The sequence below is a fragment of the Streptomyces sp. Ncost-T10-10d genome, assembly GCF_900091955.1.
Taxonomy (GTDB): domain Bacteria; phylum Actinomycetota; class Actinomycetes; order Streptomycetales; family Streptomycetaceae; genus Streptomyces.
In genome coordinates this window covers 1-54,739 of the sequence record NZ_FMDF01000090.1, presented here as the reverse complement: position 1 = coordinate 54,739, position 54,739 = coordinate 1, and the positions used below count along the sequence as shown (strand labels likewise).

At 68.0% G+C, this 54,739-nt stretch carries 60 protein-coding genes and 6 pseudogenes (1 of these 66 cut by a window edge); 34 read left to right on the top strand and 32 right to left on the bottom strand.

The window, feature by feature from the left end; genetic code table 11:
* Positions 1-298, top strand: partial view of a hypothetical protein gene (locus GA0115254_RS13990; RefSeq protein ID WP_176740112.1) — the final stretch only. 797 nt of this gene lie to the left of the window's left edge; only the last 298 of its 1,095 coding nucleotides appear in the window; its start codon lies beyond the left edge, outside the window; its stop codon occupies positions 296-298.
* A gap of 692 nt (positions 299-990) precedes the next feature.
* On the opposite strand, the gene GA0115254_RS13985 is transcribed toward GA0115254_RS13990, so the two are convergent.
* The 3 genes from GA0115254_RS13985 to GA0115254_RS13975 all read right to left on the bottom strand — a co-directional run bounded on the left by GA0115254_RS13985 (position 991) and on the right by GA0115254_RS13975 (position 3,908).
* Positions 991-1,263, bottom strand: a complete 273-nt coding sequence (locus tag GA0115254_RS13985; RefSeq protein ID WP_141720819.1) for a DUF6225 family protein — start codon at positions 1,261-1,263, stop codon at positions 991-993.
* Positions 1,264-1,426: 163 nt separating this feature from the next.
* Positions 1,427-1,858, bottom strand: coding sequence for a DUF6083 domain-containing protein (locus tag GA0115254_RS13980; RefSeq protein ID WP_093895593.1), 432 nt, complete (start codon positions 1,856-1,858; stop codon positions 1,427-1,429).
* Between the two features lie 1,090 nt (positions 1,859-2,948).
* Positions 2,949-3,908, bottom strand: coding sequence for a MerR family transcriptional regulator (locus GA0115254_RS13975; RefSeq protein WP_256102565.1), 960 nt, complete (start codon positions 3,906-3,908; stop codon positions 2,949-2,951).
* A 64-nt stretch (positions 3,909-3,972) separates the two neighbouring features.
* Between GA0115254_RS13975 and GA0115254_RS13970 the strand changes: the two genes are divergently transcribed.
* On the top strand, positions 3,973-4,734 hold the full coding sequence (locus GA0115254_RS13970; RefSeq protein WP_176740111.1) for a maleylpyruvate isomerase family mycothiol-dependent enzyme: 762 nt from the start codon (positions 3,973-3,975) through the stop codon (positions 4,732-4,734).
* 32 nt (positions 4,735-4,766) lie between these two features.
* Here GA0115254_RS13970 and GA0115254_RS46005 read toward each other — a convergent pair.
* The 3 genes and pseudogenes from GA0115254_RS46005 to GA0115254_RS13955 form a co-directional block, all read right to left on the bottom strand.
* Positions 4,767-5,187 (bottom strand): annotated as a pseudogene (locus GA0115254_RS46005) (glyoxalase); the annotation flags it as partial.
* A gap of 5 nt (positions 5,188-5,192) precedes the next feature.
* Entirely contained in the window at positions 5,193-5,657 is a 465-nt protein-coding gene (locus GA0115254_RS13960; RefSeq protein WP_093895602.1) for a helix-turn-helix transcriptional regulator, read from the bottom strand.
* A gap of 347 nt (positions 5,658-6,004) precedes the next feature.
* Entirely contained in the window at positions 6,005-6,415 is a 411-nt protein-coding gene (locus tag GA0115254_RS13955; RefSeq protein ID WP_093895591.1) for a VOC family protein, read from the bottom strand.
* 488 nt (positions 6,416-6,903) lie between these two features.
* Between GA0115254_RS13955 and GA0115254_RS13950 the strand changes: the two genes are divergently transcribed.
* Positions 6,904-7,857 carry an immunity 49 family protein gene (locus GA0115254_RS13950; RefSeq protein ID WP_093895590.1) on the top strand — a complete coding sequence of 318 codons (954 nt, stop codon included), beginning with the start codon at positions 6,904-6,906 and terminating at the stop codon, positions 7,855-7,857.
* 16 nt (positions 7,858-7,873) lie between these two features.
* On the opposite strand, the gene GA0115254_RS13945 is transcribed toward GA0115254_RS13950, so the two are convergent.
* Both GA0115254_RS13945 and GA0115254_RS43835 read right to left on the bottom strand, forming a co-directional pair.
* Positions 7,874-8,176 (bottom strand): hypothetical protein, encoded by a 303-nt coding sequence (locus GA0115254_RS13945; RefSeq protein ID WP_093895589.1) that lies wholly within the window; start codon positions 8,174-8,176, stop codon positions 7,874-7,876.
* A complete protein-coding gene (locus tag GA0115254_RS43835) occupies positions 8,169-8,384 on the bottom strand; it encodes a hypothetical protein (RefSeq protein WP_141720818.1) in 216 nt (71 codons plus the stop codon). The genes GA0115254_RS13945 and GA0115254_RS43835 overlap by 8 nt, the downstream gene beginning before the upstream one ends.
* Here GA0115254_RS43835 and GA0115254_RS13940 point away from each other — a divergent pair.
* The 6 genes from GA0115254_RS13940 to GA0115254_RS13925 all read left to right on the top strand — a co-directional run bounded on the left by GA0115254_RS13940 (position 8,371) and on the right by GA0115254_RS13925 (position 11,448).
* Positions 8,371-8,721: a hypothetical protein gene (locus GA0115254_RS13940; RefSeq protein ID WP_141720817.1), complete on the top strand. Its 351-nt coding sequence runs from the start codon at positions 8,371-8,373 to the stop codon at positions 8,719-8,721. The two genes, GA0115254_RS43835 and GA0115254_RS13940, sit on opposite strands and share 14 nt — an antisense overlap.
* Complete coding sequence (locus GA0115254_RS13935) at positions 8,718-9,167, top strand: hypothetical protein (protein WP_093895587.1); 450 nt, start codon at positions 8,718-8,720, stop codon at positions 9,165-9,167. Before GA0115254_RS13940 ends, GA0115254_RS13935 begins: the two co-directional genes overlap by 4 nt.
* Before the next feature lie 198 nt (positions 9,168-9,365).
* Complete coding sequence (locus GA0115254_RS13930) at positions 9,366-9,959, top strand: GNAT family N-acetyltransferase (protein WP_370740873.1); 594 nt, start codon at positions 9,366-9,368, stop codon at positions 9,957-9,959.
* 78 nt (positions 9,960-10,037) lie between these two features.
* The gene (locus GA0115254_RS46000; RefSeq protein WP_256102564.1) at positions 10,038-10,169 is read left to right on the top strand and encodes a hypothetical protein; all 132 of its coding nucleotides are present in this window, start codon (positions 10,038-10,040) and stop codon (positions 10,167-10,169) included.
* Between the two features lie 201 nt (positions 10,170-10,370).
* Positions 10,371-10,544 carry a hypothetical protein gene (locus GA0115254_RS44445; protein ID WP_176740106.1) on the top strand — a complete coding sequence of 58 codons (174 nt, stop codon included), beginning with the start codon at positions 10,371-10,373 and terminating at the stop codon, positions 10,542-10,544.
* A 139-nt stretch (positions 10,545-10,683) separates the two neighbouring features.
* Positions 10,684-11,448, top strand: a complete 765-nt coding sequence (locus tag GA0115254_RS13925; RefSeq protein ID WP_093895599.1) for a GNAT family N-acetyltransferase — start codon at positions 10,684-10,686, stop codon at positions 11,446-11,448.
* A gap of 49 nt (positions 11,449-11,497) precedes the next feature.
* Here GA0115254_RS13925 and GA0115254_RS13920 read toward each other — a convergent pair whose 3' ends face one another.
* The gene (locus GA0115254_RS13920) at positions 11,498-11,926 is read right to left on the bottom strand and encodes a transposase (RefSeq protein WP_370740872.1); all 429 of its coding nucleotides are present in this window, start codon (positions 11,924-11,926) and stop codon (positions 11,498-11,500) included.
* 206 nt (positions 11,927-12,132) lie between these two features.
* Here GA0115254_RS13920 and GA0115254_RS44440 point away from each other — a divergent pair, with 206 nt between their 5' ends.
* A complete protein-coding gene (locus tag GA0115254_RS44440; protein ID WP_176740110.1) occupies positions 12,133-12,297 on the top strand; it encodes a hypothetical protein in 165 nt (54 codons plus the stop codon).
* A 53-nt stretch (positions 12,298-12,350) separates the two neighbouring features.
* Positions 12,351-12,923, top strand: coding sequence for an O-methyltransferase (locus GA0115254_RS13915; protein WP_256102563.1), 573 nt, complete (start codon positions 12,351-12,353; stop codon positions 12,921-12,923).
* Between the two features lie 609 nt (positions 12,924-13,532).
* Here the strand turns inward: GA0115254_RS13915 and GA0115254_RS13910 are convergent.
* Entirely contained in the window at positions 13,533-14,069 is a 537-nt protein-coding gene (locus GA0115254_RS13910; RefSeq protein ID WP_093895586.1) for an HAD domain-containing protein, read from the bottom strand.
* A 300-nt stretch (positions 14,070-14,369) separates the two neighbouring features.
* Between GA0115254_RS13910 and GA0115254_RS44435 the strand changes: the two genes are divergently transcribed.
* Together GA0115254_RS44435 and GA0115254_RS45995 are read left to right on the top strand one after the other, a co-directional pair.
* The gene (locus GA0115254_RS44435; RefSeq protein WP_176740109.1) at positions 14,370-14,534 is read left to right on the top strand and encodes a hypothetical protein; all 165 of its coding nucleotides are present in this window, start codon (positions 14,370-14,372) and stop codon (positions 14,532-14,534) included.
* 72 nt (positions 14,535-14,606) lie between these two features.
* Entirely contained in the window at positions 14,607-14,741 is a 135-nt protein-coding gene (locus tag GA0115254_RS45995) for a hypothetical protein (RefSeq protein ID WP_256102562.1), read from the top strand.
* A 118-nt stretch (positions 14,742-14,859) separates the two neighbouring features.
* On the opposite strand, the gene GA0115254_RS13905 is transcribed toward GA0115254_RS45995, so the two are convergent.
* The 4 genes from GA0115254_RS13905 to GA0115254_RS13890 form a co-directional block, all read right to left on the bottom strand.
* Positions 14,860-15,519: an HAD family hydrolase gene (locus tag GA0115254_RS13905; protein ID WP_176740108.1), complete on the bottom strand. Its 660-nt coding sequence runs from the start codon at positions 15,517-15,519 to the stop codon at positions 14,860-14,862.
* Positions 15,520-15,659: 140 nt separating this feature from the next.
* Positions 15,660-16,043, bottom strand: coding sequence for a DUF6009 family protein (locus tag GA0115254_RS13900; protein WP_093895584.1), 384 nt, complete (start codon positions 16,041-16,043; stop codon positions 15,660-15,662).
* Positions 16,040-17,434, bottom strand: a complete 1,395-nt coding sequence (locus GA0115254_RS13895) for a DNA primase family protein (protein WP_176740113.1) — start codon at positions 17,432-17,434, stop codon at positions 16,040-16,042. The genes GA0115254_RS13900 and GA0115254_RS13895 overlap by 4 nt, the downstream gene beginning before the upstream one ends.
* A gap of 122 nt (positions 17,435-17,556) precedes the next feature.
* On the bottom strand, positions 17,557-18,681 hold the full coding sequence (locus GA0115254_RS13890) for a bifunctional DNA primase/polymerase (RefSeq protein WP_093895582.1): 1,125 nt from the start codon (positions 18,679-18,681) through the stop codon (positions 17,557-17,559).
* Between the two features lie 1,985 nt (positions 18,682-20,666).
* Here GA0115254_RS13890 and GA0115254_RS43120 point away from each other — a divergent pair.
* Together GA0115254_RS43120 and GA0115254_RS13880 are read left to right on the top strand one after the other, a co-directional pair.
* Positions 20,667-21,161 carry an ATP-binding protein gene (locus tag GA0115254_RS43120; protein ID WP_107451332.1) on the top strand — a complete coding sequence of 165 codons (495 nt, stop codon included), beginning with the start codon at positions 20,667-20,669 and terminating at the stop codon, positions 21,159-21,161.
* Positions 21,162-21,622: 461 nt separating this feature from the next.
* A complete protein-coding gene (locus tag GA0115254_RS13880) occupies positions 21,623-22,411 on the top strand; it encodes an NAD-dependent epimerase/dehydratase family protein (RefSeq protein ID WP_256102561.1) in 789 nt (262 codons plus the stop codon).
* 77 nt (positions 22,412-22,488) lie between these two features.
* On the opposite strand, the pseudogene GA0115254_RS43115 reads toward GA0115254_RS13880, so the two are convergent.
* From GA0115254_RS43115 to GA0115254_RS13845, 8 genes and pseudogenes are all read right to left on the bottom strand, one after another.
* Positions 22,489-22,593, bottom strand: a pseudogene (locus tag GA0115254_RS43115) (IS5/IS1182 family transposase); the annotation flags it as partial.
* 279 nt (positions 22,594-22,872) lie between these two features.
* The gene (locus GA0115254_RS13875; RefSeq protein WP_093895579.1) at positions 22,873-24,018 is read right to left on the bottom strand and encodes an RNA polymerase sigma factor; all 1,146 of its coding nucleotides are present in this window, start codon (positions 24,016-24,018) and stop codon (positions 22,873-22,875) included.
* Between the two features lie 8 nt (positions 24,019-24,026).
* Positions 24,027-24,434 carry a YciI family protein gene (locus GA0115254_RS13870; RefSeq protein WP_093895578.1) on the bottom strand — a complete coding sequence of 136 codons (408 nt, stop codon included), beginning with the start codon at positions 24,432-24,434 and terminating at the stop codon, positions 24,027-24,029.
* 234 nt (positions 24,435-24,668) lie between these two features.
* Positions 24,669-24,860: a hypothetical protein gene (locus GA0115254_RS13865; protein WP_093895577.1), complete on the bottom strand. Its 192-nt coding sequence runs from the start codon at positions 24,858-24,860 to the stop codon at positions 24,669-24,671.
* 145 nt (positions 24,861-25,005) lie between these two features.
* Positions 25,006-25,590: an IPT/TIG domain-containing protein gene (locus GA0115254_RS13860; RefSeq protein ID WP_093895576.1), complete on the bottom strand. Its 585-nt coding sequence runs from the start codon at positions 25,588-25,590 to the stop codon at positions 25,006-25,008.
* Between the two features lie 1,077 nt (positions 25,591-26,667).
* On the bottom strand, positions 26,668-27,099 hold the full coding sequence (locus GA0115254_RS13855; protein WP_256102560.1) for a VOC family protein: 432 nt from the start codon (positions 27,097-27,099) through the stop codon (positions 26,668-26,670).
* Positions 27,100-27,282: 183 nt separating this feature from the next.
* Positions 27,283-28,512 carry an RNA polymerase sigma factor gene (locus GA0115254_RS13850; RefSeq protein ID WP_093895574.1) on the bottom strand — a complete coding sequence of 410 codons (1,230 nt, stop codon included), beginning with the start codon at positions 28,510-28,512 and terminating at the stop codon, positions 27,283-27,285.
* Positions 28,509-28,880 (bottom strand): YciI family protein, encoded by a 372-nt coding sequence (locus GA0115254_RS13845; protein WP_093895573.1) that lies wholly within the window; start codon positions 28,878-28,880, stop codon positions 28,509-28,511. Before GA0115254_RS13845 ends, GA0115254_RS13850 begins: the two co-directional genes overlap by 4 nt.
* A 257-nt stretch (positions 28,881-29,137) precedes the next feature.
* Here GA0115254_RS13845 and GA0115254_RS13840 point away from each other — a divergent pair, with 257 nt between their 5' ends.
* A complete protein-coding gene (locus GA0115254_RS13840) occupies positions 29,138-30,631 on the top strand; it encodes an MFS transporter (RefSeq protein ID WP_093895572.1) in 1,494 nt (497 codons plus the stop codon).
* 232 nt (positions 30,632-30,863) lie between these two features.
* Here GA0115254_RS13840 and GA0115254_RS13835 read toward each other — a convergent pair whose 3' ends face one another.
* Positions 30,864-31,373 carry a Tn3 family transposase gene (locus tag GA0115254_RS13835; RefSeq protein ID WP_093895597.1) on the bottom strand — a complete coding sequence of 170 codons (510 nt, stop codon included), beginning with the start codon at positions 31,371-31,373 and terminating at the stop codon, positions 30,864-30,866.
* Between GA0115254_RS13835 and GA0115254_RS47560 the strand changes: the two genes are divergently transcribed.
* On the top strand, positions 31,340-31,684 hold the full coding sequence (locus GA0115254_RS47560) for a Tn3 family transposase (protein ID WP_370740871.1): 345 nt from the start codon (positions 31,340-31,342) through the stop codon (positions 31,682-31,684). The two genes, GA0115254_RS13835 and GA0115254_RS47560, sit on opposite strands and share 34 nt — an antisense overlap.
* Positions 31,650-31,865: pseudogene (locus GA0115254_RS47555) on the top strand (Tn3 family transposase); the annotation flags it as partial. The gene GA0115254_RS47560 and the pseudogene GA0115254_RS47555, both read left to right, overlap by 35 nt.
* 40 nt (positions 31,866-31,905) lie before the next feature.
* On the opposite strand, the gene GA0115254_RS13825 reads toward GA0115254_RS47555, so the two are convergent.
* Entirely contained in the window at positions 31,906-32,673 is a 768-nt protein-coding gene (locus GA0115254_RS13825; protein WP_093895571.1) for a TioE family transcriptional regulator, read from the bottom strand.
* Positions 32,674-32,731: 58 nt separating this feature from the next.
* Between GA0115254_RS13825 and GA0115254_RS13820 the strand changes: the two genes are divergently transcribed.
* Entirely contained in the window at positions 32,732-33,949 is a 1,218-nt protein-coding gene (locus tag GA0115254_RS13820; RefSeq protein WP_093895570.1) for an erythromycin esterase family protein, read from the top strand.
* Positions 33,950-33,956: 7 nt separating this feature from the next.
* Positions 33,957-34,076, top strand: a pseudogene (locus tag GA0115254_RS13815) (transposase); the annotation flags it as partial.
* Positions 34,077-34,252: 176 nt separating this feature from the next.
* Here the strand turns inward: GA0115254_RS13815 and GA0115254_RS13810 are convergent.
* Entirely contained in the window at positions 34,253-34,594 is a 342-nt protein-coding gene (locus tag GA0115254_RS13810) for a hypothetical protein (protein ID WP_141720816.1), read from the bottom strand.
* A 159-nt stretch (positions 34,595-34,753) separates the two neighbouring features.
* Here GA0115254_RS13810 and GA0115254_RS13805 point away from each other — a divergent pair, with 159 nt between their 5' ends.
* Positions 34,754-35,431, top strand: a complete 678-nt coding sequence (locus GA0115254_RS13805; RefSeq protein WP_093895568.1) for a class I SAM-dependent methyltransferase — start codon at positions 34,754-34,756, stop codon at positions 35,429-35,431.
* Positions 35,432-35,871: 440 nt separating this feature from the next.
* Here GA0115254_RS13805 and GA0115254_RS47550 read toward each other — a convergent pair.
* Positions 35,872-35,997: pseudogene (locus tag GA0115254_RS47550) on the bottom strand (arsenical-resistance protein); the annotation flags it as partial.
* A gap of 18 nt (positions 35,998-36,015) precedes the next feature.
* On the bottom strand, positions 36,016-36,723 hold the full coding sequence (locus tag GA0115254_RS13795) for a B3/B4 domain-containing protein (protein WP_093895567.1): 708 nt from the start codon (positions 36,721-36,723) through the stop codon (positions 36,016-36,018).
* 250 nt (positions 36,724-36,973) lie between these two features.
* Here GA0115254_RS13795 and GA0115254_RS13790 point away from each other — a divergent pair, with 250 nt between their 5' ends.
* Positions 36,974-37,558, top strand: coding sequence for a helix-turn-helix domain-containing protein (locus GA0115254_RS13790; protein WP_093895566.1), 585 nt, complete (start codon positions 36,974-36,976; stop codon positions 37,556-37,558).
* A gap of 420 nt (positions 37,559-37,978) precedes the next feature.
* Complete coding sequence (locus GA0115254_RS13785; RefSeq protein WP_256102558.1) at positions 37,979-38,464, top strand: GNAT family N-acetyltransferase; 486 nt, start codon at positions 37,979-37,981, stop codon at positions 38,462-38,464.
* 701 nt (positions 38,465-39,165) lie between these two features.
* Here the strand turns inward: GA0115254_RS13785 and GA0115254_RS13775 are convergent.
* Positions 39,166-40,014: an SMP-30/gluconolactonase/LRE family protein gene (locus GA0115254_RS13775; protein ID WP_093895564.1), complete on the bottom strand. Its 849-nt coding sequence runs from the start codon at positions 40,012-40,014 to the stop codon at positions 39,166-39,168.
* Positions 40,011-40,787, bottom strand: a complete 777-nt coding sequence (locus tag GA0115254_RS13770; RefSeq protein WP_093895563.1) for an IclR family transcriptional regulator — start codon at positions 40,785-40,787, stop codon at positions 40,011-40,013. Before GA0115254_RS13770 ends, GA0115254_RS13775 begins: the two co-directional genes overlap by 4 nt.
* Before the next feature lie 215 nt (positions 40,788-41,002).
* Here GA0115254_RS13770 and GA0115254_RS13765 point away from each other — a divergent pair, with 215 nt between their 5' ends.
* From GA0115254_RS13765 to GA0115254_RS13735, 7 genes are all read left to right on the top strand, one after another.
* A complete protein-coding gene (locus GA0115254_RS13765) occupies positions 41,003-42,157 on the top strand; it encodes a mandelate racemase/muconate lactonizing enzyme family protein (RefSeq protein WP_093895562.1) in 1,155 nt (384 codons plus the stop codon).
* Between the two features lie 83 nt (positions 42,158-42,240).
* Positions 42,241-43,242, top strand: coding sequence for a zinc-dependent alcohol dehydrogenase (locus tag GA0115254_RS13760; protein WP_256102566.1), 1,002 nt, complete (start codon positions 42,241-42,243; stop codon positions 43,240-43,242).
* Between the two features lie 193 nt (positions 43,243-43,435).
* On the top strand, positions 43,436-44,446 hold the full coding sequence (locus GA0115254_RS13755; protein ID WP_093895560.1) for a hypothetical protein: 1,011 nt from the start codon (positions 43,436-43,438) through the stop codon (positions 44,444-44,446).
* Positions 44,447-44,448: 2 nt separating this feature from the next.
* Positions 44,449-45,549, top strand: coding sequence for a multiple monosaccharide ABC transporter substrate-binding protein (gene chvE, locus GA0115254_RS13750; RefSeq protein WP_093895559.1), 1,101 nt, complete (start codon positions 44,449-44,451; stop codon positions 45,547-45,549).
* Positions 45,550-45,633: 84 nt separating this feature from the next.
* Positions 45,634-47,175 (top strand): multiple monosaccharide ABC transporter ATP-binding protein, encoded by a 1,542-nt coding sequence (gene mmsA / locus GA0115254_RS13745; protein WP_093895558.1) that lies wholly within the window; start codon positions 45,634-45,636, stop codon positions 47,173-47,175.
* Positions 47,176-47,179: 4 nt separating this feature from the next.
* Positions 47,180-48,436: a multiple monosaccharide ABC transporter permease gene (gene mmsB / locus GA0115254_RS13740; RefSeq protein WP_093895557.1), complete on the top strand. Its 1,257-nt coding sequence runs from the start codon at positions 47,180-47,182 to the stop codon at positions 48,434-48,436.
* A gap of 232 nt (positions 48,437-48,668) precedes the next feature.
* A complete protein-coding gene (locus GA0115254_RS13735; protein WP_093895596.1) occupies positions 48,669-49,187 on the top strand; it encodes a DUF1203 domain-containing protein in 519 nt (172 codons plus the stop codon).
* Positions 49,188-49,725: 538 nt separating this feature from the next.
* Here GA0115254_RS13735 and GA0115254_RS13730 read toward each other — a convergent pair.
* A complete protein-coding gene (locus GA0115254_RS13730; RefSeq protein ID WP_093895556.1) occupies positions 49,726-50,277 on the bottom strand; it encodes a GNAT family N-acetyltransferase in 552 nt (183 codons plus the stop codon).
* Between the two features lie 75 nt (positions 50,278-50,352).
* On the opposite strand from GA0115254_RS13730, the gene GA0115254_RS13725 reads away from it, so the two are divergent.
* The gene (locus tag GA0115254_RS13725) at positions 50,353-50,982 is read left to right on the top strand and encodes a TetR/AcrR family transcriptional regulator (protein ID WP_093895555.1); all 630 of its coding nucleotides are present in this window, start codon (positions 50,353-50,355) and stop codon (positions 50,980-50,982) included.
* A gap of 188 nt (positions 50,983-51,170) precedes the next feature.
* Here the strand turns inward: GA0115254_RS13725 and GA0115254_RS13720 are convergent, their stop codons facing one another.
* Together GA0115254_RS13720 and GA0115254_RS13715 are read right to left on the bottom strand one after the other, a co-directional pair.
* Positions 51,171-51,974: a class I SAM-dependent methyltransferase gene (locus GA0115254_RS13720; RefSeq protein ID WP_093895554.1), complete on the bottom strand. Its 804-nt coding sequence runs from the start codon at positions 51,972-51,974 to the stop codon at positions 51,171-51,173.
* Positions 51,975-52,347: 373 nt separating this feature from the next.
* Positions 52,348-53,091: a GNAT family N-acetyltransferase gene (locus GA0115254_RS13715; RefSeq protein WP_093895553.1), complete on the bottom strand. Its 744-nt coding sequence runs from the start codon at positions 53,089-53,091 to the stop codon at positions 52,348-52,350.
* Positions 53,092-53,409: 318 nt separating this feature from the next.
* Between GA0115254_RS13715 and GA0115254_RS44430 the strand changes: the two genes are divergently transcribed.
* From GA0115254_RS44430 to GA0115254_RS13705, 3 genes and pseudogenes are all read left to right on the top strand, one after another.
* Positions 53,410-53,700 carry a hypothetical protein gene (locus GA0115254_RS44430; RefSeq protein ID WP_176740107.1) on the top strand — a complete coding sequence of 97 codons (291 nt, stop codon included), beginning with the start codon at positions 53,410-53,412 and terminating at the stop codon, positions 53,698-53,700.
* Positions 53,684-53,902: pseudogene (locus GA0115254_RS47545) on the top strand (transposase); the annotation flags it as partial. The gene GA0115254_RS44430 and the pseudogene GA0115254_RS47545, both read left to right, overlap by 17 nt.
* A gap of 334 nt (positions 53,903-54,236) precedes the next feature.
* Entirely contained in the window at positions 54,237-54,683 is a 447-nt protein-coding gene (locus GA0115254_RS13705; RefSeq protein WP_093895551.1) for an SRPBCC family protein, read from the top strand.
* The last annotated feature ends 56 nt before the right edge of the window (positions 54,684-54,739 follow it).

The window sequence follows — 54,739 nt, the reverse complement described above, 5'->3', positions numbered from 1 at the left end:
GTTGGACCGTACCGGCCGCCGCCCCACACTGCTCGTGAGCGAGTTCACCGGCGACCACTGCCGACTCGCCCGCTGGGAACTCAGTGGGGAACGAAGCGGGTACTTGCACAGTGTGAAGTCCGCCTGGGAAGGCACCGCGAACGGCGAAGACCGCGTGCAGGGTGCGGTCAGGGCGAACGGCAAGTACTACTTCTCCGCAAGTCGCACCAGCGAGAACCCGGGGGAGCTGCGTTCCTGGAGCGGGGGACGCGCCCGGGAAAGCGCGAGTCGTTCCTCAACATCGGCTGTGAGGACCTGAGTTACAGCCGGATAGGCGGCCGGGCAGCGTTGTGGGCCCTCGGGGAGTACGCGAATGACGAGAACGACGACCGCCGGGCTCCGTTCAGCCGCTACGTGTACGCCGTCAGGCCGTAAGTCGGCTCGATCTCCCGATCACGACGTGTCACCCAGGCCGGCGACGGCGGAACCGGGCCCGGCACCACACCGCCGTCCAGGTCCAGCAGCGTCGCTCCCGCGATCTCTACCGGTGTCCATCAGAGTGAACACGCCTGTCCAGGACATCACATCTGTGATGTATGCACTATTCCTGTTCGCGTGATCACACTCAGGACAAGACTGCTGTAGCCACAGCCCTCATTCCCCTCCCACTGGCCCTGCTCGCACCGGTCCACGCCGCCCACGCCGTAGTGGCTGGTGCGAGCGCCGTGGACTGTCCTGGCGGGTATGTGTGCATCTGCCCGGAGATCTGAGCCTGCTCCCTCCCCCAGCAGCGAGCCCGAGGGAGGTTGTCAACTCTCGATTCCGAGTCGGCCGAGGCGGAAACACGTCTTCTGCTCCGAGCCCGAACGCGTCGAGGGCACGGGAACGGCAATGCCGTTCGCCGCTGCGGCGATACTGCCGGCCCGCCAAGAGTGGGACCGCAGGAATCCGGCCCGGCAATGACGGCACCGAGCCGCAAGTCACTCCGACCGGGGAGCGACCTCGGCGGGTTCAGTCGAGGACGTCGTACTCGTCGGCCTGCCAGTCGGCAAACAGGGTCAGTGCCTTCTCGGTCTCCGCGCGCTCGGGCGATGTGGAGGTGGCCGGCCACCAGTTCTCAACGTGTTCGGCGTTCACGAGCACGAAGTCGCGGTATCCGTCGAAGTCGCCGGGGTCTTCGGCAACACCGATATGGATGGGTGTGTCATCGGGCAGGTCTTTGATGGCTTCGCGGAGCTGAGCGGCGTTCCATACCTGCGGGGCGTGGTCAAAGGTGTCGGCCATGGGCACAGGATGCAGGACCACACCGGAAGTCCACGTGAGGACACGGCTGTACCCCGGGCCAGAGCGCTGATCCGGGGTACAGGGGGCCGGGGTGAAGAACTGATCAACGGTGGTGAAATGAGCCCAGCCGGTGGCCTGGCGTACCGGGCCGGTCAGGCCGTGGTCAGCCCGTGTCGGGGAGGTCCCAGTCGTCGGGCAGGTTGAACAGTCGCTGCGCCCGGTGTTCGTTCTCCTGCCGGAGCGCAGTGGCCCACAGCGGAGGATCTTCGCGCGGGAGGTAGGGGCAGACCATGCGGTGCGCGATGCGGCACTGGGCACCGGGGAGGGGTGCGGCGTCCCACAGGTTCATGGCGGCCCCGTCCGAGGTAATGATCCAGCGGCGGCGCGGAGGCACGGTGTGGGCGGGAACGACGATCCTCGGTTCGAGGAGGACCCAGTGACCTTCGTAGTGGGTGGGATAGCGGTCTTGCGGGAGATCGCAGAAGGAGCAATCGGGTGCGGCGGGTGGCGGCGGGGCGGTGGCGCCTTCGAGGGCGGCTTGGAGTGCGTCGTCGGGGCGGTCCGGGACAGGTGTGGTGTTCTCGGTGTCCCCCATACTCTTCAGGGTCCGGACGGGCCGTCAGGTGCGATAGGGCGCGATCCAGCCATGCTGGACGGGAAAGAACCCGTCCAGTGTGCTGTTCGGCGGCACACGGGGCTTGTGTGGGCACACAGTCCGCATCGCGGCGGGCCGGATCCCCGGAACGGCTGAGGCTGGGGAGGCCCTCTACGTCAGAACTTCCCCTTTGCCCGGTCAGCCATGTCCTGTGCGACCCCTCAGGGCGTACGCCCTGGGGAACTGCCCGCTGGAAGTGCCCTCGATCGGTGCGCGGCCCACCCGAACTGTCACCTGGGCGTCCTCGCGAAGATTTACTCCGTACGAGGCGTCCCCAAGTCCGGCCCCGTGCTCAGACAGCGTTCCCTCTCGGCATGCGACATCGGTATCCCTGCCCCATTCGAGGATTTCCTTCGCACGGGCGACGTCCACGTACTCCCGGGGACCGAAGTCGATGCCGTTGCCGGTCCTTGGGTTGCGGTGGGCGACCGACATGCTCAGCCCGGTCTCCGGCCTCTTCGACGGGTTGCCCCTTTAGACCGACCGGCAAATGGGGGGCGGCGTCGCGTGCCCAGCCCCGCGACGCCGCCCCCCATTTGCCGGTCGGTCTTAGCCGCTTGCGCACCTGTTCCAGCTGTCGGGGATCGCTGGGAAGCCGTCCCGGCCATCGTCCGTGTACGCGTACGGGGCTTCCCTCTCCGCCTTCTTGAGGATCTCGTCGAACTTCACCTGAGTCGACGCGCTGCCCCAAACGCTGTCGTATACGGCGCCTGGCCATACCCCACCCCCTTGATCGTTGATTCGCGCCAAGGCCGGCACGAGGGGCACTCCGGTACCAGGAGGCGGCTCGTGACGGCGCCCGGTGTTCGGGGCCACTGTGTGGGGCGCCGTGCTCGGGCAGACGACAGGCCGCTGGTGTACAGGTTCAGGTTGAACAGGCCCGGCAGCCGTATTCACGGCGGCGTCCGCTCGCAGGCCGTCACCCATCACAGGCGTCAGCAGGCCCGGCGTACCCGCGGAGACCCTCCCGGAATTGTTCCCTCGTCGAACTACTGACCAGCAGCGACTGCACATCCTGCGGCCCCCGACGTCACCCCGGACCGCCCCGGTTTGCTGGGCACGCCTCAGCAGCACCGTCAGGACTTACGGAGCGTTCGAGGGAGTCGGTCAGCCACAGGTGGGACGCGCCGAGTGTGACCGGGTCGCCGCTGGCCTCTGCCACGAGCCGCCAGTAGCGTCGCATCCGCGGGTCGCGGTCGGCGGCCACATGGGCCAGCAGCCGGCATCTGAACTGCGGGGTGTCGCTCCCGCCGCGCACGGAGGCGTGTGCCGCCACGAACCGATCGAGTTCGGGGCCCACGCGGGGAGGCTCGCCCGCCTGCACCATGGGCTGGGCCAGCACGCACGCCTCGCTGATCCCGCTCATCAGCTCGGCCTCGTCGGCGATCAGTTCGGCGTTGGCCCGCGCCATGGCCAGCAGGCCGCGTGTCAGTTCCCGGTCGCCGGCCAGGGCGAACAGTTCGGCGAATGCGACCACCTGCGGCGGGGTCGGGTCGGTGGGCGGCTCGGGCACGGCCATGGTCACGAACGCGGTGAGCATCGCCTCGGACGCCGTGGCGACCATCGTGCGTCTCCAGAAGTCGATCAGCGCGTTGCGGGCGGCACCCCCGCTCTCCACGGCGGCCAGCAGCTCCAGCCTGGCGGCCCGGTCGGCCGGTCCGGCCTCCTCGACCGCGCGCAGCGAGGCCCGCCGCCAGGCCAGGTCGGCGAGCTGCACATCGAGCGCCGCCCGCTCGGCCGTGACGACCTCGACCACGGAGCGTTCGCCGGCGAGCACGTGCCTGATGGACGGCAGCCCGAGCCCGAGCCCGCGCAACCGTCTGACCAGGCCGAGCCGCTCCACGGCCGCCTGGTCGAACCTTCGGTGGCCACCCGTGCTGCGCACCGAGTCGACGATGCCTTCGTCGCAGTAGAAGCGAATGGTCCGCACCGGCACGCCGGTCAGCCGCGCCAGGTCGCCGATCCCAAGCGTCTCATCGAGCAAAGGCACTTGAACCTCCACTGGACTGGAGTTTCTACCGTACCGGCATCACCCCGTGAGAGGAGCTTTCGTGATGACGTCGACACTGGACACCGCACGGCTCGTGGAGGGCCTGCGGGAGCAGACCGGAGGGTTCACCCGCGCGGTCGCCGGAAGGGACCCGGACACTCGGGTGCCCACCTGCCCGGAATGGCCGCTGCGTACCCTCGTCGGGCACGTCGGCCAGGAGCACCGGTGGGCGGCCGAACTCGTGCGCAAGAGCGAGCAGCTGCCCATCCCTGACCCGTGGCAGGCCGATCCCGGCGCCCCGGACGAGTGGGCCCGGTGGCTGCGCGAGGGCGCAGAGGAGTTGATCCGCGCGATCCAGGAGACCGGCGCGGACACCGAGACGCACACGTTCATCGGGCCGCGGCCGGCGGCCTTCTGGCTGCGCAGGACGCTGAGCGACACCTGCATCCACCACTACGACGCGGCGTTTGCGACGGACACCGCGTTCGAGATCGCCGACGACCTCGCAGCCGACGTGATCAGCGAGAGCATGGACCTGCTGTCCACGCCGGGCTTCGAGACGGCCAGGCCGGCTGTCGCCGGGCTGCGCGGCCGGGGCGAACGGATCGGGTTCCGGCCGAGGTCCGTGGAGGGCTGGGTGATCACCAGGACACCTGAGGCACTGCGATGGGAGCGCGGGCCGGTCGAAGCCGACGTGGTGGTGTCGGGGGCGGTGGCGGACCTCATGCTGGTGTTTTCCCGCCGCGTCCCTCCGGAGGACGACTGGGCGACGGTGACGGGCGACCGCGCGTTGCTGGACCACTGGCTGGCCCACACGGCGCTCTAGCTGTGCAGGCAGCAGAAGCAGGAGGCGGCTGAAGCCTTCGTCGCGGCAAAGCCTTGGCCGACGTAGAACCGCTTGCTCGCGACCATGTCCGCGACTCCCAGCAGGAGCACGATCTCGCCGACCTGCCGGGTGGCAGGGCCGGTGTCCTGCTTCGCCGAGGTCGCGACCTTCCAGATCGTCCCGTCCGGGGCCTGTACGACGCCGCCGTAGCCCCAGAGCTTTCGCGGCAGGCTTCAGCGGCGTGACGTCGGCGTCGAGGGCTGCGTCGATGAAGCTGTTGACGGTGGCCGGCTGGGACACCGTGACCGCCAGTGTGAAGCCACGGAGGCCGGTTGTCGGTGCTTCCGAGGCCCGCAGGCGTACCTGCGTGTCCAAACCGAAGGCGGCGGTGCAGAAGCGGTCGGCGGCCGTGGGGTCGGCCACGTCGAGGGAGACGGATTCGATGGATGCCATGGCCATCACGCCAGATGCGGCTCGGCGGCCGGCGCTTCTTGATTCCTGACCGGTCTTGTCACCTGTTTTGCCACACACGGCGGCATCCCCGCCGCAGCGCCCGTTGCGCAGCGCCGGTAGGCGCTGGGCGGCATGCCGACCAGCTCGGTGAAGCGCGTGCTGAAGGTGCCCAGCGATGAGCAGCCGACCGCGAAGCAGACCTCGGTGACGCTGAGGTCACCGCGACGCAGCAGCGCCGTCGCGCGCTCGATGCGACGCGTCATCAGGTACGCGTACGGCGACTCGCCGTAGGCCAGCCGGAACTGGCGGCTGAGGTGCCCGGCGGACATGTTCACGCCGTGGGCGAGCGCCTCGACGTTCAGCGGCAGCGCGTACTCCCGGTCGATCCGGTCGCGGACGCGGCGCAGTCGCGCGAGGTCGCTCAGGCGCTGCGCCGCGGCGCGTGCGCGCCCCCACGAAGGGTGACACATGAGAGAACTCCATTTCATCGATGTCCGCGAGCACCTGGGTTGCATGCCGAGGTAGGCGGCGAGGTGCTCGATGGTGACGACCGGCTTACCGGAGTCGACGAGCAGGCCAAGCAACTGTTCGACGGCGGGATGGAGGCCGGTGGTCGGCTCGGCAAGGATGCCGACGCCGCCCTTGGGGGCGGTCGGCGTGCGCGCTTCGGCCTCGGCGGCCGACATCGCGAACACCTCTGCGATGGTGCGGCCGCCGACGGGGTGGTCGGGCACAGCGGCCTGGAAGCGCCGGCCGCCGTATTCTTCGCGGGTGGTCGCGATGCCGGCCGTCACGACCGAATCGATGACCGGACGGCTCAGCGAAGCTGCTGGATGCGGACCAGGTTGCCCGCGGGATCGCGGAAGGCACAGTCGCGGATGCCGTACGGCTGCTCGGTCGGCTCCTGGACGACCTCGGCGTCGCCGGCCTGCAGCTTCTCGAAAGTGTCGTCGAGGTCCCGAGTGGCCAGCAGGATCCAGCCGTAGGTGCCCTTGGCCATCATCTCGGCGATGGTGCGACGCTCGTCCTCGGTGACCCCAGGGTCGGCGGCCGGCGGCGCCAGGAGGATGGACGTGCCCGGCTGGCCGACGGGGCCCACCGTGATCCAGCGCATCTTGCCCTGTCCGACGTCGCTACGGACCTCGAAGCCGAGGCTGTCGCGGTAGAAAGCCAGGGACGCGTCCGGGTCGTCATGCGGGAGGGAGCTCGTGTGAATGGTGATGTCCATGACGATCAGACTAGGTGCGGCTCCGTGACCCGCGCTTCTCGATTCCTGATCGATCTGGCCACCTGTTTCGCCACAGCCCGAAGCACACCGATCCGTCCAGACTGCGATTGAACGTGTGCGTGACGGTCACCCGGGACAACTATTTGGCGCGGGTGGCGCTCTACTTGCCGCCGAGGGACCCACACCGGACCCGTTGGTCACGAATCGGCCGACTGCGAAGAGTCGGCGTCATCAGGAGGGGCCGCGGCACCGTGGGTCAGAGACAGGAGACCGGAGCCACTTTCGCGCGAGAAGAAGTGGGGCCACCTCATGCCGGGGGAAGCGGGTCACAAATCAGGCGAAAGGGTCCGGTGCAGACAGGAACACCGCGGCATCGCAGCTCAGTTCCCCTGTTGCTGCCGAGATCTCGCGGCCAGACCTGGGGCAATGTCCGAGGCGGTTGATAGCTTGCCGCGTCCGGCCGAAAAGATCACGAGAGGACTTCAGCCGTGCAGGAAGTGACGCGCCACGAGGTCAGCGGACAACACATGGCCCAGGCACTCGACGGCATCAGTCGACGGACCCGGTGGCGGTGGCACGGGATGCGCTACGACGACGCGTCCCCGGCGAGGCTGCAGGAGATGCATGACGAGCTCCTCGATCACATCGCCGCTCGCACCGTGGCGGACCCCACGCTCGACGAGGCATCGCGCTCGGCACTGCGGACCGCGGCGGAGTGCTCCTTGGGGGTGCTGAGCATTGGCTGCTTCCCCGACGGCGACCAAGAGATCATCTTTCCGCTCATCGGCGAGAAGCTCAGCAGCGATGACATCGCCTTCGGCGACGTCATCGAGCAGGCCCCCACGGCCGGAACGTGGTTCGACACGTTTGCGATATGCCTGGTCAGCGGCCTGGTGTGGGAATGGCAGCGGGTGATCGGTCTGCTGCTGCGCAGCGACTACGCGCCCGCGATCCGCGACGGGGTGCGGTACTCGGCGGTGAACTCCACGTCGGATCCTGCGGACCTTGCGGCGATGGACGCACTGTGCGGCTACCTGACCCAGGCACGCGGGCACCTGCCGCGCGATTGGCCGACCGTGCCCCTGCGCAAGCCGGACGCCGACGCGCGCGCCGAGGCGGCCCGGGAACTGGACACAGCCGGCCCCCTGACACCGGACCAGCGCCTCCTTCGCGTACTCCTCGACGACGACCAGCACGCCTTTGAGCAGGCTCTCGTGGCCCGGCTCATCGAGCACCGGGAAAGCATGGGACTCAATCCCGCACCCAGGACTCTGCTGCCGCTCGGCGCCCTTGCCCTGACCGCCCTGGCGGTCCAAGCGCACGGGTGGGAGTTGGGCGTCCGGTCCGGCTATCTGCCGCACGGCATGCTCGGTTCCCCGGAGGCGCTGCGGCGAGCAGCGGACGCCGGCGAAAATAACCTGGGCCATTGGACCGCCAAGTAGTCAGTCCGGACAGCCCTCAGTCCTCAAGCGCATCGACAGTGGCCGCGGCCACTCCGCCGCCCCTCTCGGGCGGCTCGCGCAACTCGTCCTCACCCGCGCCGTCGGCGTAGTCGAGGACGCCGGGCAGTTCACCGCCGTTCCCCGTGATCACATGCGTCAAGCGCAGGAACTCCTTGCAGCGGGCCGCCTCAGCGAGGTCGGCCCGCCGGCCCGGGACTCCCGAAGCTACGGCCAGGTGACAATCGACACGCCGGACCGTGCGGTCGAACTCGGTTTGCAGCTGCTCCTCGGTCAGGCGGCGCTTGCTCGCCTCAGCCACGCTGGGATGACTCCAGTTCCTCGATCTTTCGGGCCCATAGGGCTATGTGTTCGATGAGCTGATCCCGGTCGTGGGCCCGTACCACCCGGCGCGAATTGCGCAGCGCCATCACCTTGTTCCACCACTCCTCACGCTCCTCGGCGGTCGCCGCCCCTTTCGAGCGGCCGGGCACCACGGTGCACCGTCGCATCGAAGTGCTGAACACCACCGATTCCACCCTGCACGTCGACGTGTATCCGGCCGCCGCCACCATCGCACACGGCTCCTTCGTGGGGGCAGCCGGAACCACGAGGAATGACCTCTCGACCTGGACATCACTGAAACGCAAGACGCTCGATGTCCCCGCGCACGACACCGCCCGCGACACCGTGACCATCGCGGTGCCCAAAGACGCGGCCCCGGGCGAGAGGTATGCCGTGGTCTGGGCACAGGTCACTGGCGGTGAAGGGGGCGGTATCGCGATGGTGAGTCGCACCGGCATCAGGGTGTATCTGTCAGTCGGCGGCCACAACCCCCGGCCCCGAACTTCACCGCGCGCACGATGACGGCCGAACGCGGCTCGGATGGGCGCGCGATCGTGCGTGCCCAGGTCTTCAACACCGGGGGCCGTGTCCTGGACCTGTCCGGCACCCTGAGGCTTTCCTCGGTGTCCGGAACCCTTAGCGCGGGCCCTTACCAGGTACAGCTGGGCACAAGCCTGGCGCCTCGCCAGTCGGAACCGGTGAGGATTCCGGTAACCGACCAACTGGCCGACGGCCCCTGGAAGGCCACCCTGGAATTGAAAAGCGGATTGCTCGTCAAGAAGTTCCACGCGGAGATCAAATTCCCGCACACCCAGGGCATCTCCCCGGCAGTCGCCATGGACGCCGAAGCGTCCGGCGGCGTCGCGCTCAAGACACTGGTGCAGGGGATCCTCCTACTGGGTACCACCCCTCTGATCGCCGGCGTCCGCATCCACCGCCGACACGGGAGTAGCACGGCTGACGTGTAACCGCCCTCCTCGACGTCTTCGTCCGTGGACGACATGTCCGCTGATCCTGCTGTCCGCAACACGTGTGCCCACTCGGTCGTCCTGGACGGCGTATCGGGAGGAGGAGCAGGGAACCGACCGATCGGCGGGGTCGGATCATCTGGTGCTCAAAGGTTTAATTGGCTCGTCACAGTCCCGGCCGGCCCGTACCATCCGCCTGTGATCGAGAACATGACAGGTGATCAGGCCACAGGGACGGACAGGGAGCCGTGCTGGCGAGGAAGGAATGTCGGTCTCGCGTCTGTCGACGTCGATGACGCCGAGTTGATGCACAGCTGGCGCTCCGACCCCGTCGCCGCTCATGAGGTCGGCTTCTGGCCTCGTTCCCTCTCCGCCCTCCGTGAGCGTGTGGAGCGCGACAGAGACGATCAGGACCGTGACGACTTCCTCGTCCTGCTCTCCGACGGCACACCGATCGGCCACATAGCCCTCGTCGACCAGGACATCGCCGACGGTACGGCGGAAGTCCATCTGCTGCTGGATTCGCGCTACCGAGGGCAGGGATACGGCACGGACGCACTCGACGCGCTGGTCGATCTCGCCTTCGGCGAACTGCCCATGCACCGCATCCAGGCAGTCACCCACACCGCCAACACTGCCGCGCTCACCGTTCTGGCCAAAGCGGGATTCGTCCAGGAGGGAGTGCGTCGCTCAGCATGTCTGCACAGGGGGCGCCGCTATGACGTCGCAGTCCTGTCCTTGCTCCGCGACGAGTGGGAGGCGCTCGCACGCCCGAAGTCCTGGGACATCTGAGCAGGGCTGCGGGCTGGGGTGGTTGGTGCCTGGCACGGCTGCCGATGAGGTTGGTCGACGTGCTGGAGGCTCGGGTTCGTGGCGACGCGGCTGTTCGCGGACGACTCCAGCGCCGGCACCTTCACCGACTTCATCCTGCGCTGCTTCGAGTGGATCGACCGCCCGAACGCCCGCCGTTCATCTCTCGCCATTGGCCGGGCAAATTGCTGAGATACCACTCGCTCAAGCCGACCGAATAATCTACCAAGGAGCATTGAAGTCCCGGGAACCTGCTGCGCATTTCCCCCGCCTGGACCGGACGGGCCCGATGCGCGAACCCGACGCCGTGCGTCCGGTCGACGCCACCGTGATGGGTCGGGTCCTGAGGCAATCCACCTGAGCGGGTGCCGGGCACAGGTGCAGGCTTGCGCAGTGATTCCCGAGCCGGCCCCTGGCTATCTGAGCTGGGACGAGGTGGCCCCCGCCCGTCATCCCTTCGACAGCGCGTTGGCGGCGCAGGTCGTGCGCTCGCTCGGACCGGCCCGGCGTGTACCGCGCCGCCCTGTTGATCCCTTCGCCGAACCGGCGATGAGTGCCTGGAGCTAGGCCGTGTATCGAATGGACTGGTCACCAGCGCGACAGCGTCGGCGGACGACTCAAAATCGCATGCGATCTTCTCCCAGTCATGCTGGGATCAATCGCTATGAATGATCATTTCCTCAATGAAGCCGACTTGATGGACAGGATGGAACAGAACCTGGCGGAACATGCCTGTCACCTGCATCGCGGCATGACTGGTGCGGCCGTCACAGAGGCGGGTGACCTCCTGGTCGCCGACAGCGGCCTGGACGACGACACTTTCAACATCGTTGCTGCGGCCCGCTTCACCGTCACCAACGCTTCGGCACGTATCACCAAGACCGCTCGGACGCTGGCCCGCACTGGCCGCCGTTTCTCCTGGTGGGTGGGGCCTGCCTCGACACCACTGGACCTCACCACCCGCCTGACGGCGGCCGGCCTGCCGGCGTCCGAACGCGAGACGGCGATGTGGGCCGAGCTTGATGACACCCTGCCACTGCCCGCCGTCCAAGAACTGGACATCCAGAGGGTGGCCACACCCGAACAGCTTGCCGACTACGCCACGGTTCTCGCCGCGAACTGGGACCCGCCTGCTGACACCGTCCGCCGCTTCTTCGCCCAGGCCGCCCCGCAGGCACTGGCAGCGCACTGCCCGGCCCGGTACCTGGTCGGCTACGTGGAGAGCCGTCCGGTCTGTTCGGCTGAAGTGTTTCATCACGCGGGGGTCGCCGGTATCTACAACATCTGCACCCTGGCCGCCCACCGCCGACGTGGCTACGGCGGTGCTATCACGCTCGCGGTACTCCGCACGGCCCGCGACCGAGATCACCGCATCGCGGTCTTGCAGGCGTCAGCCGACGGCGAGCCCGTCTACCGCCGCCTGGGGTTCCGCTCCTGTGGCCAGTTCACCGAACACACCATCAACCCCTGAACCACCTGAACTCCACTGGCCCTCCGCCCGCCTTTCCTGACGGTGCTGGTCACAGCCACTCGCTGATGGCCGCTACGAGGACAGTGGCCTCGTAGCGGATCGCGACCTTGTCGTATCTCGTGGCCATAGCGCGGTGCCTTTTGAGGCGATCAATGCCGCACTCGACCGCGTGCCGGGCCTTGTAGTCCTCGGCGTCGAACTTGGGCAGCCGGCCACCACGCGAGCCGAGCTTCTTGCGGTTGCGGGTCTGGTCGGCCTTATCCGGGATGGTGCAGCGGTTGCCGCGTCGGCGCAGGTAGGCGCGGTTCTTTCGGGACGCATACGCTTTGTCGGCGCAGACCCGGTCGGGCCGGGTCCGCGGACGCCCCGAACCCAGGCGGGCGACATGGACCTTCTTCAGAACGGGCTCGAACTGAGTGGAGTCGCCGCGCTGTCCGGCGGTGGTCGAGCTCGACGGAGTCAGCCTGATCCGTCGCATCACCTTCCAGGCCGACGACCCCCGGGACGCGCTGACCCTCGCGCGGTACGTCGACGTCCACCTCGCGGAGACCCGACGCAGCGCCGCCTCCCTCGGCTCCCAGTAGGGTGTTGTGACGAACTGGTCAACATCAATGACGCCCTCAAAACGACCGTCACGACCTTGCCTCTGATCGGCGGTGTCCTCGCCGGCCTCTACGCTTTTCCATGCAGTTGCTGTCCGAGGGCGACGCACGCCGTGCAGGCGCAAGCCAATTCGCCAACCGCTATCCCGCCGCCGGACAACTCGGCCACAACCAAGCCGCTGTCTGTCTGGCCGGCGTCTACGGCCTCGGCCGCCTCGCCTTTCGCCGGGGTCCGGACAGGCAATGATCTGTTCGGACACCTTCGCTGGCGGTACCATCGTGTTCACCATGAGGGGGGCCGTGATCACCAAAGAACGTGCGGTTCCGCCTCGCGTGGTGGCCGCAGAGCGAGTCGCCGCCGAGGCGGGCTTCAAGAAGAGTTGCATCCCTGAAGTGGGCAGGTTGCTCAGCCTGGCTGCTGCTGCAAAACCCCACGGGATCATCGCGGAGAGCGGCACCGGCTCGGGAGTGGGCACTGCCTGGCTGCACAGTGGCCTTGGCTCCGGTGCACGGCTGATCACCGTAGAGCGTGACGAGGAGCTTGCCCGTCGAGCGGCCGAGGTCTTCGCGGACGACAAGCGCGTCAGCGTTCTCACCGGGGACTGGCGGCTGCTCGAGCACCATGCCCCCTTCGACGTCTTCTTCTGCGACGGCGGGGGCAAGCGTGACGACCCCCAGGGGGTCGTCGAGCTGCTTGCTCCCGGTGGTCTTCTCATCCTGGACGACTTCACTCCCTCGCCCCACTGGCCGCCTCGTTTCGATGGCGAAGTGGATGAGCTCCGCCTGTTCTACCTCACTCATCCAGCGCTGGACGCCACCGAAATACTCACAACACCAGCCAGTTCAGCGGTTGTTGCGGCACGCCGCCTCTAGCCAAGAAGGCTTGTAGGGTTCTTGATCACGCCACGCGTGCTGGTCCGGAGCGGCGATCTGCGCCGTCTCGACCCACGCTCGCCATGCCCGTAGGGGTCAGGTTTCCGGGTTCGCACCGTACGGAACCGGCACCGTGCAGGGATCCGGTCTTGGAGACCCGGACATCATCCCACAGTCCGTTGCCGCCCGTTTCTTCGGCGATGTTCCGCGGCCGCAGACCGGCCAGTTCGGCCCGGCGCACAGCGATGGCGAAACCCAGCAGTGTCTTCGCCCGGACCCGGACACTGAAGATGTCGCCGGCGCCTTGCCGTGGCGGGCACTTCGGCTCCTCGCCCCGACGGTGACAGTCTTCAGGAGTTCCTGTGCCGATTTTATGCCTTCGGGGTCGATGACGACGCCGTACTGGGTGCGCAGGGTAACGGCGACACCAACGAGCTTCCGATCGATCGTCGCGTACGCGCGCTTCTCGCGGTTCCGGAGGAAGTCGACAAACGCATCTTGCTGTATCGAGTGCGGCGAGGCGAAAACGAAGGTCGTCGTCGCATCCGGTGGACAGAAGCGGGCGGACGTAAGCGGCGGCTGGCAGTCGGCCGTCGAGGGCGTGCTCGGTCACGCTGCCGCGTCGGGCAGAGCCGTCGCCCAGTTCGCGAGGACAGCGAAGTCATCCGGCAAGAGACCGAGACGCGGATTGATCCAGTGCAGAAGCGTGGGCGCATCATGGTGAACTCCGAGCCATTCCCGGTCCTCGGGGCCGAGTTCATCATCTACCCAGGCGAACGCGCGGCCGGCGGCGTACTGCACCAGCGCTCGAGTCTTCCAGTGCAGGCGCGCGTCGGTTTCCGGTGTCGCGGGCCAGTCGACGAACGGCAATGCAGGCAGCCCAAGGTGCGGACCGATCCACTCGTTCGCCTCTGCCCTCCAAGTGGTTGCCCATACCAGCTCGTAGGGCAACGAAAGAAGCTGTGCGCCATGGTCGTGGTTCAGCCACACCCGCAGGGGCTTTGTCCACGGGTTCTCCCAGCCGGTCGGTCGCATGCGATGCGTGCTGTACCCCTCAGGCCGCTTGTGCGGTGCAGCATCGTACGGGTTCAGCGGGCCGTCCACATCGAGGAAGAGCAGTGGGCGCGAGTCTCTGCCCTTCGGCATGTTTTCTCCCCTCGGCATGACTCTTGACATATGAGCTCATCGTGAATTTGGGGTCGCATGTCGAACTGACTTGTCGTCACGTTCGCTCCTATTTAACTGACTTGACGGTCCGACAGACGATTTCGGAATCGACCCTCTACGGCCTCCTCGTAAGAAGTACGTCTCAACACATCTTAGGCAACGGGAGGAGCATTGAGGCTTACGCTGCCATCGGCCAACCCGCCGAGGAATTTCAGGAGCGTCTCCTGGCATTGCTCACCGAGTACGCCACCTGACGTCGAACTCGACGCAACCTGGACCGTGGCACGAGCAGGGCAGTACTACCGATCCCTGCCCCAGCGCGCCCGCCGCGTCGTCAAACTGGTAGTGGCGCGTGGCGGCTATGCGCCCGCCGACGACCGCCGCGACGACAAGAACGCCAGCCTCTGTGGACACAACGCCGCCCCCGAGGCGTGGTACGAGTAGCGCACGACCCAGAGGGAAGCCCCGGAGAAGCCGGTCTGCGCACTCGGCGGCTCCTGGGACACGCGCCGGGCCGTGACCGCGCTCCAGGACGCCGGACACGAAGTCACCGACAAGCGGGCCCGGCAACCCCTCCGTGATCTGGCCGCTGCCGGCGTACTGGCGACGACGGCCGCCAACAGCGCCACCTACCGCTTCAACGAGCAGTGAAGACCACCACGGTGCAGAGACTGCTGTGCGTTGGCGATCTGGTGCGTGGCCCGTGTGGCTGTTGTTGTCCGCGATGGACATGTCTTTCGGGTGGTTGGCGGCGCGGCTCTGCAGATGTTCAGTGAGGGGCGGTCGCCAACAGTCCGGGCAGTTCGCGCATGTCGTCGAACACGGTGGTACCTGGTCCTTCCAGTCGCGATGCCGACGTGAGACCGCCGCAGTACCCGAAGGCCAGCATTCCGGCGGCACGGGCTGCCTGGACTCCGTACGCGCTGTCCTCGATCACCGCGCACCGCCCGGGGTCCACGCCCATGGAGCGGGCCGCGTGAAGGAAGAGATCGGGAGCAGGCTTGCCTGTCGAGACGTCGTCGGCGCTGAAGATGCGCCCCGTGAAGTGGTCGCTCAACGCGACGATCTCCAGATTTCGTCTGACGCCGTCGCGGTCGCCGTTCGAAGCGACGCAGACGGGTGTGGTGAGGCCGTTCAAAGCCTCTGCGATGCCGTCGACAGCGGTCAGTTCGGCTTCAAAGGCTGCCCGGTACAGATGCTCGTACTGCTGCTGCCAGTCCTTCTCCAGCCGCCGTCCGAGCCGTTCCTCCACGGCGGCCGTGTAAACCTCGGTGGACGAGCCCACGAACCGCTCTATGATCTCGGCCTCGGTGAACGAGCACCCCAGGTCAGCCGTGATCGCTGCGTCCACTTTGACGCATATTCGCTCACTGTCCACCAGCACACCGTCACAGTCGAAGATCACCAGGTCAAAAGGGCTCCGCGTCATGACCGACAGTGTAGAGCCGTGGTCGGCCAACCCCCGTACCGTATTTCGCTGTTGTCGGACCCGCAGGGGCGAGAGGATACGGGGCGGAGCGACCCGGCGGGTCCCAGTCGCTGCCTGGCTCCTGGACCAGAAAGTGCAGATCAGAGGCTGCGAGGAGAATCGGACAGCGGCCCGCCCTCGGAGCGCCGGGTTTTGCAGCCCTTGACGCGAGGGGCGAGGGTGCGGGGGTCGACGGCTTCGGACGGCGCGCCGGAGGCGTAGAGACCGTCGGGCTGCCCATCACGGTCGTGGGGCAGGAGCCAGAAGACGCGGCGCAGGAAGGTGCCTGAGGCGCGTGAGGAGCGGGAGGTGGGGCCGAGCACGGCATAGCCGACCATACGGCCGTCCCGGTGGTACGCGGGTTTTCCGCGACGGGTGGGGAGCCGGTCAAGGCTCTGGCGGACATACTCGAGCGCGTCGGTGTTTTCGAGCCAGACGAGGGCGTTCTCATGGGCGAGTTGACCGGGCTCGATGAGGACGCTCATGCTTTCTCTCCGGAATCAGAAATCAGCCCGATACCGGGGTAGAACTTGCGCTGGTTGGACAGGATCATCTTCTTGGGTGTGGCGATGCCGACGGTCTCACGCACACGTGCGGCGAACGCCCGTGAGGAGATCGGGTTGGCGCCCTGGATCCGGCACCAGTTCCGGTAGCTGCTGTAGAGCTGGGTCTGTTCCGCACGCAGGGCGGGGTCCACGGTGCAGCATTCGCCCAGGAACCGGCCCGTGTGGTCTTCGGTCTCCACATACGCGGAGGTGGCGGTGCGCACTTGCGTGGGGCCGGTCAGATCGCGAGGGCCGTTCAGATAGTGGCGCGCGCCGGTGACGAGCCAGTGCAGGATGCCGGGCCCTTCTTCGGTGACCAGGACGTCGGCGAGGTTCTCGGCCTTCCGGTCGTCAGCGACGATCCGCTCGAACGGGATCAGCCTCATCCGGCTCCGGAACGCGTAGCCGCCCGCGCCGACCTCGGGGCGGTGATTGCCGTGCAGCCACAGTTTATGGGTGGGGGCGAAACTGAAGAAGTCCTGCCGCATCCTGCGGGCCTTGATCCGGTCTCCGCCAGTCAGTAACTTGACGCGAGACTCGTCGAAGCGGTCGCCGGGCTTGAGTTCGGAGCAGACGATGATGCGTCGGCCATGCAGCTCGGCGAGATCGGTGGGGTGCCCTTCGTACGACCGGGCCATCAGGAAACCGGGCGGGGCGGCATCCGCGTAATCGCCCATGAGATTGACCATGACGTCCAGAAGAACGCTCTTGCCGTTCCTCCCCTTTCCGTACAGGAACGGAATGACCCGCGCGCCGACTTCCCCGGTGATCGAGTAACCCAGCAGCTCGTGCAGGAAGTCGATCACCTGACGGCCGTCGGCGTCGTCGCCGAACGTGTCAGTCAGGAACCGCTGCCAGCGCGGTGTTCCCATCGGCCGGGCTTCGACGCTCGTGGCACGCGAGTGGAAGTGCCTCTCCGGATCCGGCGCGGCGACCAGACCTGTGTGTAGGTCGATCACCCCGTGCGGCGTGCACAGCGCATAGGGATCCGCGTTCAGCAGCGAAGCGTTGAGAACCATCCCCGGTGCGGCCTTGGCCTGTATCAGCATGGCCCTCATTCCGGACGTAGCCAGAGCTCGTCGGCGGTGCCGGCGCAGCTCCGCCTCGCTGTGCCGCCCGTGCGGGTCGGTCTCCGCCAGTCTCTCGGCCATCTCACCGGCCGCCCACAGTACGGTGTCGTCCTCGTCGAACTCCCACCGGTAGCCCGACCACCGGTACCAGCCCAGGCCCGGCACATGCCTGAAGTCCCGCCCGTACAAGTCGACGAACAGCTTGGCGTTGCCACGGTCACTGAGGGTGTCGGGCAGCAGACCGTGCCCGGTTGCCCGCATCCCCGTCGGAACAGCTCTCTTGGTGGCCTGCGCCGGGACGGTGTTGGCGGGCGGGCCGAGCAGAATCTGGCGCGCGACCTCTTGAGGGTCGAACGGCGCATCGTCGTGGCTCGGTGCGTGATTCACCTCCGGCCTCCCAGGTCGAGGGGACGGCGGCTGCCCGCAAGCATCCCGGGCTGGATGACGCGCAATGTCCGGCGCTCCCGGCCCGGGCACACTTGAACCGCGGCCGCCACAAGGGCCGCTTCGGCGTGCAACGCTGCCAGGCGGCCTGTGGCGACCAGGCCGTCCACGGTGTAGGCGGCTCGGTTGAGCTGGGCACTGAAACGTGCCCCTTCTGTCACAGCGGTGCAGTCAAAGGCCGGGGCCAGGACGGTAGCCGGAGTCGCTTCGGCGACGCGCAAGCTGCCGCCTGCGGCCAGGACGGTCTCCCGGGCACGCTGCGGCACAGGCGTGACGCGGTCCCGCTGGGCAGGTGGCGCCGGACAGTGGCCGGTCCTGACGAGCTCGACGGCGAGCCAGTCCGGCAGTCGCGCCGGGCGGTGCATCGGGTCGAGAGCCTGGTACGTTCCGACGGCTGTCCTTGTCCCGGGTGCGAGGATGTCACCGCCGTGGGCACCTACATCCACTTGCCGGGCCAGCGCCCGGACCGGACTTGAGCCCGCCGAACGCCGCCAGGTGTGCCCCGGCGCAGCGGCGTACCAGATGTGGAGCCCTCCGGACGGAGTACGCACCCGCAGCGTCGACACATCCTGGGCGGGGTCCTCCGCAGCCCGCCGCGCCGCGAGGAGCGCGAGACTGTGAAATCCATGCTGGAGCTCTTGCAGTGACGTCGAAGGGGGAATCGAGATGCCGGGCAGCAGCCGGTCCCGCTCGGGCAACGGTGTCTCGTGGGCATCGACTTCGATGCCGACCGGACCAGCCGGTCCGCACGCGATACCAACCCCGAACTCAGGCTGTTCCGCCGACCTTGCCCGGATACACCCGGCATCGGTCGTTGCGGCGTGGAAGCCGTGACGCCAACGACCAGCCCGGATGCACGGGAACTCGCGGTGACTGTGGTCCGGTGTTCGACAGTCGTGGCAATTGGCCGGTGTTGTCTTGCGACGGGCAGCCAGCGGGTGCACCGGCCGGCTCCGCCGGGCGCACCACGGCGCGATCGATGGGGCGTCGGGCAACGGAGTTGCCGGTTGAGACGCTCCGGTCCCGCCTGAGTTGCTGTCACATAGGCGCAGCTCAGGAACCATACGAACTCCTTTCAGCGACTGAAGCGACTCAAATTCCAAATAGGTTGAGCACAGATGGACGGGAACGTCTTGGGTGCGCACGGGGCCCGCCCGGTGCCTGTTGCCCTCATGTTCATCCAACTGCACGGAGTAGTATCCAATCGAGGAACTATCTGGCTGAATCGGTGCGGTGGAGACAAGGAAACATCCCTTGCCTCATCCATAAGCGCCAAGCTCGATGACCTACCTATGGGAGGGATTTCGATTTCCGTATAAATGCGCTCTCCGGAGGGATCCAGGTGATGCACCGGGAGGTACAACATGGAAATGGCTGATTGTTATACAGGCGTGGCTGGCGAGCGTCGTCCGATGCCACTCACCCCGACGTGAAGACACCACAGGAAGCCTGCCGATCCGGCACCAGTTCCATGACCAATCCCTTCGCCGGCACGCCATTACATTTGCTGCAGCATCGAGGCTGCACTATTCCATGACCGAGCGTCAAATGATGAACGCAGTGTGTTGGCCGGAGTCAGGGTCGCTGCGCAACATGCCTGCTCACAGCGGCGGCAGGCCCACCTCACACCCCCCGTGGACAGGCCGATTCGCGATGCTGCGGGTGATCCCGGCGCGAGCGGTGTGGTTTTCGGCCGAGACATGGGTGCCGGTGACGACGCCGAAGTGAACAGCCGTAGAACTTAAGGGTCGTGGGGTCATGACACCACATGACTCCGACATAGGGTGCCACCGCCCATCGAATTCCACCGCGCGGTCACGCCGAACAGATCACGCCAAGGATGGCCGTTGCGGACCGTCATGAAAGGGAATCAGGAGAAGCGATTCACCAGGGGAACAGTTGAAACATGTGGCACCGATTTCACGGCATCGCGGGCCGCCCACGCACATGAACCACTTCGTCCGAATGATTGATGTCGGACCCGCCCAGGGAGCCTTCGATCGGTCCGGTGCGAGTGACGAGCATATTCCTACAACTGCGCCATTCGGGTGAATGCCCGTCAGCTTTGTTGCTGTCATATGTGACCGAGAGGATAACTGTCACTATCCAAACCGGTGGGCCGCCCACCCTCCCCGGGGGAGCGGCTGCTCATTTGTCTCGTAGCTATCCAGGTGAGGTGAAGACCTGGGGGATCTGCTGGGCGTGACTGCCGCAATGGGCACCCCCGTGGGAGGGGTTTGGATCCGCCAGTCGGTGCCGGAAACCGGTGCCGACTGGCACGGCGGCCCATGTGACCTCTTTTGGGGGGCACCATGCGAGCTTCCCTGGCGATTGTTCCTCCGTCCGAGGGCCGGCCCCGGTCTGCCGAGTTCCGCAGTGAGACAGCTCCGACCAACGCAGCGAAACGCCGATCGACGGGGCCTTCTTGCCGCTCTCACGCTGTTCTGAGCCAACCCGCTCACCATCGTGCACGGTGCGGAGGCATTGCCGGAGCACGGAGTCTGCTGCCCACCATGGCACCGCATCACCCTCAGGGCGGCCGATGGCCACCGACGTCCGGACCTCGTTCGGTGACTGGCGTTTCCGCCCCCGCTCCCGACCCGGCAGCCGCATCACCACGCGACACAGGCACTGTGCGTGTGGCCGAGACCACCTCCTGCGGATTCAGGGGCCCGATGCCATCCCTCTCGGCGGGTTCACCGCTCATCTCACTTATGTGCTGCCGACAGCGGCAACGCAATCAACCGCAAAACGGTGCCGGCCCGAGCGTCGCCACCATGGACCGCAGCTGATCCGGGGCGGGGTCGACACCACTGCGGAGGCGGGACCGCGGGCGGCCTGACTCACCCTTCGTACGGCCGCCGCGCCGACGGCCCCCGCTTCCCGCCACTGAACCGCCCACTTGGCCCGCGGCACAGTTGTCCACGGCCGGCCGGCACGTCACTACGGCAGGAAACCCGCAGCCAGCGGCTCGGGCCGCGTCCCTTCCGGAAGCGCAATCCTGTCCCCCACCTCACAGGGCAATACACCTAGGACGAGAGGAAGAGCCATGCTGCCGACTGCTTGGTCGGGGGCACAGATCGCACTGTCCCCCCAAGAGATTGAACAATGGCCAAAAACGGTGTCCGCCCGGACCCTGGCCGACGGTTGGCCAAGCAGTCGACTGGCCTCGTTCCGCGTGCCAACACTGGAGCGAGCGGTGCCGGTCTGCCGCCAACTGGCTCGGTTGTGGATGGACTCGGAGGACATAACAGACGAAAGTGTCCGTTGTGCGGCCTTACTCGTGATCTCCGAGTTGATGACCAACGCCGTCGTCCACACCAACAGCGTCTCGATCACCGGCCGCCTGCAAAAGGACGGTGACTGGCTTCTGGTGGAAGTCCAGGACGAAGGTGGAAAATCCTCCGACCCGCACCGCGGCGGCAATGCCAATGAATACGGTCGAGGTCTGGTGGTGGTCGCGCAGTCCGCCCAGGCACTGGGAACACGGTTGGAGACCGACGGCGGCCGCACCTTCTGGGCACGGATCTCGCTGACCGGGTGAAACCGTCCAGATGTCGTTCCGCGACCCGGACACCGTCCTCCGAGCCCCCTGTCCGACGGCCGGGGAAGAGCCATCAGGATCTCCGTTCTCTCCAGAACCTTCCCCACGACGTCAACTCCAGGCGCCTCCGGCTTCGGTGACCGGCCGGGTGGCAAGCTTGTCGTGGTGGCCGAGGGCCCTGGCGATGACAGGGGCCGGGGCCTGGAGGACGTGCCGGCGGATCGCGGAGGTCCTGCCGCGTTGCGGTGGGATGCCGATGTCCGGTAAGTAGCCTTGCGGGCTACCAAGTTCATCGGTTGCAGCCGATACATCCCCCGCGATCAATGAAGGTCCCGACGGCGGCCAGAGTTGGGCTGTCCGAACGCCTTCCGGGTGATCGTCCGGCGATGAGACGATTGCCGCCTGCCAGGATCAGGCGTTGTTGAGGTCGAACAGGGAGACGTGCAGTGAGGCTGGGAACAGTGGTAGTCACCGGGGCAGCAGGAAACATCGGCTCGGTCGTACGCCGCGCGTTGCGCAGCGAGGTCAGCCGTCTCGTCTTGCTCGACCGCGTTCCCCTCCAGGTCGAGGCCGCGAACGAGGTGGTCCACACCGTCGATCTTCGGGACGCGGCCGCCGTCGAGGCTGCGCTCGAGGAAGCGGACGCCGTGCTCCACCTGGGCGGCCTGCCGGACGAAGCACCGCTTGAGCATCTCCTGGAAGCCAACGTGCTGGGCACCCACCATGTCCTGGAGGCCGCTCGCCGCGCGGCGATTCCACGGGTCGTACTGGCCAGCAGTAACCGCGTGACCGGTTTCTATCCCAGGGCCCATCGCACCGGTCCACAGGAGCCGGTGCGCCCTGACGGGCTGTACGGGGTGAGCAAGGCAGCTGTCGAGGCTATGGGGCGGCTGTACTCGGACAAGTTCGATGTCTCCGTGATATGCCTTCGCATTGGCAGCTTCGAGGAGGCGCCCACCGAGTCGCGCCATCTGGCGACTTGGCTCAGCCCGCGCGATGCCGTCGGCTTCTGTCGCGCCGCGCTCATCGCCCCGCTCGCCACGCGTTTTGTCACGGTGTACGCCGTCTCTGCAAACACCCGCCGCTTCTGGGAACTCCCTGCGGAGTCCGAACTGGCCTACACGCCCGTCGACAACGCCGAAACATTTGCGACGCACATCACCGACGCCAACGTCCCTGCCGATCCCGAAGCTCCGCAAGCCGGCCCGTATGCCCTGCCCGAGTTCACGTTGAAACACATCCGCCCCTGACTCGCCCTTGGCCCACCGCTCAGTGTTCCGGTGGCTCTCCGAAGTGAGACGCCGGGCCAGCAATGGAGCGTGGGACATCCGGTGAGGGCGAGATTGCGAAGGCGGGCGATGGCGAGCATGCCCTGGTGGATGCCATCGCCCTTCAGCCTGCAGTCCCGCAGGGCCTTCCAGTTCTCGAGTCGGCCGAGACATGCTCAGCGCCCGGACGGGCTTTGCGACAAACCTATTTCGGCTCTTCGTGGATGAGCCTGGGCGAGCCGCCTCTCGGGCAGCCGAACCGTCGCAGATGGGTCACCTTCACCGGGCGCTCCAGCAGGCGGGCCTCTTGAGACTCCACGTCTCCAGAGCGCCTTCGTCGCCGCCGAGCTTCCCCGCCGGCAACGCGTCGTGCAGCTCGACCCGCCTGCTCACTTTGAGGCAACCACTCCCCAAGTGCTGGAGGAAAATCCGAGCGCGACCCGTCAGCGGCACCGGCGGGCGTTGAGCCGGGCGGCCTGGCGCGTCAGGTGGTCGCGCTCAGCGAGGTTGGGTGCCTTTTGGGCCGCCTCGGCATACAGCCGTGCCGCCGTCGCCAGGTCGCCGTCGCGCTCGTGCAGGTACGCCGCCACCGCGGCGTGGCGGGGCAGTGAGTCGTCCAGCGCCACGAGCACCGCCAGGCCGGCCCGCGGCCCGTCGGCCTCGCCGACGGCCACCGCTCGGTTGAGCCGGACAACCGGGCTGTCGGTCAGGCGCGTGAGCTCGTCATACCACTCGACGATCTGCACCCAGTCGGTCTCCTCAGCGGTGGGCGCGTCAGCGTGGAGTGCCGCGATGGCGGCCTGGGCCTGGAACTCACCCAGCCGGTCGCGGGCAAGGGCCGCTTGCAGGATCTCGACGCCCTCGGCGATCGACTCGGTGTCCCACCGGCTGCGATCCTGCTCGGCGAGTGGCACCAGGCTGCCGTCGGGCGCGGTCCGGGTGGCGCGCCGGGCATGGTGGAGCAGCATGAGGGCGAGCAGCCCCGCCACCTCGGGGTGGACGATCGCGGCCGCGAGCTGCCGGGTGAGCCGGATGGCCTCGGCGGCGAGGTCGACGTCGCCCAAGTAGCCCTCGTTGAAGACCAAGTAGAGGACGCGCAGCACGGTGGCGACGTCGCCGGGCTGGTCGAACCGCACGCCGGAGACGGTGCGCTTGGCCCGGCTGATGCGCTGCGCCATGGTCGCCTCGGGCACCAGGTAGGCCTGGGCGATCTGGCGGGTGGTCAGCCCGCCCACGGCGCGTAGCGTGAGCGCGACCGCGGACGACGGCGTCAGCGACGGGTGGGCACACAGGAAGTAGAGCTGGAGCGTGTCGTCCACCGCGGGCGCGGGCCCGGGCGCCGGCTCCTCGTCGATGCGGTCCTCACGCCGGCGGCGGGCGGTGTCCGCCCGGGTCGCGTCGAGGAACCGGCGCCAGGCCACGGTGACCAGCCAGCCCTTCGGGTCCCGCGGCAGGTCGGCCGGCCAGACGCGGACCGCCTCGACCAGCGCGTCCTGCACGGCGTCCTCGGCCGCCGCGAAGTCGGCTCCGCGGCGGACGAGGATCCCGAGCACGCTCGGCGTGAGGCTCCGGAGCAGGGCCTCGTTCATCGATGAGGTCACTCCGTGATGGTGGGCGGGCAGGCCAGGAACGGGCGCACCTCGAGCCACTCGTGGATCGGCTTCCCACCCGCCCCGGGGGCGGCCGACAGTTCCCCGGCCAGCTCGATGGCGCGCTCATAGCTGTCGACGTCGATCACCATCCAGCCGGCGATGAGGTCCTTGGTCTCGGCGAACGGGCCGTCGGTGACCGGTGGACGCCCCTCGCCGTCGTACCGGACGAACGTCCCCTCGGGGGCGAGCGCCTGACCGTCGACGAACTCGCCGGTCTTCTCGAGGCGGGCCGCGAATTCCTGCATGTACTGTACGTGGGCCGAGATCTCCTCCGGCGTCCACTGGTCCATCGGCACGTCGTTGACCGCAGCCGGGGCGCCGCGGTAGTGCTTCAGCAGCAGATACTTGGCCATCGTGTTTCTCCTCGGTGCTGGTGTGCGGCCCATTCTGGTCGCGTTCATTGCGGGGACGGAGCCGGTCATGGGTTCTCGACATCTTCTTCCGATTTTTTTGGCTCTCGTGGAGGAGCCTGGGTGAGCCGTGTCGTCGTGTCCGGGTGCACGGCGTGGCGCGAGGGCGAGACGGAGCGAGGCCTTCCGAGATCAACAGCGACCAAACAACTGAATCAAGAGAAGGCCTCGCGTGCGTCACTGTCCGTATGGTGCCGGCGCGTCGTAGTGCGCTCGGACGATGAGTTGTTCGATGCGGAGGGCATGCACGTCCTCGACGTCACCCGTGATCCCGACGTTGGCGGTGGGCAGGGTCTGGTGGTGTTGGTCGTCGAGTCCGACGCCGATCTGACCGGCTGCCCGGGCTGCGGGATGGTCTCGGTCGGCCACGGCCGGCGCGATCTCACCGGCCTCGGCCCCGGAGCCGTCCCTGATTCCGGACAGCGCCGGCCTGCGTAAGGAACTCGCAGACCGGCGTTGTTCGGCTCTGGCCCGTCGGCATGACGACGTGGCAGGTGAGAGGCGGTGGGGGATGTCAGATGTAGGTGTATCCGCCGGGGACGGTGGCGGTGCCGGCTGCGGTCGTGACCACGACCGGGACGTTGCCCGCGGCGGTGCCGGCCGGAATGATCCCGAAGAGCAGGATCCCGGTGGGGTCACTGACCAGCACGGTGGCCGGAACTCCGTTGACGTTGACAGTGCCACCGTTCAGGTTGGTGCCGGCGATCACGAACGGGGTACCGCCTGCGACCGGGCCCGAGGCCGGGGTGATACTGGTGGCGGTGGGAGGAGCAGGCGTGGACGGGTTCACGTAGGTGTAGAACACCGAGTTGCTCGTGCCACCGCCGGTGGTGACGGTGACGGGCACCGTGCCTGCGGCGTTCGCCGGGACCACGATCGTGACAGTGAGCCCCAGCATGTCCTGGGAGACGATGGTGGCCGGCGTGGTACCGAACAGAACGCTGGTGGCACCGCTGAGGCCCACTCCGAGGAGCTGAACCGTATTGCCGCCGACGACCGGTCCGGAGTTGGGCAGGACCGCCAGGAGCAGCGGGCCGAAGGGGAAAGGCAGTTGGGCGGCCGACTGCGACTGGTCGGTCGAGGTTGCGTTTGTGGACATGACGGTTCCTCCTACGACAGGCGGACCGTTGCGGTCCGCACAGGGACTGGCCGAGATCGACGGCAGGCTTCCCTCGTGCCCGACGTGCGGTCAGGGGTGAGAGGAAGAACGGCACTCGGCTTTGGGGAAGGCGACCGGGCAGCGGCTTGCGGCGATGAGTCCGCTGGGGACGGGGGCGGATCCGACGGCGACCGGGGCCGACGGCATCAGCCGCGACGTGCGCACCGCTGCCCGGTCTCAAGCACGGCGGGTCGCTTCACCAGCCGATGTCGGGAGCACCCACCGGCCGGTGGCTCTCCGGAGCAGCCATGCAGTGGCTCTGCTCGCCGGAGCCCTGCCAGCAGGAAGGGCCGAAACGGGCGGGCCAATTGCCGAGCTCCCCGGGGAGGGATGGGCGGCCCACCGGTTCAACGACTTCAGTAACCCCAATGAACGAACCGCCATCAACCCCTGCGCCAATTAATCACCCGATTGGCCCATCTCTCAATGCACTCCGAGAGCGGTGGCCGACCGCCGGTCGTTGCCGCCACTATCACGCCGAGATCATTTCACCGAAGCCAGCCACTACCGGATGGCCTCCAGAGTGTGTGCCATGCCTTTTCGGCCGTGATCTCCCGCCGGCAAACCATCGCGAATGCGACTTCGCGACCCAGTGGGAGCGAATTCGGGAATCCGGCCGAGAAGAAGACGTAAGAAATCACCGGTCCGACGACATGCCCGCGCTTCTGCCGTCCTTCGACACCCTCATGCGTCGAGGTGTATCCCACCGCGAACTGCGAGCAGCCGGCGGACAACCTCACGTTTTATTGACATCCACACGCTGCGGCCGTGGTCAGGGGGCGGCCACCACGACCGCTCGCCCCGGATACACGACGAGCAGTCGGGCGAACTTGCGCGCGGCTGGGGCGGTTCGGGAGCTTGGGGAGATGGCTTTTGGCTGAGTACTGGTTCTGGCACGACTTCTATGAAGCGCAGACGGAGTGTGACGACTGCTGGCGGCTCTGCTCAGATGGTTGACCTGGTGGCTGATCCACCGTCAGTGGCCGCCCACCCGGGAACCCCCGGAGCCGGGATGCCTCACAGGTCGGTAGCACGCTCATGGCGGGGCTCGTACAGGCCCACCTCGCCGCCACCCGGCAGACGGAATCTGGTGAGCCGTCCCCAGCGCGCATCGGTCACCGGCTGCGTGAACTCGACTCCCTTGGCGGTCAGGTTCTTCACGGTTGCCTCGACGTCGTCGCACATCAGATAGAGCTCCTGCGTCTCCGGGCCGTCCGTGGGATGCACGGCGACCTCGGTCGGCGGAAGCTTGAAAATCAGCCAGCCGCCTCCCGCGTCGACATGCGGATACTCGAGCACATCTCTGAAGAAGGCCCGGTCCGCTTCCGCATCACGGCTGTAGATGATGACGTGTCCACCGTTGATCACGCGGCCAGGATAAGTCTTGACAGGACAACGCGGTGCTGTGATGTCATACGGAGTGTTGCGGATCAATTTCTGGTCGACCATTCGAGCAGAGCCACTGGTCAACGGTGAATGGACCGACAGTCAGTCCTTGCGCTCTCCGGGCGGCTGCTTACTCAGGAGCTGTTCAGCTGCCTCGATCGCTTCTTCCTTCAGCGCCTCGACGGAGACACCCCAGTTCTCGTCCCAGTTGTCCAGGTTGAGCGCGCACGAGGATCGAGCCAGAATCTACGCTTTCACCCGGCCGGCCCGGGACTCCAGATAGCGCCGCTCGGCGATGCTGGCGGTGGATTTCGCGGCGCGCCGGTAGTGCTCGTACGCCCCGGCCGTGTCGCCGGTCTTCTCCAGCAGATGCGCCCGTACGGACAGCAGCCGATGATGCGCGGCCATCCGCTCGTCACTGTCCAATGTGGACAACAGGGCCAGCCCGGCCGCCGGACCCTCGGTCTCGGCGAGCGCGATCGCCCGGTTGAGGGTGACCATCGGGTTGGGCGCGATCCGTTCCAGGATCAGGTAGAGGGCATGCACCTGCGGCCAGTTGGTCCCGTCGGCCGTGGCCGCGTCGGCGTGCGTGGCGGCGATGGCGGCCTGCAGCTGGTAAGGCCCCAGCGCCGCGTCGGCGAACGACGCCTTGACCAGTTCGATGCCCTCGTCGATCAGCCCGCGGTCCCACTTCGTACGGTCCTGCTCGTCCAGCGGCACCAGGTCGCCGGCCGCCGTCGTACGTGCCTCGCGGCGGGCGTGGGTCAGCAGCATCAGCGCGAGCAGCCCGGTCACCTCGCCGTCCTCGGGCAGCTGCGCGTGGACCATCCTGGCCAGCCGGATCGCCTCGTGCGCAAGGTCGGCGCGGTGCAACTCGCTGCCCGAGGAGGCGGTGTAGCCCTCGTTGAAGATCAGGTAGAGCACGTGCAGGACGACCCGTAGCCGCTCCTCGCGCTCCGCCCCGTCCGGCAGGCTGAACGAGCTGCCGGTGGCCTTGATGCGCTGCTTGGCCCGGCTGATCCTGGCCGCCATCGTGGCCTCCGGCACCAGGAATGCACGGGCGATCTCGGCAGTGGTCAGGCCGCCGACCGCCCGAAGCGTCAGGGCGGTCTGGGAGGCCGCGGTCAGCGTCGGATGGCAGCACAGGAACAGCAGGACGAGCGTGTCGTCGGTGTCCGGTACCTCCTCGGGCACCACCTCGGTGGCCGTTGCCGCCTCCCGCTCGCGGCGCGCGTGATCACTGCGCATCTGGTCGATGAGCCGCCGGGACGCGACCGTCGTCAACCAGCCGCGCGGGTTGTTCGGCACTCCCTCGGCCGGCCACTGCACGGTGGCGGCGAGGACGGCCTCCTGTACGGCGTCCTCACATCCTTCGAACCGGCCGTGCCGACGTACCAACGTGCCGAGGACCTGCTGCGTGAGCTCACGCAGCAGGTCCTCGATGACTGGTGCTGGTGCTGGTGCTGGTGCTGTCATGCCTCCAATTGTCCGTCAGCGAACATCACCTGGCGCACCTCGATGCCCAAACCCTCGATCGCGGTGTCCGGGATCTGCGCTGCCAGTTCGATCGCCCGCTCCTTGTTCTCGCAGTCGATCAAGTAGAAGCCGCCCAGATACTCCTTGGACTCCAGGAAAGGTCCATCGGTCACCACCGGCTGGCCGTTGCGTACAGTCACCACGACGGCCTGTGACGGGTCGACCAGCGCCTGGGTGGTGATCAGCTCGCCGGACTTCTTCAACGCCTCGATGAACTTGCCGTGACCCTCACCGATCGCCCCCTTCTCCTTGTCGGTCAGCGCGTCCAGCACTGCCGGGTTGATGTACATGCTGATCAGGAACTGCATCTCGTACTCCTTGTAGTTCGCGAACCCCGGCTGGGCCCTTCGACCGGTTGGTCGGAGCCACCGCCGCCGTCTTGACATCCTCCGCCAGAAAGTTCGCATGAGTTTTTAGCCGTCGCATCGCCCGGGCCGCGAGGTCGCCATGTCTGGTGACGCCTCACCGTGGCAGACGCGAGAGATTTCTGTCCGTACCGGTGTCAAGAAGCTCTCGACCGCTCCGACCAACCGGCGAAACGTCGAGAGAACAGGGAGTTTCGGATATGCGAGTCAACCGGGCATGGCTGGGACTGGTCGTCCTCATGCTGCCGACATTGCTCGTCGCGATGGACATGACGGCATTGCTCCTCGCGCTCCCACGGCTGAGCGCCGACCTGGGTGCCACCAACGTCCAGCAGCTGTGGATCAGTGACAGCTACGGACTCATGGTGGCCGGCCTGGTCATCACGATGGGTACGCTCGGCGACCGGCTCGGCCGCCGACGCCTGCTGATGATCGGCGGAGCGGCGTTCGGGGTACTGTCGGTCGTGGCCGCCTTCGCGGTCAGCCCGCTCATGCTGATCGTCGTGCGCGCGCTGCTGGGCGTCGCCGGCGCGACCCTGGCACCGTCCACACTTGCCTTGATCACCAACATGTTCCGCGAAGAACGACAGCGCGGGAAGGCCATCGCGATCTGGGCGACCTGCCAGTTCACCGGCGGCGCGCTCGGACCCGTACTCGCCGGAGTCCTGCTCCAGCACTTCTGGTGGGGATCAGTGTTCCTGGTCGCCGTGCCGGCGATGGCGTTGCTGCTGCTCGCCGGGCCGGCCCTGCTGCCGGAGTTCCGCAGCGACCAGGCCGGCCGGCTGGACCTGGCCGGTGTCGGACTGTCGCTCGCGGCGGTCCTTCTGATGGTCTACGGCATCAAGCAGCTGAGCGTCGAGAGCGTGCCAGTCGTGCCGGCGGTGGCCCTCGTCGTCGGCGCAGCCGTCGGATTGCTGTTCGTACGCCGGCAACTGCGGCTGGAGACACCGCTGCTGGACCTGCGGCTGCTCCGCAATCGCCCGTTCACGGCCGTACTCGTCGCGCTGGTCTTCGCCGGCATCGCCATGGCCGGTACGGGCCTGCTGGTGACCCAGTTCCTCCAGAGCGTGCTGGGCTTCTCGCCGGCCGCGTCGGCGGTGCTGTTCGCGCCCATGGGCCTGGGCGTGGCGGTCGGTACCATGGCCGCGCCGGCACTGGCCCGGCGGATGAAGCAGACGACCGCGATCGCCGGCGGTCTGGTGGGGTCGGCGCTGGGCAGCCTGCTGCTGGTCGGCGCCGACGGTGCGAGCGCCCTGCCGTTGGTGATGACCGGCATCGCCGTACTGGCCCTGGGCACCGGCCCGCTGTTCGCGCTGGGCACCGGGCTGGTCGTCGGGTCCGTACCGCCGGAGCGCGCCGGCTCGGCAGCGTCGATGTCGGAGACCGGCAACTACTTCGGCGGTTCGCTCGGCTTCGCGCTGCTCGGTGTGCTGGCCGCGGTCGTCTACCGCGGCCGGATGGACGGCACGTCCGACTCGCTGGCCGGTGCGGTCGCCGCCAGCCGACACCTTCCCGCCGGCCAGGGCGCGGAACTGCTGCACACCGCGCGGGAGGCGTTCACCGCCAGCCTGCACGTCACGGGCGTCGTCGCCGCGGCCATCTTCGCCGGGCTGGCCGTACTGATCCTGACCATGCGCCCGGCAACCCGGACCGCCCCGGCCGCACTCCCCGACTACGAGGTGACTCGCTCGTAGAACCCCTGCCGAGGCCGACATTGTGGTTGTCATGTCCGAACGCAGCACTCCATCGTCACCTCCACGCATGACGAGCATGGCCGGCGCCCGACTGATCCTGTGGATAGCAGCGGTCACGAGGCGGACCTGGACACGGACGGCAGACCGCGGAGGCGCTGGGCCGTTTCGAGGGTGCCTTCCAGGACCTCCACGAGGAGTTCCCCTTCCCCTTCCACGAGTGGGACCTCCACCGCTACAGCCAGTGGTTCCTGCTGTCCCATGTCGTCCTGCCCCGAGCCGTCGACCAGTACGAATCGGCCCGCCGGTCCGCCGCCCCCGGCGGCCCGTGTCGGGCGGCCTGCCCGCAGCCGACGGCTCCGGGCGGGTCGTCGCCGCGCGGCGGGGTGAAGTCGGCATCGAGATGCGGGTCGTACGCCTCGGCACCGGCCGACCGCAGGCGGCCGGGTTCGTGGGTGGAGTACTCGCCGAAGCGGCGGATGTGCTCGGTCATGTACGGCGAGATGGGGGCCAGATCCTCGGGGTCTATGACGTGGCCCTCCTCCTGAAGCCGGAGTACGAACTCGGCAATTTCCAGGGCGTTGTGAAAGATCACCGCGTTCGTGCGCAGCGCGTTGAACTTCGCGTCTTCTCCTGCTCGACGGGGTTGTTGTCGGTGATGACGCCACCGTGCCGGCCTCCTTCGGTCTGCCTGCGGCGGCCGACGAGCACATGGCGGCGCGGGCCGCGCGCTGCTGGACGGCACCTGTTGCGAGTTGGTCGGGGGTCTGCCGGACGACGCGCAGATCGTCTTGGACGACGACGGCCGACTGCACTTCGTCAACCGGGAGCCGGAGCCCGGACCGGCGTCGGATCATCTACTCCATCCACACCAGCACCGTCCGCGACTACGAGGTGGTCCGGATGCTGTCGCGCGATGACCGGTCCACCCCGCTCGGCAACGTCCTCGCGCACTACGGCCGGATCGTCAGGACTTCGCACATCCTGCGCTCGGCCGACGGAACCCGGCTACGGCCGACAGATCAAGGTCCAGGCGAACCTCCAGGAAGGTCGTGACGCACGCACGGAAGATCTTCCACGGTCGGACCGGGCAGCCTGTCAGCATCACCAGGACGGCGTGGAGGACCAGATCGGCGCCCTCGGCTTGGTCCTCAACACACTTGGGCTGTCCAACACCCGGCACATGGACGCCGTCGTCACCCAGCTACGCGCCGCCAACGGCTCCGAGGTGCGCGGCGAGGACCAGTCCCGCCTCTCGCCGTTCGTACGGCATCACATCATTGTGCTGGGCCGGTATTCCCATCAACTCGCTCGCGGAGGTACGCCTCCAGCTCGGCGGCCCCGGCCAGCATCGCCCGCCCGCGGGCGCACAGCCGACCACGCCAGTCACACAATGCGGCCTCCAGCGGTTCCAGCCCGCCAGCCGCCCGCACCTGGGCGATCAGCGGGGCGATCTGCTCCAGCAAGTAGCCGCCCCGCCTGAGCTGGTGGGCCAGCCGGACGTCCCGTACGTCCGCCTCGTCGTAGACGCGGTACCCGGTCAGCGGGTCACGGCGCGGGCGCACCAACCCGGCGCTCTCCCATTTGCGCAGCGTTGCGGGCCGGATTCCGAGCTCCCCTGCCAGCGGCCCGATGAACGTGCCGCAGGGCCCGGACACCGCGGCCGGCTCGGAACCGGGCTCGGGCGCCGCGGTGGGCTCCAGGTCGCGGAGGGCGCTCTCCACGGCCTGGACGGTCTGCCGGTCAGCGAGGAGCTGGGCGTGGCTCTCGTCGATGAGGCGGAACGCCGCATCGACCGCGCCCTGGTTCACGGCCCGCATGATCGACGTCGCCGTCCGGTGGCCGTGACCGGGCACCAGGGCAAGAAACGCGCGCAGAGCCCCGGCGTGCAGCGAGGTATAGATGCGGTAGCCGTGGGGGGTGCGACCGGCGGCCGGAAGGATGCCTGCCTCCTCGTAGTTCCTGATCGCCTGCGTGGACAGACCGTTCCCGCGCGCCAGATCAACCGGCCTGAGCCGACTACCGCTTTGAAGGTTCTTCCGCATGGGGCTGACGATATCGCAGGAAAGTTTCAACCGAAGGTTCAACGATAGCGTTGAAGGCATGGCTACTGACATCAAGGACACCTCCCATGCCGTCGACGCTGCCGCCGTCATGAGGCTGCTGCCGGCCCGGCCTCGGCTGCTCGCCCTGGGCGAGCCCACCCACGGCGAGGACGCTCTGCTCGACCTGCGCAACGAGCTCTTCCGCCAGCTTGTCGAGCAGGAGGGCTACCGGACGATCGCGATCGAGAGCGACTGCATGATGGGGCTGGTCGTGGACGACTACGTCACCTCGGGCACAGGCACTCTCGACGAGGTCATGGAGCAGGGAATCAGCCACGGCTGGGGCATCTCCGCGGCCAACCGCGAGCTCGTGCGCTGGATGCGCGCCTACAACGTCCGCGCCGACAACGACGACCGGCCCACGTCCGAGCGGCTCCGCTTCGCCGGCTTCGACGGCCCGCTGGAGATCACCCACGCCGCGAGCCCCCGGCAGGCCCTCACCGCACTCCACGGCCACCTCTCTACCCGGGTGGACGCGGACCTGCTCCCCTGCACCGCGGACACACTCGACCGCCTGCTCGGCGCCGATGACCGGTGGACCGATCCCGCCGCGATGATGGACCCGTCCCAGTCCACGGGGCAGTCGGCCGAGGCCGGCCAACTGCGCCTGCTCGCCGACGATCTGGCGGCGCTGCTCGATGCGCAAACGCCGCACCTGACCACGGCGACCTCGCGGGACGACCGGGACCGGGCGCGACTGTACGGGCGCACCGCCCTCGGTCTGTTGCGCTACCACTACTGGATGGCCGACACCTCACCGGCTCGCATGACCCGGCTGGTGGGCCTGCGGGACCAGATGATGGCCCACAACCTCCTCGCCCTCGCCGAACGGGGCCCGGCACTCATCCACGCCCACAACGGCCATCTCCAGCGGAACAAGAGCACGATGCGGATGGGCGGGATGCCGCTGGAGTGGTGGAGCGCCGGTGCGCTGGTGAGCGCCCAGCTCGGCGAGGAGTACGCCTTCGTGGCCACGGCCCTCGGCACGATCCGGCACCAGGGAGTGGACACGCCGCCGCCGGACACTGTCGAAGGACTCCTGTACGCGCTCCCGGAGGACCGCTGCGTCATCGACGCCCCGCGGCTGGCCGCCGCCCTCGGCGACACACGGCCCGCGCCCCGCGTGTCCCCCTGGTTCGGCTACTCCCCGCTTGACCCGGCCCACCTGGCGGACGGCGACGGCATCGTGTTCGTCAAGGACGTCCCGCGGAGCTAGGCAGCGGGCCGAGTTCATCCACGCCACCGGCGGAGACGTGGACGCGTTCGGCACGGCTGACCGCCTGGCTTCTTTCGCAGGCCTGTCACCCGTGCCACGGGGCTCCGGCCGCGTCAGCGGGGACATGCCGGCGGACGTCAGCAACCCTGCCCCAGCCCAGGGCTGCCGACGGGCGGCTCGCACTGGCCGTTGACGCGCCCAACTGGTCGTGTCCCGACGCCGAGTGCAGCGCGGACCGACAGTTCTTGCCACACCTGCGGTCGCGGCCGCGACCAGCACCTGGTGGTCCCCGGCAGACCGTACTCATCTTCGCCGCCGCATGCGCTCGGGGTTACCCCCGGCCGTGACCAGCAGCCGGGCCGCGGTGTCGGGGCCGACTCCGTGGGCGGCCCGCAGGCCGGGGTTCCGGGCGGCGGTGCGTGCCTTGCCGACGGAGCGGGCGGCGTTGTGCGGGGCGCGTATGCCGGTGACGGTGTCGTCCTTGGGCGCGTCCGCGGCGTACCCGGCCCGGGTGGTGGTGAACTCGGCATCTGCGAGATGGCCGCCGTTGTCGCCGATGACCGCAACGTGGAGGGTGTCCGCGTGGGAGTCGACACCGCCGAACACGTCCTGGCTCGCCATGTCGTCCGAGGCCGCTGGTTTCATGCTGATGATGCCTTCCCGACCGGAGCCATGAGAACAGGTTCCGGCAGCCGGACAGTACACCGCGAAGACAGCCCGGCAGGACGTCAGTCAGTGCCGAGCCACGACCACCGGAACCTGAGTATCAGCATCAATGTCAGTGCGCTCGTCTAGATTCGCGGCGTGACTGAACCCGCCTACCTCGCAGCGGTCCGAGAGTCGTACGACACTGTCGCCGCCGACTACGCCGCCCGCGTCGCGCCCCCCGCCGAGCTTGATCCCTTGTCACGTGCGACGCTGGCCGCGTTCGCCGAAATCGTGGAGACCTCTGATCGAAAACCCGTCGCGGATCTGGGCTGCGGCCCCGGCAAGGTGACAGCACACTTGGCAGAGCTGGGGGTGCCGGCTTTCGGTGTTGACATCTCGCCGAAGATGATCGACCTGGCCCGAGAGGCTTATCCGGACCTGCGGTTCACTGTGGGCTCAATGACCGAGCTGGAGCTCGACGACGACGGACTCGGCGGCATCCTGGCCTACTACTCCACTCACCACACGCCGCCTGATTTGCTCCCACTCGTGTTCGCCGAGTTCCATCGCACTTTGGCGCCCGGTGGCCATCTGATGTTGGTCGGCCATGTGGGAAACGGCGAGCGTCGGCGTCCAACGCAGGCTTACGGCGGACATCCGGTGACCTACGAGTCCCACCTGCTGCCACCGACCCGGATCGCCGAAATGCTGGGCCGCAGTGGCCTGGCCGTCAGCGCACAACTGGTGGAGGAACCCGACGAAGGGGCAACGAGGACGATCGCCACCTTCATGGCCCGCAAGCCGGAACCGGTTTCTGAGCCCCAACCCCGCTGATCTCGAGGCCGGGGCAGAGAGTCGGGCAGCGGGTCCGTCGATGACACGTGGATCCCGGTTGTCCAGGTCCGCGGCCAGGTGGTTGAGGAGGCTCAACGGCATGCCGTCCTCCGGTCCGAGCTGCCGGTATACGAAGTCCCCGCTGTGCGCGGACACGGAACGGGCGGCGCGCTCTTGTACGACGACGGGTGGGGTGGGGGAACTCCGCCTGCGGGACAGACACCTCGCCGGCGCGCACCCCGGCCCTGTCGCCGTACCGCTCGACCAGGAATGTCTTCATCGCCGTCCCCGTTTCTCGTCCACAAGAGGACAGGATCTCTGTTCATCCCGACGAAATCCGAGGGCCGACAGGTGATCCGCTGCTGGCCGCGGGCGAGCCGCCGGGCTCGCAGGCGCGTCCGGGCCAGGTGCCGACCGGATCGCGGTAGTGCTGTAGGTATCCGTGCCGGGCCGGCTGCCGGCTCAGCGGCAGCCGGATCGGGGCGGGGGAAGAACCGGCCGGCGAGGGCGACATGGACCAGGCCGATCAGGACCAGGGCCTCGATGAGCGGGCCGACGACGCCGGCGCCGGGCCGGTTGAGGTCTCAGACGGTGACCCGGGATTGTGCCGGGCCGAGGTAATACACAGCGGTCTGTTCGGCGTGAGAGGCGAGCAGTCCCTGCAGCTCGTCGGCTGCGGATTTGAGGATGTGGCCGTCACGGGCCGAGTGGAGGGTTTCGAGGACGAAGGCGACGCGTGTGGAGTCCTCGGTGACGCGGGTGCGGTGGGCGTCGCGGTGATTCCAGTGGCGGGTCAGGACGCCGTTGGTGTCCGCGTAGATGATCTCGCCGGGCTTGGGATTCTCGACGGTGTCGGGTTCACCGAGCGGGGTGAAGGACTCGGTGCCGTCCGCGTGGCGGATGACGACGTCGCCGGTGACGTGGTCCAGGTCGAAGGCGCCGGCGGGCAGGCTGTGATGGACGGAGACGGCGTTGTAGGAGTCGACGGCCGGGTTGATGCGCGGCAGCGTCCCCTTCTTGGCGAGGCGGCGGCCGAGCGCGTCGACGCTGGGGCGGATGCGGCGGGGGTTGGTGCCGAAGGAGCGGTAGGCGGTATGCCACGCCTCGATGCGTGGGTCGGTCTCGTCGGCGGGCTGCCAGGTGCCCTCGGCGAGCTGTTGCTCCAGCTCCTGCAGGGCGGCGGTGGTGCCGGGCCAGGGCTCGTGGCTGCGCAGCCCGGTGGCGGTGACCAGGGCGATGAGGGTGTCGGGGAAGGCGTCTGTGATGGCGCGGGTGAGGCGGAAGGCAGGCATGGGCAGTTCCGTTTCCTGTGTGCGGGCGGGCTGGGGTCAGGGTTTCCAGGGGCCGATGCGGTCCAGGCGGCGGCGCTGCTGGCCTGCGGCCGTAGGCGAGTGAGCTGCCCAGGGCCAGCAGCAGAGCGATCACGGCACATCCCTTAATATTCAATGGAACGACTAAACCGTACAACGAATCGACCGGGTCGTGTCAATAAAACGACCGCATGGTGCATTCCAGTGGTCCACTTGTGAGGATGGTGAACGGATGGCCGAGACGGCCGCTGCCCTGCGGACTCTCGCGCACAACGTCAGGGCGGCCCGCACTCGCGCCGGCCTGTCCCTGGATGAGCTCGGCCGGCGTGCCCAGGTCAGCAAGGGCGCCCTGGTGGGGCTGGAGAAAGCCCAGGGCAACCCCAACTTCGCCACCCTGGTCCGGCTGGCCGACACTCTCGGCATCTCGGTGTCCGCGCTGATGGAGGGACCGGCCGAAGGCCGCGTCCGCGTCGTGACCGCTGACGCCATGGCCCCGCTGTGGACCGGAGCGCAAGGCAGCGAGGCCCGGCTCATGCTGACGACCTCAGGCCCGGCCCCTGTCGAGGTCTGGCGCTGGCAACTGGAACCCGGCGAGGAATACCCCAGCCACCCCCACCAGGCCGGAGTCGTGGAAACCGTCAGCGTCACCTCCGGCCGGATGACCCTGGTCGTCGACGGCACCGAGCACACGGTCGAAGCCGGTCAGACCGCCACGTTCGACGGCGACGCCCCCCACACCTACCGTGGCTCCGGCACCAAAACCTGCAACCTGATCATGACGGTCCACCTGCCACCCGGTCCCGCTTCTGCAACCTGACCCGCGCAGGTCAGCCCGGTGCTCGGGGGCGAGAACTGCTCGCAGGAGGTCGACGCCTGACGGGCTGCTTCGCCGCGGCGCCCCGGCCCGTGCAGGGCCGTAGCCGTGGTGATCCCGTCACCCACATCATCCGATGTAGGTCCGGGGCGAGGTCGAGGCGCAGGCGGTGCCAGGACGGATGGCCTCTGGCCTGGGAGGATGCCCCCGTGATCATGGTCGGGGGATCGCAAGTTTGTAGCAGGTCAGATTCTGCGGAGGTGTCCCGTCTCAACGAAATCAGTCGTCCGCACGCCGCTGACCTGCGTGGACTGGATCGGGTGAGACGCGTGGACTCGGTTCGTGGAGACAGGCTGCAGATCTCAGTCGATCCGGTCGGGTCCGGGGCGGCGTCGTTAGACTGTCGCCATGTCGTATCCGCCGATGCCGCTCCAACTCGAAACCGCCCGGCTGACGTTGCGTCCGTGGACCGAGTCCGACGTCGACGCCCATCGCGAGCTCGTCGCCGAACGGGGCGATGGCATGCCGTCGATCGAGCACAACCGGCGGATGATCGAGGATCAGCGCGCCGCGTCGGCACTGACAGGCATCGCTCTGCTGGCCGTCATCCGCCGCGATGTGGGCGACTTCATCGGGTATTGCGGGCTCACCGTCGGTCGGGCTTCCGTCGACGAGCCCGAGATCGCGTACGAGTTGTTCCGGCGCGTGCACAGACAGGGCTACGCGACCGAGGGGGCTTCCGCGGTACTCGACGCCGCGATCGCGACCGGACGGAAGCGGCTCTGGTCGACGGTGCGTCCCTGGAATGCGCCATCGTTTCGCGTCCTCGACAAGCTTGGGTTCAAGCGCGACCACGTATCGACGGATGACCGCGGCGAACTGGTCTGGCTCACCCGCTCCCTGTCATGAGAGGCGCGTTGCGGTGGAGCTCGGGTGACGCTCACCGCGGGACCAGCGGGACGTGCGTACCGGAGCCACATCCTCGAACCGGCCCGTCACACAGCCCCGTAGCGGGCGTCGACGACGCCTGTGCACCGCGTCAACGTACGACAGCTCGATGCAAGGTCCTGCGGGATCCACCCCAGCTGGTACAGCCGTTCAGCGCGCCCAGTGCATTCAGCCGCGCGACTGGACTCGCTGAGACAGAAGCCCGAACGGCTCGGTTCGTTGAGAACACGACTCGATCGAGTGAGACGGGACAGGAGGTTCCAAGGTCCGCGAACCCCCGTCCATGAACAACGAGTTCATGGCAGACAGCCCCGTTGATCTGCCCTGACAGGTCAACGGGGCTTCTTCGAGTCCGCATTCGGGCGGCGGGGAAACGGGCGAAGGCGGGGTTCGGGAGCTGTGCCGGACTCTTTGGTCGGGCAGTCCTCGAACGAACCCGGCGACCAGCGTCGCCACCGCTTCTGGAGTCTCCAGGTTCATGAGATGGGTGGCGTCAATCCGGTTGAAGCTGATCGTCGGCCGGGGGTGGGAGAGCACGGCCAGCTCCTCGGAGACCCCTTGTGCAAACCGGGCGCTGAATTCGCCGATCCACTCCATGCCGGGCGCAGGCGGTAGCCGTCGGCCGGCCTGTACCAGCAGCAGCGGGCTGTCGGCGCAGCCGGTCAGGCCGCCCCGAAGGCGACGCCGGGCAGCCCCTCCCCCGCATCCGGCACCACCAGGAGCGAGCCCGACAGCGGGTGAGGCCGGGCCAGGCCGGTACGGGCCGTACTGATGTAGAGGTCGCGCAGGCCCGGTCCGCCGAAGGTGCAGGCGGTGGGGCGGCGGACCGGGAGGTCGAGGGTGCGGTCGAGGTCTCCGTCCGGGGTGTAACGGCGCAGCTGGGCCCCGTCCCACAGGGCGACCCATACGCAGCCGTCGGCGTCGACGGTCAGGCCGTCCGGGAACCCGGCCCCTTCCTCGACGGTGGCGAAGGGGCTCCGGTCGACGGGAAGTCGGCCGTCCATCCGGCACACGTCGATGCGACGGGTGGGGCTGTCGATGTAGTAGACGAAGCTCCCGTCCGGGCTCCATCCGGTGCCATTGCTGACGGACACGGCAGGGAAGATCTCGGTGGCGGTACCGTCGGGGGCGATGCGGGAGAGGTTGCCACCGCCGGTCCGCTCGTCATAGCGCATGGTGCCGGCCCACAGGGAGCCGTCGGGCGCAACGGTCGCGTCATTGCCGCGGCGGCCGGCGACGGGCTCGTGCACGAGCCAGGAGAACGCGCCGTCCACGTCGTACACGGCAACGCCGTCACGAAGGTTGACCACCAGACCACCGGCCGCACGTGGCTTGGCCGCGCCGACGTGCTGCTCCGTGGCCAGCACCGTACGGCGGCCGCTACCCGGCTCGTACATGTGGATACGGGATCCCAGGATGTCCACCCAGATCAGCCTCTCGGACACCGGGTCCCAGGTGGGGCCCTCCCCCAGCGCGGCCGACTCCCTGACCGCGACCTCGACTGCCTTCACCGGCTGCCACCGCGGTGGCCGAGGCTCGCGGAGAGGTCGCCCGCGCCCTTGGCGGCCAGCTCGGCGAGTTCGGCCTCGCGCTCCTCCGACCAGCGGATCAAGGGGACCGAAATGGACAGGGCGGCGACGACGCGGCCCGATCTGTCGCGCACGGGTGCGGCCACGCAGCTCACGTCCGGATTGGACTCGCGGTGTTCGGTGGCGATGCCACGCCCGCGAATCTCGGCAAGGGCTTCCCGCAGTTCGTCGGGGTCGGTGATGCTGTTGTGGGTCATCGCGGCCAGATCGCCCTCCTTCTCGATCCGGATGTCCAGCTCGTCGGCCGGGAGCGCGGCAAGGAGCATCTTGCCGACCGACGTGCAGTGCGCCGGGAGCCTGCGTCCTGCCGCCGAGACCATGCGGACCGCGTGGGTCGAGTCGACCTTGGCTATGTAGATGACGTCCAGGTCTTCGAGGATCGCGACGTGGACCGTCTCGTCGCAGGTCTCGGCTACCTCACGGGCCACCCGCCGACCCTCTGCGGCGAGGTCGAGCTGTTCCGCGTACCGGCTGCCCAGCTGGTAGTTGCGCACGCCGAGGCGGTAGCGGCCCGGTTGCTCGGGGACCGCCACCAGATAGGAGCGGGCCGCCAGCGTCGCGACCAGCTCATGCACCGTGGTGCGGGGCAGTTGGAGCTTGCGGGTGATATCCGGTGCGGAGAGGGTTCCGTCGCCCTCCAGGAACAGTTCGAGTACGTCCAGCGCCCTGTTCACCGCCGGGACAAGGCGTCCCATGGCCCTCACCCGCCCCTGTTGTTCGAAACTCCGGCCAATGACCGGTATGACGTGCACAGGCTAGTCACGGCACCATTCGCCGGGCAATGGTCCTGCGGAAACGACTGCCGCGCACCCCATTGACACTCCCGGACGGCCCGAATACCGTCACGCCAACATTTCGAACGTGTGACGAAATATCGAACAACCAGACCCGGACTCTAGGGGCAACTGCCGTGCGCATCACGGGAATCAGCACTCATGTCGTCGGGACCCCCTGGCGCAATCTCACCTACGTTCTCGTCCACACCGACGAGGGCCTCACCGGAGTCGGCGAGACCCGCATGCTCGGTCGCACCGACGCACTGATCGGCTATCTCCACGAGGCGGAGGCGAATCACATAGCCGGTTCCGACCCGTTCGCCGTGGAAGATCTCGTGCGTCGCATGAAGTACGGCGACTACGGGCGGGCCGGCGAGATCACCATGTCCGGAATCGCGGTCGTCGAGATGGCGTGCTGGGACATCAAGGGCAAGGCCCTCGGCGTACCGGTGTGGCAGTTGCTCGGCGGCCTGGTGACCGATGAGGTCAAGGCGTACGCCAACGGCTGGTACACGACCGAGCGCACCCCGGAGGCGTACCACGAGGCGGCCCGGGAGGTCATGGCGCGCGGCTACCGTGCCTTGAAGATCGACCCGTTCGGGACCGGTCACTTCGAGCTCGGCACCGCGGAGACCCGGTACGCCGTCTCGCTGATCGAGGCGGTAAGAGACGCGATCGGCCCCGACGCCGAGCTGATGCTGGAGATGCACGGGCGGTTCAGCCCCTCGACAGCAGTGCGACTCGCCCGTGAGCTGGCGCCGTTCAAGCCCGCCTGGCTGGAGGAGCCGGTGCCGCCGGAGAATCTCAGGGCCTTGGAGAAGGTCGCCTCGAAAGTGGACATCCCCGTGGCGACCGGTGAGCGGATCCATGACCGGATCGAATTCCGGGAGCTCTTCGAGTCGCAGGCAGCCGACATCATCCAGCCGGACGTCGGCCACATCGGTGGCATCCTGGAGACCCGCAAGCTGGCGGCGACCGCCGAGACGCATTACATGCTGGTCGCACCGCACAACGTCGGTGGCTCGGTGCTCACCGCCGCTTCGCTCCAACTGGCAGCCTGCACCCCGAACTTCAAGATCTTGGAGCACTTCAACGACTTCGCGGACGCGGAGATCAAGAAGGTGGTCAAGGGCGCGCCTCAGGTCAACGCGGCGACCGGATGCTTCGAGGTGTCGCATGCTCCCGGGCTCGGTGTCGAGCTCGATGTGGACGCGGCGGCCGAGTTCCCGCAGCAGAAGGCCCGCTTCGACCTGTGGGCCGATGGCTGGGAGCAGAGGGCGCCCAAGTGAGCCACGCCCCGAGCGAAGCGAACCGTCTCCCCGACGGGGGCCGCCGCGTTTCCGGCCGCTTTCCCGACGGGGGCAACCGTTCTCTGGTCATCGAACGTCCCGGCGAACACCGTCTGGTGCTGGGAAAGTTGCCGGTTCCCGGGCCCGGTGAGGCCCTGGTGCGGGTGGCCGCCGCGGGTATCTGCCTGAGCGACCGTGAGGTCTACGCCGGGCATCGCGACGCCTCCTATGTCAGCTATCCCGTGATCCCCGGGCACGAGTGGTCCGGGACCGTCGAGGCGGTCGGCGAGAGCGTCGATCCCGCGCTGGTCGGCCGCAAGACCGTCGCCGAGGGGTTCCGGGCCTGCGGGATCTGCGAGCGCTGCCGGTGCGGTGAGACGAGCCTGTGCACCGGGGGCTACGCCGAGACCGGGTTCACCGAACCGGGCGCGTTCGCCGACTGGCTGACCGTGCCCGCACGCCTGCTGCACCCGCTCGACGACGACGCCGACCTGCGTGCCGCGGCCCTCCTCGAGCCGGCCGCGGTGATCGCCGCCGCGGTGCGGGCCGGACGCCCCAGCCCCGGCGAGCGGATCGCCGTGGTCGGTGCGGGCACCCTCGGACTGCTCGCGGTCCAGCTGCTCACCGCCTGCTCGCCCGCCGAGCTGACCGTGATCGACCCACGGGCCGAACGCGGCGAGCACGCAAGGCGGTTCGGGGCGAGCGAGAGCCTGTCGCCGGAAGCCGCCGAGGCCATGACTCAGGGCCGTTTCGACCTGGCCGTCGAGACCGCGGGGGCACCGACCACGGCCGCCTCGTCCTGCCTGCTCGCGCGCCGGGGTGGCCGGGTGGTGCTCACAGGGATGTTCACACCGGGGGCCACCGGCATCGACCCGGTGCACCTCTCGCTGAGCCAACTGGAGATCCGTAGCGTCTTCGGCGCCTCCTCGTCCGCCTGGTCGGACGCGGTGCGGGCCTTCGGCCTCGGACTGCTCGATCCCGCACCACTGATCACCCACGAGTTCCCGCTGGAGCGGTTCGGCGAGGCCATCGCGTTGGTCGGCGGCGGTGATCCGCGGACCGGGAAGGTACTGCTGCGCCCCTGAGCCCGAGCGGCCGGGAGGTTTCCGGCCGCCCCGACACACATCTGCTCCGCCGCACATGCGCGTTCGGCTCACCGGGTCCACCCCACCGGACGGACCCCTGACCGTACGGCGGTACGCAGCCGCCTGACAGGACGCATACCGCCGTACACCCATCAACTCGAACGTCGTCCGAAATATCGAACATGGGAGTCTCGTGATCGCCCCGTCCTCACCCCGCCGCCCCGGCGCCGACGCACTGGCCCGCATCGGCCACGCCATACCCGTCCTGGACCCGGCCGACGCCTCCGCGCATTCCTTTCCCGACGGCGGCACCTGGCGCACCGAGATCCCCTCGGTGGAGGGCCCCGAGGCGCTGTCCGTCGTCCTGAAGGAGAGCTCACGCCTGGATGTCCCGATCCACCGGATCAGCCAGGGCAGCGGCATCTGGATGCTGTCCGACTCCGAGATCACGGAGATGGTCGAGGCGGCCGGCGAGCGCGACATCGAACTGTGCCTCTTCACCGGCCCCCGCGGCACCTGGGACACCGGCGCATCCGTGCGCACCGACTCGCACGGCGCCGGGCTGCGCGCCCGCGGCCACGACGCACTCGCCGGATGCGTCGAAGACGCCGTACGCGCCACGCAGTTGGGCGTCAAGTGCCTGCTCGTCGCGGACGAGGGTGTGCTCTGGGCGCTCCACCGGGCACGCCTGGCGGGCGTCGTCCCGGCCGACACCACGCTCAAGGTCTCCGCACTGATCGGACCCGTGAATCCCGCCTCGTACGCCGTGTACGAACAACTCGGCGCCGACTCGCTCAACGTCCCCTCCGACCTCACGCTCGCCCATCTCACCGAGATCCGCCGGGTCTCCGCCGCGCCCATGGACATGTATGTCGAAGCACCGGACGACCTCGGCGGCTATGTGCGGATGTACGAGATCGCCGAGCTGATCCGGCGCGGCGCACCCCTGTATCTGAAGTTCGGCCTGTCGAAGACGTCCGGGATCTACCCCTACGGGGCGCATCTGCGCGATCTCACTCTCGACACCGCCCGCGAACGCGTCCGCCGTGGCCGTCTCGCCCTCGATCTGCTGGCCCGGCACGGAGCGGACGGCGGCATGTCGCCGCTCGGCTCCCGCCTGCCCGGCACGCTGAACCGCTTCACAGCCGACCCCGCTCACAACGCTGACAACGCTCCAGGCGACGACATCGAGAAGGACTCCTGATCATGCGCATACGCACCGCGGCAGCCGCCGCCTGCTTCGCCCTCAGCCTCTCCCTCACCGCCTGCGGCCAGGACAGCTCGGGCGGCAGCGAGGAGAAGAAGGACACCAAGGACGCCACCATCGGCATCGCGATGCCGACCAAGTCGTCCGAGCGCTGGATATCCGACGGCAACAACGTCGTCAAGGACCTCAAGGCCAAGGGCTACAGGACGAAGCTCGCCTTCGGCGAGGACGACCCGGACCAACAGGTCTCACAGATCGAGAACATGATCACCCAGGGTGTGGACGCCCTGGTCATCGCGGCCATCGACAACAAGTCCCTGGACAACGTCCTGCAGCAGGCCGCCGACGCCGAGATCCCGGTGATCTCCTACGACCGCCTGATCCTCAACTCGGAGCACGTCGACTACTACGCGTCCTTCGACAACGAGAAGGTCGGCAGGCTGCAGGGCACGTACATCATCGACCAACTCGACCTGGACAAGGGAGAGAAGGGCCCGTTCAACATCGAGCTGTTCGCCGGCTCCAACGACGACAACAACACCCGCTACTTCTTCAACGGCGCGATGAAGGTCCTGCAACCGTACATCGACAAGAAGCAACTCGTCGTCCAGTCCCACCAGACCGAACTCAACCAGGTCACCACCCTCCGCTGGGACGGCGGCACCGCCCAGCGGCGCATGGACGACCTGCTGACTTCCTCGTACGGCGGGTCCAAGCGCGTGGACGCGGTGCTCTCGCCCTACGACGGCATCTCCATCGGCATCCTTTCCGCGCTCCGTGGCGACAGCTACGGGACCAAGTCCAAGCCGTGGCCGGTCGTCACCGGGCAGGACGCCGAGGTCGCCTCGGTGAAGTCGATCATCGCGGGCGAGCAGCGGCAGACCGTCTACAAGGATCTGCGCCGGCTCGCCGAGGTCGCCACCGACATGGTCGACGCCGCGCTGAAGGGCGAGAAGCCCGAGACCAACGACACGAAGTCGTACGACAACGGCGCAAAGGTCGTCCCCGCCTACCTGCTCAACCCGGTCAGCGTCGACAAGGACAACTACAAGAAGGAGCTGATCGACACCGGTTACTACAAGGAGAGCGATCTCAAGTAGCCGGCGCAGTCCACCTTCCCCGCGCTCCGGGCCTGCGCGCCCGAGCCGGGGAGCCCCACATCAGCGACAGAGAAAGGCACGACCATGGCGCGACCCGTCCTGGAAATGCGCTCGATCGTCAAGACCTTCCCCGGAGTCAGGGCGCTCTCGGACGTCACCCTGACCGTCCACCCGGGCGAGGTCCACGCCATCTGCGGAGAGAACGGCGCCGGCAAGTCGACCCTGATGAAGGTCCTCTCCGGCGTCCATCCGCACGGCAGCTACGAAGGAGACATCCTCTTCCACGGCGAGCCGTGCCGGTTCAAGGACATCAGGGCGAGCGAGCAGCGCGGCATCGTGATCATCCACCAGGAACTCGCCCTGGTGCCCAATCTCTCCCTCGCGGAGAACATCTTCCTCGGCAATGAGCACGCCGTGCGCGGCGTGATCAGCTGGCGCGAGACACTGCGGCACGCCTCGGAGCTGCTGCGCCGGGTCGGCCTCGACGAGCATCCGCAGACCCGGGTCGCCGACATCGGCGTGGGCAAGCAGCAACTCGTGGAGATCGCGAAGGCGCTGTCCAAGGAGGTGAAACTGCTGATCCTCGACGAGCCGACGGCGGCGCTGAACGACGAGGACAGCGGGAAACTCCTGGATCTCATCCTGGAGTTGAAGGACCACGGCATCGCCTCGGTCATCATCTCGCACAAGCTGAACGAGATCGCCCGGGTCGCCGACTCGGTGACCGTCCTCCGCGACGGGCGCTCCATCGAGACCCTGGATGTGAAGGCCCCGGAGACCACCGAGGAGCGGATCATCAGCGGCATGGTCGGCCGCGACCTCGACCACCGCTTCCCCGAACGCACCCCGCATCAGCCGGAGCACGGCACGGCACCGGCCCTGGAGATCCGCGGCTGGACGGTGCACCATCCGATCGACCAGCACCGCAAGGTCGTCGACGACGTCTCGCTGAATGTGCGTCGCGGCGAGATCGTGGGCATTGCCGGGCTCATGGGCGCGGGCCGCACCGAGCTCGCGATGAGCGTCTTCGGTCGCACGTACGGACGTTATGCGGGCGGCACCGTCCTCAAGGACGGCAAGGAGATCCGTACCAGGACCGTCCCCGAGGCGGTGCGGTACGGGATCGCCTACGTCACCGAGGATCGCAAGCACTACGGGCTGAACCTCATCGACACGATCGGCCGCAACATCTCGCTCAGCGCTCTCGGCAAGGTCGCCAGGCGCAGCATCGTCGACGAGCACGCGGAGCGGCAGGTCGCCGAGGGCTACCGCGCAAGCATGAACATCAAGGCACCGACTGTCGCCGAGCCGGTCGGCAAGCTCTCGGGCGGCAATCAGCAGAAGGTCGTCCTCAGTAAATGGATCTTCGCGGGTCCCGACGTCCTGATCCTTGACGAGCCGACCCGTGGCATCGACGTGGGTGCCAAGTACGAGATCTACACAGTGATCGACAAGCTCGCCGCCCAGGGCAAGGCCGTCGTCTTCATCTCCTCGGAACTCCCCGAACTGCTCGGCATGTGCGACCGCATCTACACGATGTCCGCCGGCCTGTTGACCGGTGAGGTGCCGCGGGCGGAGGCCACCCAAGAAGTGCTGATGCGTCAGATGACGAAGGACATGAGGTAGCTGGATGAGTACGGATCTGACGGCCGGGACTCCGGCGGACGCCCCGGTTCCGTCCGGTGACGGAGCCGGTGGCGGCAAGACCGGGGGCGGCCTGATCGGCCTGGTCCTCGATGGCCTGCGCCGTAATATGCGGCAGTACGGCATGCTGATCGCGCTCGGCCTGATCGTGGCCCTGTTCACCGTGTGGACGGGCGGCGACCTGCTGCTTCCGCGCAATGTGTCCAACCTGGTGCTGCAGAACAGCTACATCCTGATCCTCGCGATCGGCATGATGCTGGTCATCATCTCGGGTCATATCGATCTGTCGGTCGGCTCGCTCACCGCCTGCGTCGGCGCGGTAGCAGCCGTGCTCATGGTGCAGCACCATGTGCCCTGGCCGGTCGCGGTCGTGCTGTGCCTGGCCCTCGGTGCGGCCGCGGGCGCGATGCAAGGCTTCTTCATCGCGTACGTCGGCATACCCTCGTTCATCGTCACGTTGGCCGGGATGCTGCTTTTCCGGGGCGCCACCGAGATCGTCCTGAAGGGACAGACACTCGGCCCGTTCCCCAAAGGCATGCAGACCATCGCCAACGGCTTCCTCCCGGAGGTCGGACCGGACACCAACTACCACAACCTCACCCTGCTGCTCGGCTTTGTCCTGATCGCGTTCATCGTCATCCAGGAGATGCGCGACCGGAGGCGGGAGCAGGAGTTCGCGCTGGATGTGCTGCCCGCGAAGATGTTCGCGCTCAAGCTGGTCGCTCTGGCCGCCGCTCTGCTGACGGCCACCTTGCTGCTCGCCAGCTACAAGGGCGCCCCCGTGGTCCTGCTGATGCTGGCCGTCCTGGTCGTCGGCTTCGGCTATGTGATGCGCAACGCGGTGATCGGTCGCCATGTCTACGCGATCGGCGGCAATCTTCCCGCGGCCAAGCTGTCCGGCCTCAAGGACAAGAAGGTCACCTTCCTGGTCTTCCTGAACATGGGAATGATGGCCGCCCTCGCCGGGCTCGTCTTCGCGGCCCGCTTCAACGCCGCCTCCCCCAAGGCGGGCACCAACTTCGAACTCGAGGCGATCGCCGCCTCGTTCATCGGCGGTGCCTCCATGAGCGGCGGCGTCGGCACCGTCCTCGGCGCGATCATCGGCGGCCTGGTCCTCGGTGTGCTCAACAACGGCATGAACCTCGTCGGCGTCGGCACGGACTGGCAGCAGGTCATCAAGGGCCTGGTCCTGCTCGCAGCGGTCGGCTTCGACGTGTGGAACAAGCGCAAGGCCGGTTCATAGGGCCCGCAGGCGAATCCAACTCCCCTTACTGGAGCCGGACATGGAAACGAGCGGACGCACAGTGACGGCAGCGGAGGCGGCGGCGGTACCTCTTCCACGGCACCGCACCGTCACCGTCGCAGCCATCCGGCTCGTCCGTTCGTGACCTGCCGAATACACCGCAGCAATGCCATGGACCTTCGCGTCCGAATCCCGCCAGCGCGCCAAGGGCCGGCCGCCGACACTGGGCCCCATGACCGCATACACGCCTCTCCCCATCCCTCCCGCCGCAGTCAAGGAACTCCGCGACATCGATGACTCCGGGCGGCCGCCGCGGCCGTACACCGCGCGCGAGGACGGCGTTCCCCTCGATTGCGTGGGCAGCCCGCTGCGCTGCTGCCTGCGGGCCATCGAGCCCGGCGAGCGGGTCGCCCTCGTCTCGTACGCCCCGCTGCGCCGCTGGGCGACGGCAACGGGGGCCGACCCCGGAGCCTACGACGAAGCGGGACCCGTATTCATCCACGCCGACGAATGCGGAGAGCCACGGCGCCCCCAGGGCTACCCCTTCTCGCGACCGGGGGCACTGCGCACCATCCGCCGCTACAACGCCGAGGGACACATCGTCGGGGGCCGCTTCTTCGAGATCCCGGACAACGCCGAGGCCGGGTTCGACCGGGTCCTCGGGGAAGCGTTTGCCGAGCCGGAGGTGGCACTGGTGCACGTGCGGGCCCTGGAGTACGGCTGCTTCCAGTTCGAGGTGAGACGACCGTAGGCGATGCCCACCGAATGGCCGTCCGCGAGGCTCACGGCCGTCGTCGATTCCGCCGGTACCAAACCGTTGTTCAGCCTGAACCGCCGGACAGGGCCGCGTCGCATCGATGTGACTGGGCGCTTCAGTCGGCCGGCTTCATGCTCACGATCGAGGAGCTGATCAACGCCTGCTCCTCCTCATCCGTGGCTGTGTCCCAGGTCGGTAGGGCTATTAGCGGATGTCGTCGCCGGCCTGGCCGGGGCCACGGCCAGGGCCGGGGCCGCTGTCGCGCCGGCGGCGCGCAAGGCAGCCCGGACCGAGGCCGGATCCTGCACCGCACCGGGCGAGCGGGTTTCAGGCGAGCCGCCGGTGAAACGGTGACGTCACTGCGCAGGTAACAGCATTCACGCCAACACCTTCCCCATCGCGAGCGGCGTACCGGCCTTCACCGCCGGCAGCGACCTGAAGGACTGCCCATTCCCCGTCCTGCACTGGCACTTCGGGAGACATGACGACCGCGGGCGAGGGTCGCCGGTCATCCGAATGGCCCGGGAAGCATTCATGCCCGGTCGGCCGGGTCCTTCTGTTTGCCTGCCGGGGTGGTGTGCAGGTCGAGGACCCAGTTCTGGCCGACGAGATCGTGGCCGAAACTGTGGTGGGGTTCCTCGTCGGCGAGAGTGAAGCCGAGACCCTGGTAGATCTTGCGCGCGGACACCAGCACATCGTTCGTCCACAGGGTCACCTGTTGGTAGTCGGCCTCGCACGCAAAGACCAGGCATTCCTCGACAAGGCGGGTGCCGAGGCCGAGGCCTCTGGCCTTCGGGGTGACGAGCAGGATGCGCAGCTTGGCCACCCCTGGTTCGTCGCCGGCGACGAGGAAGATGCAGCCCGCGCGCTCGCCGTCGACCTCGGCGATCCAGGCGGCCTCCTTGGCCGGGTCGTGGTCGGCAGCGTAGTCGGCGACGATCGTGGCGACCAAGGCTTCGAAATCGGTGTTCCAGCCGAACTGCCGGTCGTAGGTCTCGCCGTGGGCCATCACCACCCAGCCCAGGTCACCGGGACGGTTGGCGCGGCGCACGAGGACGTGCGGCTGGTGTTGCTGCTGCGGCATGGGTTGCTCTCCTGGCCCCTCGGCTGCATTCGATTGCCACTGACACAACTGTTTCAGTAGCGCTAGGCTAGTCCCGTGTCCAAGGAAGCGACAATCCAGTCCGCCAGGCAGGTCGAACTGCTGGAGGCCGCCTATCAGTACGCCCTCGCGCACGGCCTGGCAGATCTGTCCCTGCGCCCGCTGGCGTCGGCCATCGGCTCCAGCCCACGCGTTCTGATGTTTCTGTTCGGGAACAAGGACGGCCTGGTCAAGGCGCTGCTGGCGCGCGCCCGCACTGACGAGCTGACGGTCCTGGACCAGCTTGCGCAAGCCGACCAGCCCATAGGCCTGGCCCCTGCGGTCGAGCAAATCTGGGCCTGGCTCGCCACCGAAGAACATCGCCCGCTGCTACGGCTGTGGGCCGAGGCCTACGCCCGGTCCCTCGTCGAGCCCGACGGTGCCTGGGCCGGCTTCGCCCGCGCCACCGTGAACGACTGGCTCGACGTCCTGGCCGCCTGCCAGCCACAGCCGGAGAGAGACAGCGAGGACGGCGCGACCCGCCGCACCCTGGCTCTGGCCGTGCTCCGGGGCGCCCTGCTCGACCTTCTCGCCACCGATGACGAGCGCCGGGCCGGTGCTGCTGTCCACCACCAACTCGCCTTGCTGCGCGTTGTCGTCACCGACATCGGCGCCGTGCCGACCGGCCGACACGGCAGCTGCACTTAGTGATCGACAGCATGTCGGTGCTGGTCAGCGGCCGGGCGGGATGGCTTCAGATATGGGGACGGCGGCAAGGACGCTGTCGTGAACGCTGATCACCGGCCCACGGGGTGGGAGCGCCGCGGCGCGGTGCGGCTGGGTGCGCCGGCGGGGGTCGACCGCCCAGGGCCTCCTGCCGGGCAGTCGGGGAGGGGTTATGGGCGGCGTCCCCACGCGGAGATCATCGGGGCGGTGGCCAGGTCGAGCCGCCCGGTGGCGACGTTTGCCAAGTGATGGTCGATCTCCTCGTCGGTGGCAAGCCCTTCCCCCACCAGCTGGTGGCGGATCTGCCGCACCGTCGCGTCCTCGAGTACGGCACATGCCGGCGAGGTGATCGGGAAGTACGCGTCGGCCTGTACATCGTCCAGACCGGCTTCGCGTAGCGCTCTGGGCAGGGTCCGCCCGTACGCGAGGTCCGCGCCGCGCGCCGCCATCAGGGTGCGGAAGCCGGATCGCAGCCGGTTCGCGAGCCGCTGTTCGGGACCAGAATCGTCCGGACACAACAGCGGCTGCAACCCCGGGTCTGCGTCCTCCAGGAGCAGCCAGCCGCCGGGCCGCAGCGCCTGGACCATCCGGCGCAGCGCCTCAGTGCGGTCGGTGACGTGCACCAGGACCAGTCGGGCGTGCACGAGGTCGAAGCCGCCGGGCGGCGGCGGGTCGGCCGCCACGTCGTGCCGAAGCACCTCGATCACGCCACCGTCGATGTCCCGGGTCCAGGACACGTCGATGTCGGTGGCGATCACCGTGCCGTTCGGGGCGACTCGCTCGGCCAGCCCGAGGGGTACGGAGGTTCCGCCGGCGCCGACCTCCCAGCACCGCATGCCGGCACCGATCCCAAGCCGGTCGACGTGCCGAAACGTCACCGGGTCAAACAGCTCGGCGAGGGCGCCGAAGCGGATACCCGCCTCCGACTGTCTGTTGTCCAGCAGGTAGCCGCGGTCTGTTTCGTGCTCAGCCATGTGGCGATTCTGGCAGACGGGCGCAGGGCGGGCTCGAACCAGCCACCGTCCCGTTGATCTCCGCCTGGGGACGCCACCCCAGCCGTACCGCGCCCCTGCACTCCCCCACCATGGCCCGGTGATCAGCGTTCACGACAGTCTCCTTGCCGCCGTCCCCGCCACCATCACGGCGAACCGCTCGCAACCGGCGCCCAGCACCGACATGCCAACGGTCAGGTACTACAACTGCCGTGGCTGAGCTGCATGTGTCCTGTCGCTGCGTACTCGGCAGGTGCCAGGCACCTGACCTGCCCTGTTGCCATGTCGTTTGAGAGCCTCGGGCTCGCTGCTCTCGAACGACATGGTTGTCACGGGAGAGGTGGACGCTTCGTCCTCAGCAGTTCCGGTCGATGGGTGCGTCGGCGAGACGAACGCTGAGCTGGGCACCCAGTTCCTGGAAACCCAGAGCTAGAGCCACACGTTGTGATGGGTAGGGGCGTGCTCTCCACTGCGGCAACATGCCGGCATCGAGGGCATGGGCCACTGCGGCGGACGCCACCACCCGCGCCAGGTGGTTGCCCCGGCAATGCGGGGCAACCAGCACGCTCAGGTGGGCCACCGACCGCGGCCAGGACCGGAACCCGGCCGCGGCCACCACTTCGTCGCCCCGGCGAAGACAGAACGCGGGAGAGGAGATGTCCTCCAGACCGCTCTCGCCCACCTCCTCCTCCCCGGCCAGGGCCAGCAGCGCAGCCAGGCCGCTGTCACCGTTCGGCAGCTGCTCGATCCCGGCACCTTCATGCGCAGGACGAAAACCGTCCCGATCGAGATAGAAGAGCGAAGCCGGCCCGAGGACGTCGAGGACAGGCAGCACCGCGCGCAGACGGGCGGCGTCGACGAGATCTTCGTGGGACATCCTCCGCGCTGCGGCGTCCATCATCCCGGCGGCCCGCACACTCGGCGCAGTGACGATGGCGGCGTCACCGATCCGCACGACCCCCGCCCACATCGGTGGACACATCCGCGAACCGGGCGCGACCACGACGTTCGCCCCTCCGGACGGACAGAACTCGACCGGTGTGTCCGCCAGCTCCACCCACAGCTCCCGGGCGTGAGCGAGCAGGAGATCGTTGACCATGGGAGCATCCTGTCGGCTCTGCCGCCGGAGCGCGACCGGGTTCTTCCCCGACGGGCAGCCAGTACCGCAGAACTCAGCCCAGCCTTGATTCAGCGAGAATCCGCCGCCTCGTGTGAGATGCCATGAGAATCCTCCAACTTGCCTGAGGCGGGACACCCGTCGGCGAGCAGGGACGACACGCTCGGCAATCCTGGTGACAACAAGCATGGAACTTCACACCAACGCCTGGCACGTGGAAGCCGGCCGGGTTCGATCCGCCGCGTCGTCATTCTGCGACGACCCGGACCGCTTCCCACTGGGAGCGCAACCCTGGCGAGGGTGCCGCCGGCCACGGAGGTCTGGGCGTATCTGGCCTTCCCCCGGGAGACCTCGCTGCTTCCGGCGTCCGGCACGCTGCCGGACGATGTCCTGCGCGACGACTATCCGCTGCCGCCGCACCCGATGTACATGTTCCGGCCGGACAAGCGGGTGTTCCTGGACACGTTGGCGAGGCTGCCCGCCGTCCGCCGTCCGTGGCTGCGCGAGCTCTACGACCGGGTGCGGACGGAGCGGAACACCTTCCTGGGCCAGAAGACGGATCGCAAGGCGGCGGAGGGAGCCGAGGCGTAGCGTCGCGAACGACATGGGACGCCCGCCGCAGCACGTGCGCCGGTTCCTGGATGCGATCTCGTACGTAGACCGGCCCGGCATTCCCTGGCACCACCTCCCGCCACGACTACGCCCCGTGGGAAGCCGCGCATCCGGGCTGGACGCCCAGAGCGTCAAAACCTCCGTCAACGTGCCCACGGCCGGCCAAGGCATCGACGCGGGGGCAAGCAGATCACAGCCCCGTATGGACCTGTCGGATTGTGCAGGTGGTGTGGTCGGCATGAGGCTGGAGGGCAAGCCCGTGGGCGGCCGGACCAGGATTCCGCACCATTAAGGATTTCCCGCAGTTCCCCGGCACGCTCGACCGGTTGTCCCGCACGAGCGGCGATGAAGAGGCCGGCCCGGCGATCCGCGCGCACCGGCCGACCCAACGCCAGGTTCTCGCGCCGGGCTTCACGGCTGCCCAGCGCCTGCCGCGCCGGACGGCCTCGTACCGGAGGAACCATGACCGGCAGCATCTCTCATATCCCTCATCCTCCAGAAGGAACGTGACCAGCGTGGCCCGGAACTGCCGTCTGATCCTCAGCTCGCCGTCCGAGGTCTGGAGCCTGCTGTCCGACGGCCACCGCTACGGGGAGTGGGTGACAGGAACCCAGCAGGTCCTCGCCGCGGACCCGCACTGGCCAGAAGTAGGCGCCCGCCTGAAAGTCCGAGTCGGTGCCGGTCCCCTGACCCTGGACGACATTTGCGTCGTCCGCATCTGCGAACCGCAGCACCGCCTCGAACTGGAGGCAAAGGCAGATCCTTTCGGCGCAGCCCGCATTGCCATGAACCTGATCCCCTGGGGCGAGAACACCCTCTTCGTTCTCGACTGGCACCCCCTCAGGGGCCCCGGCACCCGAATGCACGGACTCCCCGTGGATTACATCGTCGCGGTCCGCAACGGCATGATGCTGACGAAGCTGGCCCGGATCGCCGTGCGCGAGCATGGCGGAAGCGCTTGAGGCACGTTGCAGAACACTGAGGTTCCCCCGAGATGCGGGGATGGGTGACAGAGGGT

Excerpts from the sequence above, each read along its gene's own strand:
- GA0115254_RS13970 (WP_176740111.1), top strand. The coding sequence starts at position 3,973 with ATGACGTCGACACTGGACACCGCACGGCTCGTGGAGGGCCTGCGGGAG.
- GA0115254_RS13985 (WP_141720819.1), bottom strand. The coding sequence starts at position 1,263 with ATGGCCGACACCTTTGACCACGCCCCGCAGGTATGGAACGCCGCTCAG.
- chvE (WP_093895559.1), top strand. The coding sequence starts at position 44,449 with ATGCGCATACGCACCGCGGCAGCCGCCGCCTGCTTCGCCCTCAGCCTC.
- GA0115254_RS13910 (WP_093895586.1), bottom strand. The coding sequence starts at position 14,069 with ATGCCGAAGGGCAGAGACTCGCGCCCACTGCTCTTCCTCGATGTGGAC.
- GA0115254_RS13715 (WP_093895553.1), bottom strand. The coding sequence starts at position 53,091 with ATGGTCAACGATCTCCTGCTCGCTCACGCCCGGGAGCTGTGGGTGGAG.
- GA0115254_RS13960 (WP_093895602.1), bottom strand. The coding sequence starts at position 5,657 with ATGTGTCACCCTTCGTGGGGGCGCGCACGCGCCGCGGCGCAGCGCCTG.
- GA0115254_RS13875 (WP_093895579.1), bottom strand. The coding sequence starts at position 24,018 with ATGAACGAGGCCCTGCTCCGGAGCCTCACGCCGAGCGTGCTCGGGATC.
- GA0115254_RS43120 (WP_107451332.1), top strand. The coding sequence starts at position 20,667 with ATGCTGCCGACTGCTTGGTCGGGGGCACAGATCGCACTGTCCCCCCAA.
- GA0115254_RS13900 (WP_093895584.1), bottom strand. The coding sequence starts at position 16,043 with ATGAGCGTCCTCATCGAGCCCGGTCAACTCGCCCATGAGAACGCCCTC.
- GA0115254_RS13850 (WP_093895574.1), bottom strand. The coding sequence starts at position 28,512 with ATGACAGCACCAGCACCAGCACCAGCACCAGTCATCGAGGACCTGCTG.
- GA0115254_RS13720 (WP_093895554.1), bottom strand. The coding sequence starts at position 51,974 with ATGGCTGAGCACGAAACAGACCGCGGCTACCTGCTGGACAACAGACAG.
- GA0115254_RS13735 (WP_093895596.1), top strand. The coding sequence starts at position 48,669 with ATGACCGCATACACGCCTCTCCCCATCCCTCCCGCCGCAGTCAAGGAA.
- mmsA (WP_093895558.1), top strand. The coding sequence starts at position 45,634 with ATGGCGCGACCCGTCCTGGAAATGCGCTCGATCGTCAAGACCTTCCCC.
- GA0115254_RS13820 (WP_093895570.1), top strand. The coding sequence starts at position 32,732 with ATGGCTACTGACATCAAGGACACCTCCCATGCCGTCGACGCTGCCGCC.
- mmsB (WP_093895557.1), top strand. The coding sequence starts at position 47,180 with ATGAGTACGGATCTGACGGCCGGGACTCCGGCGGACGCCCCGGTTCCG.
- GA0115254_RS13955 (WP_093895591.1), bottom strand. The coding sequence starts at position 6,415 with ATGGACATCACCATTCACACGAGCTCCCTCCCGCATGACGACCCGGAC.
- GA0115254_RS13905 (WP_176740108.1), bottom strand. The coding sequence starts at position 15,519 with ATGACGCGGAGCCCTTTTGACCTGGTGATCTTCGACTGTGACGGTGTG.
- GA0115254_RS13790 (WP_093895566.1), top strand. The coding sequence starts at position 36,974 with ATGGCCGAGACGGCCGCTGCCCTGCGGACTCTCGCGCACAACGTCAGG.
- GA0115254_RS13855 (WP_256102560.1), bottom strand. The coding sequence starts at position 27,099 with ATGGTCGACCAGAAATTGATCCGCAACACTCCGTATGACATCACAGCA.
- GA0115254_RS13925 (WP_093895599.1), top strand. The coding sequence starts at position 10,684 with ATGGAACAGAACCTGGCGGAACATGCCTGTCACCTGCATCGCGGCATG.
- GA0115254_RS13730 (WP_093895556.1), bottom strand. The coding sequence starts at position 50,277 with ATGCCGCAGCAGCAACACCAGCCGCACGTCCTCGTGCGCCGCGCCAAC.
- GA0115254_RS13825 (WP_093895571.1), bottom strand. The coding sequence starts at position 32,673 with ATGCGGAAGAACCTTCAAAGCGGTAGTCGGCTCAGGCCGGTTGATCTG.
- GA0115254_RS13870 (WP_093895578.1), bottom strand. The coding sequence starts at position 24,434 with ATGGCCAAGTATCTGCTGCTGAAGCACTACCGCGGCGCCCCGGCTGCG.
- GA0115254_RS47560 (WP_370740871.1), top strand. The coding sequence starts at position 31,340 with ATGGCGGCGCGGGCCGCGCGCTGCTGGACGGCACCTGTTGCGAGTTGG.
- GA0115254_RS13920 (WP_370740872.1), bottom strand. The coding sequence starts at position 11,926 with ATGCGACGGATCAGGCTGACTCCGTCGAGCTCGACCACCGCCGGACAG.
- GA0115254_RS13845 (WP_093895573.1), bottom strand. The coding sequence starts at position 28,880 with ATGCAGTTCCTGATCAGCATGTACATCAACCCGGCAGTGCTGGACGCG.
- GA0115254_RS13980 (WP_093895593.1), bottom strand. The coding sequence starts at position 1,858 with ATGGGGGACACCGAGAACACCACACCTGTCCCGGACCGCCCCGACGAC.
- GA0115254_RS13795 (WP_093895567.1), bottom strand. The coding sequence starts at position 36,723 with ATGCCTGCCTTCCGCCTCACCCGCGCCATCACAGACGCCTTCCCCGAC.
- GA0115254_RS13785 (WP_256102558.1), top strand. The coding sequence starts at position 37,979 with ATGCCGCTCCAACTCGAAACCGCCCGGCTGACGTTGCGTCCGTGGACC.
- GA0115254_RS13860 (WP_093895576.1), bottom strand. The coding sequence starts at position 25,590 with ATGTCCACAAACGCAACCTCGACCGACCAGTCGCAGTCGGCCGCCCAA.
- GA0115254_RS13810 (WP_141720816.1), bottom strand. The coding sequence starts at position 34,594 with ATGAAACCAGCGGCCTCGGACGACATGGCGAGCCAGGACGTGTTCGGC.
- GA0115254_RS13770 (WP_093895563.1), bottom strand. The coding sequence starts at position 40,787 with ATGGGACGCCTTGTCCCGGCGGTGAACAGGGCGCTGGACGTACTCGAA.
- GA0115254_RS13935 (WP_093895587.1), top strand. The coding sequence starts at position 8,718 with ATGACGGCCGAACGCGGCTCGGATGGGCGCGCGATCGTGCGTGCCCAG.
- GA0115254_RS44440 (WP_176740110.1), top strand. The coding sequence starts at position 12,133 with ATGCAGTTGCTGTCCGAGGGCGACGCACGCCGTGCAGGCGCAAGCCAA.
- GA0115254_RS13890 (WP_093895582.1), bottom strand. The coding sequence starts at position 18,681 with ATGGTTCCTGAGCTGCGCCTATGTGACAGCAACTCAGGCGGGACCGGA.
- GA0115254_RS13840 (WP_093895572.1), top strand. The coding sequence starts at position 29,138 with ATGCGAGTCAACCGGGCATGGCTGGGACTGGTCGTCCTCATGCTGCCG.
- GA0115254_RS13895 (WP_176740113.1), bottom strand. The coding sequence starts at position 17,434 with ATGCGGGCAACCGGGCACGGTCTGCTGCCCGACACCCTCAGTGACCGT.